We start from the raw sequence: 57,671 nt of genomic DNA on the forward strand, positions 1-57,671 counted from the left end.
CCTTGGCACCAGAAGGCGATGAAGGACGTGACAAGCTGCGAAAAGCTACGGAGAGGCGCAAATAGCCATTGACCCGTGGATATCCGAATGGGGAAACCCGGCCGAGTTAAACACTCGGTCATCGTAACATGAATACATAGTGTTACGAAGGCAGACGTTGGGAACTGAAACATCTAAGTACCAACAGGAGTAGAAATCAAAAGAGATTCCGTAAGTAGTGGCGAGCGAAAGCGGAAGAGCCCAAACCAAAAGATAGCAATATCTTTCGGGGTTGTGGACTAGCATAATGATCCTTAAGACATAGCAGAATGAGCAGCTGGAAAGCTGAGACCATAGAGGGTAAAAGTCCCGTAAGCGAAATGTTAAGAGGCAGGCTAGAATCCAGAGTACCACGAGGCACGTGAAACCTCGTGGGAAGCAGGGTGGACCACCATCCAAGGCTAAATACTAACTGGTGACCGATAGTGAAGCAGTACCGTGAGGGAAAGGTGAAAAGAACCCCGGGAGGGGAGTGAAAGAGAACCTGAAACCCTATGTTTACAAGCAGTTGAAGAGCGTTAAGGCTCGACAGCGTACTTTTTGTAGAACGGTCCGGCGAGTTATTGTATGCAGCAAGGTTAAGTACTAAAGGTACGGAGCCGAAGGGAAACCGAGTGTTAAGAGCGCGTTAAGTTGCATGCTATAGACCCGAAACCGGGTGACCTACCCATGGACAGGTTGAAGCGGGAGTAAAATCTCGTGGAGGACCGAACCACATGACCGTTGAAAAGGTCTGGGATGAGCTGTGGGTGGCGGAGAAATTCCAATCGAACTCGGAGATAGCTGGTTCTCCCCGAAATAGCTTTAGGGCTAGCCTCAAGGGAAAATCATACGGAGGTAGAGCACTGAATGGGCTAGGGGCCTTACCGGGTTACCGAACCCTATCAAACTCCGAATGCCGTAATGATGTTACTTGGGAGTCAGACTATGAGAGATAAGTCCCATGGTCAAAAGGGAAACAGCCCAGACCATCAGCTAAGGTCCCAAAATCACAGTTAAGTGGAAAAGGATGTGGGCTTGCTAAGACAACTAGGATGTTGGCTTAGAAGCAGCCACTCATTCAAAGAGTGCGTAATAGCTCACTAGTCGAGTGAGCCTGCGCCGAAAATTACCGGGGCTAAACTGTGTACCGAAGCTATGGATCAGCGTGCATCCAATAGTATCGCCTAGCAAGTAAGATAGAGCTAGGTAATTTCACCAAATGTATCATATGAAAAATGATTCAAAACATTTGGTCAAATTATCTCATAGCTAAACTGTGTACTAGGAGATAGTATTGGATGCACGAGGGTGGTAGGGGAGCTTACTGTTGTAGGTTGAAGCAAGATCGAAAGGACTTGTGGACGAAGCAGTAGTGAGAATGCCGGAATAAGTAGCGAGAGTAAAGTGAGAATCTTTACCGTCGAAAACCTAAGGTTTCCTGGGGAAGGTTCGTCCGCCCAGGGTAAGTCTGGACCTAAGCTGAGGCCGAAAGGCGTAAGTGATGGACAACAGGTTGAAATTCCTGTACTACCGTTAATCGTTATGAGAGAGGTGGGGACGCAGGAGGATAAGTCAAGCGATCAGCTGGAAAAGATCGTGCAAGCGAGGTAGATAGTCCGGTAGGCAAATCCGCCGGATGTTTCGAAGACGTGATGCGGAGGGAAAACAAGTACCGAAGTGACAGATTCCACACTGACGAGAAAAACCACTATCCAGATTAAAGGTACCAGTACCGCAAACCGACACAGGTAGGTGAGGAGAGAATCCTAAGACGAGCGGGAGAAGCGTTGTTAAGGAACTCGGCAAATTGACCCCGTAAGTTAGCGAAAAGGGGTGCCTCAAGCAATTGAGGCCGCAGAGAATAGGCCCAAGCAACTGTTTATCAAAAACACAGGTCTCTGCTAAATCGAAAGATGAAGTATAGGGGCTGACGCCTGCCCGGTGCTGGAAGGTTACGGGAATTGCTTAGGGGAAACCCGAAGGCATGAACTTAAGCCCCAGTAAACGGCGGCCGTAACTATAACGGTCCTAAGGTAGCGAAATTCCTTGTCAGGTAAGTTCTGACCCGCACGAATGGCGTAATGACTTGGGCACTGTCTCAACAACGTACCCGGCGAAATTGTAGTACTTGTGAAGATGCAAGTTACCCGCGACTAGACGGAAAGACCCCATGGAGCTTCACTGTAGCTTGATATTGGGTTTCGGTATTTTTTGTACAGGATAGGTGGGAGACTGAGAATTGGTGGCGCCAGCCATCAAGGAGTCGACGTTGGGATACCACTCTAAAAGTACTGGAACTCTAACCTGAGACCATAAGCTGGTCTAGGGACACTGTCAGGTGGGCAGTTTGACTGGGGCGGTCGCCTCCCAAAGAGTAACGGAGGCGTCCAAAGGTTACCTCAGCGCGGTTGGAAATCGCGCAACGAGTGCAAAGGCATAAGGTAGCCTGACTGTGAGAGAAACACCTCGAGCAGGTACGAAAGTAGGGCTTAGTGATCCGGTGGTATGAAAGTGGAATTGCCATCGCTCAACGGATAAAAGCTACCCTGGGGATAACAGGCTTATCTCCCCCAAGAGTCCACATCGACGGGGAGGTTTGGCACCTCGATGTCGGCTCATCGCATCCTGGAGCTGTAGCAGGTTCCAAGGGTTTGGCTGTTCGCCAATTAAAGCGGTACGCGAGCTGGGTTCAGAACGTCGTGAGACAGTTCGGTCCCTATCTGTCGCGGGCGCAGGATATTTGAGAGGATCTGTCCTTAGTACGAGAGGACCGGGATGGACGAACCTCTAGTGCACCAGTTGTCATACCAATGGCACAGCTGGGTAGCCAAGTTCGGCAGGGATAAACGCTGAAGGCATCTAAGCGTGAAACCCACCTCAAGATGAGATATCCCACTAGCAATAGGTAAGACCCCATGTAGACTACATGGTTGATAGGTCAGGAGTGTAAGCATAGTAATGTGTTAAGCTGACTGATACTAATAGGTCGAGGGTTTGACCCAAAGAAAACAGGTATTCAAAAGTAGAAGGTCTTAACCAGACAATGAGAGCTTCACATCTTCTTAAGAGAATAACATTAATCAGTTCTGAAGGTACAAAAGTATCTTAAAAAAAGTTAACAAAATTGTCAGAAGCTAGTAGTATGTAAGTAATACGAAGCTTATCACAATTTTAAATTTTCTGGTGGAAATGACGAGATGGCCACACCCGTTCCCATACCGAACACGGCAGTTAAGCATCTCAGTGCCGATAATACTTGGCTGGAAACGGCCCGGGAAAGTAGGTCTCCGCCAGATTTATATGAAAACCTCAAGCTTATAGCTTGAGGTTTTGTTTTTGTGCGCCGTGTGTCCAGCGAAACTGGACACACGCCAGTGGGTGTAAGTCTAATACGGGGGGCTGATAATGCCAACCGTTAGCAAAAGGTAAGTGGTAAACCATGAGTACCTCGACTGAAGGCATCTGCCATGTGATAATTACTCCTGAATAGTTTTAGTTGCAACTTTAAATACTTTTAGGAGTTTTTAAAGCAAACTTGTTGAAGTTTCAAGGAGAATTCATTATGGATGCACAAAAATCAACTCATAAGTACCGACTTTCTCAGTGGGCTCCCATTATCCATGCATGCCGCACTAGCGGAATGTCTGTAAAGGCATGGTGTCAAGAAAACAGCATTAACGAAAAACAGTTTTTTTACTGGCAACGTAGAGTTCGTGAAGAAATCAGTTCATTTTCTTCTGAATTACCGGTAGCCAAACAGAATACAGCTTTTATTCCACTTAAAGTGTTGGACAGCAAAACGTGTACCGATAAATATTTTAGTCCTGATATGGTTCTATGTATTGGCAGTTCTCGCCTTGAACTTTCAAATCAAACATCACCGGAGTTGCTTGCCAATATATTAAAGGTGCTGGGACATGTTTAATGATGCAGCCGGTTTTGATCAAATATACATTGCTTGCGGATATACCGACCTTCGCTGCGGAATTGATGGCCTTGCAGCCATTGTCCAAAATGAATTTAAGCTTAATCCATTTCAAAACACTCTATTTCTCTTTTGCGGGAGAAAAACAAATCGCATAAAGGCTATTTTGTGGGAGGGAGATGGATTTGTTCTTCTGTATAAACGTCTGGAAAGCGGACGGTTTCAATGGCCTCGTAGTGAAAAGGAAGCAAGATGTATCACATCCAAGCAATTCAGATGGCTTACTGAAGGATTATCTATTGATCAGTCAAAAGCAGTGAAGAAATCGTTTCCCAAGCATATTTTGTAGTGGATAAAAGCAGGAATTTGTGAGGATTATCCACAGATTTCAGCAATTCCCTTTTTGCACTGTTCATGGTGTTTTTTGTATAGTATGATAGTTCTATGGATAAAAAATACTGTGTAAATGAATTAACTAAATACAGCAAAGCAGACATAATCAATATGTTCATCTCCTTACAGAGTGATAAGGAAAAACAGGATACAAAGATGCAGGAACTGAATCAGAAGATGGATCTGCTTTTTGAACAGTTAAGTGTATCAAAACAACACCGGTTTGGACGTTCCTCCGAAAAAATGAAGTTTGAAGATCAAATGGAGCTCTATTTTAACGAAGCTGAAGTTTTAGCTGCTGAAAAAGTTCCTGAACCAGAGCTGGAGGAAGTATGCCCCAAAGCCTATAAACGGAAGAAACACAAAGGAAAGCGTGAAGAAGATCTAAAGAACATTCCTGTTACAATCATAGAGCATACACTATCTGAAGAGCAGCTTAGATCAACATTTGGTGAAAAATGGCGCCGTCTTCCTGATGAGGTATACAAAAGGCTGGCTCTTCACCCTGTCCAATTCGAAGTAGAAGAACATCATGTGGCGGTTTATTGCGGAAATGACAACCAAACCATCGTTAAGGCAAGTCGGCCAACCGACTTGCTTCGAAACAGTATTGTCACTCCTTCACTGGAGGCAGCCATCCTAAACTCGAAGTACATCAATGCACTTCCATTAAACAGGATTGAACAGGAATTTGCCAGAAACGATGTAATGATTTCAAGACAAGTAATGGCAAACTGGACTATCCTTTGTGGAGAGAGGTATTTATCACTTTTATATGACCGTTTGCATCAGGAACTATATAAATGCAAGGTATCACAAGCGGATGAAACCCCTGTGATTGTATCCAAAGATGGTAGAGCGACAGGATCAAAAAGTTACATGTGGGTATACCGTACAGGAAAGCTGTATAATGCTCCGCCAATTATACTTTATGATTACCAGCGAACCAGAAACAGCAGCCATCCAAAGGATTTTTTAAAGAAATACCAGGGTGTATTGGTAACGGATGGCTACCAAGTATATCATCAATTAGAAAAAGAAGAATCCGGTATAACGATAGCGGGCTGTTGGAGTCATGCCAGACGACGATATGCTGATGTGGTTAAAACCATGGACAAAGAAGCTGCAAAAAGTACACTTGCATATGCTGCATTGAGGCAAATTGCCATGATCTACAAAATCGACAATGATCTGATAGAACTTACACCGGAAGATCGGGTCGTACAACGGCAGCTACTTGTAAAGCCACAAGTGGAGGCTTTCTTCGCATGGATAAAAAACCATAAACAAGAAGTGGCATCACAGTCAGAAACGGGCAAAGGCTTTACCTATTGTATCAATCAGGAAAAATATCTAAAGACCTTCCTTACGAATGGGGATGTACCACTAGACAACAATGCAACGGAATCTGCAATTCGCGGGTTTTGTATAGGGAAAAACAACTGGCATATGATAGATACCATCGAAGGAGCAAAATCCAGCGCAATTATTTACAGTATTGCAGAAACGGCAAAGGCCAATAATCTTAAGCCATATGAGTATTTTAAATACCTACTGAAGGAAATACCCCAGCATATGGATGACAAAGACTTAACTTTTTTAGATAAACTGCTTCCATGGTCAGATCAACTGCCGGAACAATGCAGAAAGCAAACTAAGCAGTAAATTCAGCCGCCTATATGGTGGTTTTTTTGATAACTGTACTCATGGTTTACCGCTTACAGCAAAAGAGCAAGGGGGGGTCCTCGGTGACGAGGAATCTGAAGGAAGTTACGGCAAAGTTCCGGTCTTAGGAATAGGTCTTCAAGAGAGCGCTACTTTATTTTTGTGGTTGGCGCTTGACAAATAAAATAAATTACCCTACAATTTTAAATATTAAAAAAAGTTTGGATACAAATAGTGAGGATACAAACAATTGGAGGATATATGAATCAGAGTTTTCATTACTTGCTTATGATTAATCAGGCATTATTTCAGAAAAAAGTATTTAATGGGTTAATAGAAACAGGTTTAACATCTGGACAGCCAAAAGTATTAGACTACCTTAGTATACATGATGGAAGTATACAAAAGGATATTGCTTTTGGATGTCAGATAGACCCTGCTACACTAACAGGAATATTGAAAATCATGGAAGAAAAGGGTTTAATAGAGCGGCGGACATTAAATGGTAATCAGCGCTCAAGCTATGTATATTTGACAGATATCGGAAAGGAAAAGGCAGAAAAGGTAGCAGAGACATTTCTTGCGATAGAAACAGAAGTGTTTCATGGGATTGAAAAAAACGAGAGAGAAAAGTTTATGAATATATTTTATAAAATATGCAGTAATATGACTGATACGGAGAGACTACAATGAGTAAAAAAGAAATGTTAAAACGATACATTTTATTTAGTATAGGGTTATTAGTAAATTCCTTTGGTGTAAGTTTTATTACGAAAGCAAACCTTGGCACATCACCGATTTCCAGTATCCCATATACATTAAGTTTAGCATTTAAACCGACACTTGGTATGTTTACTCTGTATATGAGTATTGTTCTAATTATTATCCAAATAATTTTACTGCGTAAGAATTTTTCTAGACAATATTTATTGCAAATACCAGTGTCTATGGCATTTTCATGGTTTATTGACCTGACTATGAAAATGCTATCTTTTATGGAGCCGGATATGTACTACATGAAATTTCTCTCTCTGATTGTTGGCTGCATAATATTAGGAGTAGGTGTTTACATGGAGATGGCAGCAGATGTTGTAATGCTGCCAGGAGAAGCATTTGTAAAAGCAGTGTCTGTGACATTTCATAAAGATTTTGGTAAAACGAAGGTTATTTTTGATTCATCGATGACAACTGTAGCTGGCGCCATAGGGCTGCTTATATTCCATAAACTTGCTGGTGTGCGTGAAGGAACAATTGTTGCTGCGCTGCTTGTAGGGATGATAGCACGATTTTTGAAAAGAAAGCTGGGCTTTGTTGAGAACTTCCTGTCAGAAAATGCAAGAGAAGTTGAAAAAAAGTGGTTGCAGCAGAATTCGGACAAGGTTGTTATTACAATCAGCAGGGAATACGGAAGCAGCGGAAGAAAAATTGCGCAGCAATTGGCAAAAAATCTTGGATTTGATTATTATGATAAAAGTATTATAGAAATGGCAGCAAAAGAAAGTAATTTGCCAGAAGCATATATAGAAGCAAAAGAACAAGTAATGACAAACAGCTTTCTGTATGATTTTTTTTCACAGTATAAAATCTTAACAGATGAAGAAACAGAACTGGATAAATTGTATGAGATTGAGACTAAGATTATTAGAGAGGCTGCTGGCAAAGGTAATTGCGTAATAGTCGGGAGGTGCGCTGATTATGTTTTGAAAGATTTGAAAAATTGCTATAAAATATTTGTATATGCGAAAGAAGATTATAAAGTACATCAGATCAGTCAGCGTGAGCATCTGGAAAAGTCGGTAGCTATGAAACGCATGCGTGATATTAATAAAAAGCGTTTCATGCATTACAAATATTATACAGGCAGAATTCTGGGTCTTTCGGAAAATTACAATCTATGTCTGGATGTTAGTACACTTGGTGTAGAAGAAGCAGTTGAAATCATTAAGGAATACATAAGCTTTAGTTGTATGGATATAAAGGGTGTCTCCATTACGTCTGGTTAAGTAATTGATTTAACCAGTGAAAGGAGATTTTTGAGATGATTTGAATCTAAGAGAATGCTTTTTTAATAAAACATGCAACTCCAAGTGGATACCAGCACTGAGGCTTATACTTTTTGTCCTCGAGGCCCCTCAAACTTGTGATTTAAAGGTGGTTGGAAAATAAAAAGTTGGAGTTCTATTTCGTATTTGAGAACTAATTATTCAATTGTAGAAACATTTAACTTACAGAGCCACTTATTTCTCAGCTCCTATCATAATTTATATAAATTTTATTAATCAAACATTTCAGCATGCAGTGCTCTTTGATTTATCAATCAGAGGGCACTTTTTATAGTGAGCCGTGTAGCTAAACTCGGTGCGTTGTAGTAATGCAGGGTGCTAAGCGAAAGGGTAAAGCTCTCATTAGAGAGTGAGCAATCATATCCGTAACATTAAGTGAATTCTGTAGCATCGTTACCTTTTACCAAGCAAAGGGTGTAGGAAGGTTCAGGCTGTACCATATATATATAAATATAGCACTTTATGTAAAATTATGATAAAATTAAAGAAGTCTTTAAGAATAATAAAAAATTATAGAATGTCAAGCGAAGGGGATGACTTATTGAAATAAACTCAACCAAAAAACAAGGGTGATTTTTGTAGAATAAATGATTCCTTTTTGAGTTATTTTGTAATATAATATATTATGATTGTATTATTTTGGCAATAACTATTAAGCACCTTCATTCTTATGGACAAAATTAAAAAACTAAGAAAAAATATTCTAAATCGTATTCTACTGGAATACACATTACATTAGATAAATAAAAAAGAGAGACACAACAGCAAAAGAGAGGAGTGGGGGGTAAATGGTCGGAAATGTAATAGAAAACAACGTAGTGACCATTTCAGGAAGAGTAGTTTCGGAGGTTGAATATAGTCATGAGGTATATGGAGAAGGATTCTATTCTTTTCAATTAGATGTACCCAGATTAAGTGAAAGCAGTGACAAAATATCTGTTACATTTTCAGAACGTCTGGTTCCAAAGGAGAAGCTTGTAATTGGCTCACTGTTGGAAATAGAGGGTCAATTCAGATCATATAACAGTTATAAGAGTGAATCAAATAAACTTGTACTTACTGTTTTTGCAAGGGAAGTCGTTTTTATTGATGAAGATAAAAGAATAAAAAATCCTAATCAGATTTATCTGAACGGTTATATATGTAAGTCACCCATATATAGAATGACCCCTTTTGGAAGGGAAATAACAGATATACTTGTGGCAGTTAACAGACCATATAATAAATCAGACTATATCCCATGCATAGCTTGGGGCAGAAATGCCAGGTATTCTCAAAATCTGTCTATCGGAGACAATATTAAAATATGGGGAAGAATCCAAAGCAGAGAGTATCAAAAGAAGCTTGAGTCAGGAGAAACTCTGACAAAGACTGCTTATGAGGTTTCGGTCTCTAAAATGGAAATTTCCGAACCGTCAGCTACTAATGAAAATGATGAGAACGACGAGAATAACGATATTGAAAATTCAACAGAAGAATAATCTTTTATGAACATAGAGACAAAAACCATCACACTTCAGTTTTTGAACAGAAGTGTGATGGTTTTTTAGTTTATGAGCTTCGTCTTACAAGGTATCTCCATAACTTCATCAACGTCGGCATAAGGTAACTGTCTATGCCAAACACTCTTCCTGCACCTCCCCACATAGCTATTTCAGCAGGGATAAGCCACCAGCTTGTCTCATACAAGCCTGTTGAAAGAAGAAAATTGATGTTTAAAGAAATTGCGGCAAGGGCTGCAATAAACGTAAATGTTCCTGATATAAATGCAAGTCCAAGTCCCACTTCAGCTAAAACTATCATTATTTGGAAGACAAGAGCGTTTGGAATTACTAATCTATTTGCTATCCATGCATACCACTCGGGTGTATGTGAGGAAATAATTCTGAATACTTTTTCTCCGGATTCCGTAATAGAAGCACTGGAAGCACCATCAACGGGCATGCCTGCCAACATTGGTGAAGTCAACCAGCCTTCCTTTATTTTATTGTAGCCCTCTATAAACCAGGTGTAGCCAAGGAACAGTCTTAGGGGTACAAGCCATATTGTAGCGGATCTACGGGTATAGTGGTACTCAAGAAAGGATTTTCTGTGTCTTTTGTTTATTAATTCATGATTCAGATATTTTATAACAAGTTCAAATCCCCCTATGCCAAATAAATAATGGACGTTTACCATGTACTTCATTAGTATTGACAGCCATACAGGAAGTTGCTTACCCATTATCTCACTAACGGCAAAATTGCTCCCGATTGAAACCATAACACCATGGAGCTTAGGTGATAATTTGACTTTCTCAGTGCCTCTGATATCAGCCAGAATATTAACAGCTGCATTTTTACCCGTTTGCACCGCTGATTCTACCAGCGGAGGAAGAATTTTATCATCATAGGTGAAAGCAGATACATCTCCTATTGCGTATACATTTTTAAAGGTTGTTTTAGTGTATTCGTCAACAACAATTCTTGAAGTTCTATTTTTTTCAGTGTCTATTTCATCGGTCAGAGAGGAGGCTTTTATACCGGCAGTCCATATAAGGGTACGTGTATTTATGGAGCGTCCGTCTTTTAGCTCCACTTTTTCAGAATCAAGTTTTGTAATTGCACTTTCAAGAAGTACATTGACTCCTAAAGAAGAAGTAAGATAATCCATGGATTTTTTAACATTATTCTCATTTAGTATTGTAAGTATTTTGGGCAGGGCTTCTATCAGGTAAAGACTTACCTGATTACGGGAAATACCGTAATCTATGCAAAGTTTTTTAACCCATCTTCCCAATTCGCCCATCATCTCAACGCCTGTAAAGCCACCTCCGCCTACTACAAAGGTCAAAAGAGCTTTTTTTCTGGTTTCATCAATTTCTTGTGAAGCAAGTTCAAAGCAGTCCAATATATGCTCTTTTATCCTGAGTGAATCTTTAAATGACCAAAGAGGGTAGCTGTATTCCTTCATTCCGGGTATACCGTAATAATTCGGCTCACTTCCAAAAGCTAAAACAAGATAGTCATATTCATACTTATTATTATTTGATGAAACAACTTTACTTTCCATATCAAATTTTACAATTTCATCTTTTACTATATTAACATCAGTGTATTGAAATATATCTCTGAGAGGTACAATAACTCCATGGGAGTCTATTCTGTTTCCGGCAGTTTCGTGAAGCTCAGTCAACAGTGTATGATATGAATTTTTATCTATAATCGTAATCGATAAATCTTCTTTCTTCTTCTTTTTTCGTTGAAGGTATAAAGCAGTTTCTATTCCTGCATAACCTGCACCTACGATTACTATTTTTCTGGACATTATTATCTCTCCTGTTTTTGTTATAAAAGTAGAAATTTCAGGGAAACCTTTATAAATATATTTGTACGTTTATATGATGTATATTTTGCTTGAATTGTATTCATATTCGTAACTATATGGGGGTGAGTTGTTTGAAAAATTATCGTTTTTTAATTCTTTTGACATTTATAATTGTTTCTTTTTACCTAAGCGGATGTTCACAGAGTAACGCCAGTAATGATTACATTGAAAAAGAAAGCTTTCAAATGGGTACTGTAATTTCTCAAAGAATTTATGGAAGTAATGCTGAGGATTGTGCTAACAAAGTTATTCAAAGGTTAAACAACCTTGAAGAAAATATGTCTGTTAATATTAAAACAAGTACTGTTAGCCGGATTAACAGTCATTCCGGGCAATCACAGGCATTCCGCATAAATAACGATATCTATAATATTCTAACTGCAGCCGATAAATTTTCCAAGTTGAGCAATGGGGCCTTTGACATAACTATAGGGCCTTTAGTTAAGGAGTGGGGCGTTTTTACTGATCATCCCCATGTGCCTTCCCCGAGCAGGATAAGTGAACTTCTAAAACTTGTGAATTACAAATCAATTGACTTTGGCCAAGACCAAATGACCTTCAGGCTTCCCATGAAGGGTCAAATGATTGATTTTGGTGCTATTGCAAAAGGGTATGCAGCAGATGAAGCCGTAAAAATCTGTCGTAGAGAAGGAATAAAATCAGCTTACATAAATCTTGGAGGAAATGTTTATGTAGTTGGAAATAAACCGGATAATACACCATGGAGAATTGGTATTCAAAATCCAAGAGCAGTGGACGGTAAATATATTGGTATTCTAAGTGTTTCAGACAAAACTATAGTAACCTCCGGTGACTATGAGAGATTTTTTATGAAAGACGGTATCAGGTATCACCATATTATAGACCCTAGAACGGGATGCCCCAGCAATTCGGATTTGATTAGTTCAACCATTGTTACGGACAGTTCCATTAATGCCGATGCTCTGTCAACTGCAACATTTGTGATGGGATTGAGGAAGTCAGAAGAATTATTGAAAAAGCTGGATGGTGTTGATGCTATATTTGTTACTAAAGATAAAAAGGTCTATTTAACTGAAAACCTTAAAAAGGACTTTGATTTTCAGGATGAAAGTGGGGAGTTTACTTATGTTGAAAAAGGGTGACATAATTCTTTTATTGGTAATAGTTATTGCTATGTTTTCAGCTATTTTTTTTGGCAAAGAAAATGCAGTCAGTTTAAGCAATGTCAATGGAATCAAAGTTGATAACATTGGTATTACGGCGATAATAAAAAGGAATGACAAAGTTATCAGAAAAATAAATCTGACAAGTCTGGATAAAAGAGAAGTAATTAATATATCAGGGTTGCATAAGGTAACTATTGCAGCAGAAAAAAACAGAATTTGCTTTTTAGAATCGGATTGCCCTGACAAGGTTTGTGTAAAAACCGGCTGGCTCAGCCACCCCGGGGACATAGCTGTTTGTCTGCCTAATAAAATAATTATTAAGCTTGAGCAAGACAAGAATCAGAATGTGGATGGAGTGGTAAAGTGAGATTATATATAAAAAACAGAGTAGATATAAAGAAAATGGTTCTTCTGGCGCTTCTTACTTCTCAGGCCTTGGTGTTGTCTGTTGTTGAATCATGGTTTCCTGTTCCCGTAGGAATTCCAGGGATAAAGCTTGGATTATCAAATATAATAACTATCGTTTCCTTAAATTTTTTTAGCCTGTCAAATACTATGGCTATTGTTTTGGTGAAATGCGTTCTCTCATCCCTGTTTATGGGGGGGCCGGTAATTTTTGCTTTTAGTATATGCGGAGGAATTTTGAGTACACTGATTATGTGGATAATGTTAAAATATATGGAGAGGTGGTTAAGCTTAATTGGAATAAGCATAGCCGGAGCAATAGCGCATAATATCGGGCAGATATTGGTAGCATGCTTTATAATGAGTGATTTATCTGTTGTAGGGTATTTACCTGTATTGCTTTTGTCCGGAATTATTATGGGGACTTTTGTAGGAATATGCAGCTCCTTTTTTGTAAGAGCCTTAAAAAGGTTAAATATTATATCAAATTTATAAGGGGTAATTATGTTTTTTGAAAACCAAAGGTTAAACAATGATATTGAGAAAGTTGAGGAAAATCTACGTACAAATGTTACTTCAAAAAACCAGCTTTTGGTTAAGGCTATCGCCGATACAGTGGGTGCAGGCGGTAAGAGACTCAGACCTGCAATGGTTATTGCTTCATCATATTTCGGTAAAATACGGCAGGACAGGCTTATTAAGCTTGCAAGTGCCATAGAATTGCTTCATACTGCTACTCTCGTACACGACGATGTTCTGGACTACTCACCATTCAGGCGAAACAGGGAAACAGTATACAAAAAATACGGAACAGATATGGCTATTTACTGCGGAGATTTTTTGTACACTAAAGCACTTTTGATGCTTGCAGATATTGTTCCTGCAAAACACCTTACTATAGCAGCTAAGGCGGTAAAGACCATTTGTGAAGGAGAAGTAGACCAATACAGGGATAAGTATGTAATGAACTTGTCAGTTCCATCATATCTGAAAAGGATTTCAAGAAAAACAGCAGTACTTTTTGGGGCTTCCTGTGCTTTGGGTGCGTTATGTGCAAAATGTAATCATAGTATTACAAACAGCCTTTCAAAACTTGGATTTTACTACGGAGTTATGTTCCAGATGATTGATGATTACCGGGACTACAAAAGCGGTGATTCTGAATGGGGAAAGCCTGTCTTTAATGACCTTTCCAAGGGCATACTGACTCTGCCGGGAATATATGCTTGTAAAAATAATAAGGAAATATACCAGAAGGTTGAAAACTACTGGAGAAAAGAAGAGAAGTCAAATGAAGAACTTCAGGATATTATTTCTCAGATATATTCTTCAGGAGGTATGGAATATACAGAAAATTACATACAAAGATATAGACAAAAGGCTTTCCGCGAGATAGAAAAGCTCCCCAAAAGCGAGGCAAGAGATATTTTTGCTGATTTGATAAATAAATTGCATATCTGATATAATATAGGGGTTCTTTAGAATATGTAATATGGAGTCGACATAATGAAAGTTACAACTGTATCAGTGGTGCTAAGTAATACAACCAGGGCTTTTGATAAAAAATATACTTATAGTGTACCTGAATACTTGTCTCTACAAGTTTTTCAAGGTTGCAGGGTACTTGTTCCATTCGGAAACGGAGAGCAGGTAAGGGAAGGGTTTGTTTTGGATACAAACCCTTTGGTATTGAGTGACAAGCCAATTGTATATAAAGAAATAAAAGAAGTAATTGAGCCGTACCCGCTTTTGACAAATGACAGTATACAGCTTCTGGAATGGATGAAAAGAAGGTATATTTGTACATACTCAGACATTATTAAATGCATGTTGCCTCCGGGGATAAGTGTAAAAACAGTTAAGAATATAAAGATTAATAATGATTTTCAAAAAGAATTCAAAAAAACGGGGTTAAAAAAGGTTTTGAGTGTTCTTTCCGATTGCGGAGGGGAATGCGAGTACGAAGAGCTTAGAAGTCTTTGCTCAATAAAAGGATTCAAATCAGCTGTTGAGGAGCTGTGCCAAGATAGGGCGGTTTACATGGAGGAAAGCTATGAGCAAAAGGTTAATGCAAAGACGGTTAAAGCCGTCAGCCTTGCAAGACCGGCCTCTGAGATTTTGGATGAACTTGAAAACAATCGGATTAAGAGGATACAACATGTAAGAGTTCTTGAGATACTTCTTGATAATGAAATAGTTTCCGTCAGCGATATCCAAAGGTTTGCCGGTGTCACAACTTCCGTACTTGATACTCTAAGCAAACATGGGTACATAAGCTACAAGAGTCTTGAAATCAAAAGGAATCCTCTTAAAGACAAGTATTATGAAAAGACAGAACCTTTATCTCCCACAGAGGATCAGGCAAATGCACTGGCTTTTTTAAAGAAACAGCTGGACTGCAGAAATTTTCAGGAAACATTGCTCCATGGCATTACAGGAAGCGGAAAGACAGAGGTATACCTTCAGCTTATTTCCCACTGCTTTTTATTAGGGAAAAAGGCTATTTTGCTTGTTCCTGAAATTTCACTGACACCTCAGATGGTAGAGAGATTTGTTTCAAGATTCGGTAACAGGGTTGCCGTTATACATTCAAAGCTCTCTCTTGGGGAAAGATTTGATCAGTGGAAACTTATAAGAGACGGCAAAGTAGATGTGGTAGTAGGAGCACGTTCAGCGGTATTTGCTCCTATGGAAAATCTAGGATTAATTGTTATTGACGAAGAGCATGAAGGTTCCTATAAGTCGGAATCTTTGCCTAGATATAATGCAAAGGATGTCGCCCGCAAGAGATGTGAAATAAATAACTGTCTGCTTGTATACGGGTCTGCAACACCTTCTGTTGAGACATATTATAATGCGCAAACAGAGAAAATTCACCTTCTGGAAATGCAAAACAGACCCAGAACAGCAGTTCTGCCAAAAGTTGAGCTTGTGGATATGAGGGTCGAGCTGGAAAATGGAAATAAGACGCCTTTCAGTTCCAGATTAGTAGAAGAGCTTCTGAAAAATAAAGAGAATAATCAGCAGAGTATTTTATTTCTTAACAGAAGAGGATTTTCAACTTTTGTAATTTGCAGGAATTGTGGTTATACTATGAAATGTCCGGAGTGCAGCATAGCATTGACATATCATTCTAAAAGTAAGAGACTGATTTGTCACTATTGCGGATTTACCGTACAGAATCCTTCGGTATGCCCATCCTGTAAAAGTGAAAATATCAGATATTTTGGTATAGGTACTCAGAAAATCGAAGAGGAAGTTATTAAGCGTATTCCTGAGACTTCGGTAATACGTATGGATATGGATACCGTAGGCTACAAAAATGCACACGAGGAAATACTTAACCGGTTTAAAAATGAAAATATAAATATCATGGTAGGTACACAGATGATAGCCAAAGGACATGATTTTCCTAATGTTACTCTGGTAGGAGTACTTGCAGCAGACGGTATGCTCAATACCGGTGATTACAGAGCCTCTGAAAGGACTTTTCAGCTTCTTACACAGGTGGCTGGAAGAGCAGGAAGAGGAGACATCGGAGGTCGTGTAATCATTCAAACGTATAATACTGATGAGTACAGTATTATTGCAGCATGTAAACACGATTTTAAGTCATTTTACAATCAGGAAATTACGATTCGTAAAAGACTTGACTATCCGCCGTTTACTAATATTGCATTAGTTACCTTTACAGGCAAGCGCGACAGAGGTGTTTTTGAGGCGGCAAAAAACGTGAAACCTCTTCTGTGCGAAGGCTGTTCCGAAGACACTCTTGTACTGGGGCCTTCCAGATGTCCGGTACCTAAGATTGCAAACAAGTACCGTTGGAGGTTTGTTGTCAAGGAAAGGGATACGGATTTGCTTATCGAACGGCTATCAACCATGGGCGACAGGTTTTGGAAAAATAACAAGGACAAAGATGTGACTATGAGCATAGATATAAATCCTTATAATATGCTATAATAGATAAGATATATATAATTGGAGGTTGGATATGGCTTACAGGCAAATAAGGAAAGATGGGGAAGAAGTATTAAGAAAGATTAGCAGACCGGTTGAAAATATCGATAAAAAAATACTATCTCTTTTAGAGGATATGGCGGATACTATGTACAGAGCTGACGGTGTAGGTTTGGCAGCACCCCAGATTGGTGTTCTCAAGAGGATGGTTGTTATTGATGTTGGGGACGGTTTATATGAGATGATTAATCCTGTTATTCTGGAGCAAAGCGGAGAACAGGATGGTATAGAAGGTTGCCTGAGTATCCTCGGGGTTTTGGGAAAGGTTAAGCGCCCCATGAATGTCACACTAAAATATACTGATAGAAACGGTGAGGATATAACCATCGAAGCCAGTGAGTTTTTTGCCAGGGCCATATGTCATGAATTAGATCATTTGGACGGAATTTTATATAAAGATAAAGCATATAAGATGTACACTGAAAAAGAATTTGAGGAAATGCAAAAAGATTAATCTATGAAATATCACGGTTATTTAGGAGAGTGAAGTATTAGTGAAGATAATTTTTATGGGTACACCTGAATTTGCAGTGCCTAGTCTTGAAATGCTTATAAATGAAGGATATGAAGTCATTGCAGTTGTTACTCAGCCTGACAAGCCAAAGGGTAGAGGCAACAAACTGGCAGCTCCTCCGGTGAAGGAGTTTGCGTTGAAACACGGTATTACAGTTCTCCAGCCTTCTAAAATAAAGACACCTGAGTTTGTTGAACAAATCAGGAATTTGGCTCCGGATTTACTGATTACCGCCGCCTATGGGAAAATTATATCAAAGGAGATGCTGGATGTACCAACCTTAGGATGTATAAATGTACATGGCTCTCTTTTGCCTGCGTACAGGGGAGCAGCTCCTATTCAGTGGTCAATTATAAACGGTGAAAAGGTGACAGGTATTACTACTATGTTTACTGATGTAGGACTTGATACCGGAGATATGTTACTTAAAAAGGAGCTTGAAATAGGCTCAGATATGACAGCGGGAGAATTACATGATGCCATGGCTGTTTTAGGAGCCCAAGTATTGAAAGAAACTCTTTCAGAACTAAAACAAGGAACACTTATAAGAAAGCAGCAGGAGGATTCCTTGTCATCATACGCCCCAATTATTACAAAAGAAGTAGGGCTTATTGACTGGAATAAAACTGCTCAACAGGTACACGACCTGGTAAGAGGAACAAGCCCGTGGCCGGGAGCGTACACCTTTTTAAATGAAAGTAAAATGAGGGTTTGGAAAACCTGCCTTTCAGATTTGGAGAATAACCAAAATTATTGCCCCGGAGAGATTGTAAGAGTTGATGAGAGCGGATTACTGATAAAATGCTCTGATGGCTACATAATCATAAGTGAGCTGCAATTTGATTCTTCTAAAAGGATGAAGGTCAGCGATTACTTGAGAGGACACAAAATTAGCATAGGTGAGAAACTTGGAAACTAATGTGAAGACATTTTTACGTATATTAATTATTATATTGACTGTTTTTATTTCGCTGCTGATAGTATTTGGAGTCGCTTACGTAAATGCTTCCATTGATGTATATAGTGCCATACTGGTTGTATTGATTACAACTGTAGGATTCTGTATTGGTGCATTAGCTGTAATGAGTGGAGCTATTTTTCATACATTCAAAATGAAAAAAGCGTCAGGATTGACTTTGACACTTACAAAATTGGGACTAAGGATTCTAATGCCTGTTGCTGTTTTATTTACAAAATCAAACAGCAAAGAAAAAAAGAGTATAAGATATATCTATATTGAATTAAATAATATTGTGGTGGAATCCTATAATAAAAAGTATGATGCCAGAGATATAATGATTCTGTTGCCACACTGTCTTCAGAACAGCCAGTGTGGACTAAAGGTGACTTCCGACCCTGAGCTTTGTCGCCAATGTGGTAAATGCAAAATCGGAGTACTCCTAAAATATGCAAAGGATAATGGACTAAATCTGTTTGTTGCTACAGGGGGCACAGTAGCAAGGAATATAGTAAAAAAAACAAAACCGGGGATTATTATATCTGTGGCATGCGAAAGGGATTTAATGAGCGGTATTTCAGATATTAAGGGTATTCCGGTAATTGGTATTATTAACAAACAGCCAAACGGACCGTGTATTAATACAGATGTAGATGTAGAAGGTATCATCAATAAAATAAAACAGCTTACCGTTTAATGCAGTATAGATGCCATTATATACAGGAGGACAGTATTATGGGCTTTTTATATATGGATAAATATTACTTGATACTGGTTGTTCCGGCACTGATTATATCAATGATTGCTCAGATACAGGTTAAAAGCACTTTTCATAAATATAGCAAAATTGGTAATTCTAAACATATGACGGGAGCAGAAGTTGCTCGTTATCTGCTTCAGGTAAACGGTATACAGGATGTTGAAGTTACTCATGTAGGTGGTCAGCTTACAGACCATTATGACCCCAGAAAGAAAGTACTCAGGTTATCTGAATCCACCTATGGAAGTACTTCAGTAGCCGCTATAGGTGTTGCTGCACATGAAACAGGACATGCAATACAACACAAAGTAAAATACGGGCCTCTTGTTTTACGAAGTACCTTGGTTCCGGCAGCAGGGATTGGTTCTTCAGCAGGTCCGTACATTGCAATATTGGGATTATTTCTGGGCTGGCCGATAATAATTAATATCGGACTGCTTTTGTTTTTTGCAGCGATATTGTTTTACCTTGTAACACTGCCGGTAGAGTTCAACGCCAGTAAAAGGGCATTATCAGTGTTGGGCAGCACCGGAATACTTATGACGGAAGAACTTACGTCTGCAAAAAAGGTTTTAAATGCGGCAGCGATGACTTATGTAGCGTCGGCATTAGTTGCAATTGCCAGCTTTCTACGTTTACTGCTGCTTGCAAATGAACGAAGAAACAGGGATTAGTGGTAAAAGAAATCAAATTAATAAAAGACGGTATTTGGCTCATGGAGGTTAATGTGGCAGTAGATTTAGCAAGAGAGACAGCATTAAAGATTTTGTACGATATTACTGAAAATCAAGCATATTCAAATATTTCTGTTAACAGGCATCTTGATAATGATAAGCTCAGAGAGATTGACAGGTCATTTGCAACAGAACTGGTCTATGGTACGGTAAAATGGCTTTTGCAAATAGATTATATTATAGGAAAGTACTCCAGTGTTAAGCTTAAAAAGCTGTCACCATGGATTAAAAATGTTTTAAGACTTGGCGTATATCAGCTGCTTCATACTGACAGAATACCTGTTTCGGCAGCCTGCAACACGGCAGTTGAGCTTGCAAAAAGGTATGGGCATCAGGCTTCCAGCAGATTTGTTAATGCAGTACTTAGAAATATTTCAAAAAATATAGATAACATTCCTTATCCTGATAAAAGTGATATTGCAAGCTATCTAAGTATTTTTTACTCACATCCCGTTTGGATGGTGCAAAAATGGATAGAATTATATGGGAAAGAGTTTACAGAGGAACTGTTAAAAAGTAATAATCAGGTGCCGGATTTCATTATCAGGACAAATACTTTGAAGACAGACAGGCAAACTCTGTTGGATTTGTTACATAAAGAAGGAATAAATGCGGAACCGGGAAGGTATATTGAGGAAGCGGTCATATTGAAAAATCCATCATCAATATCAAACCTAGAAACCTTTAAAAAAGGGTATTTTCAGGTTCAGGATGAGAGTTCAATGCTGGCTGGAAAAATCCTTGACCCCAAAGAGGGTGAAACGGTAATTGACGTATGCAGTGCTCCCGGTGGAAAAGCAACACATATTGCACAGATTATGAATAATAATGGAACAGTTTTGGCAAGAGATATTTATGAGCATAAGCTCAATCTTATAGAGCAGTCATGCAGAAGGTTAGGGATAGATATTATTAAAACGGAAATACATGATGCATGTGATATTGATGAAAACCTCATAGGAAAAGCTGACAGAGTTTTGATAGATGCACCTTGTTCGGGACTGGGCATAATCAGAAAAAAACCGGATATCAAGTACTCAAGGACAGAGAATGAGTTAAAAGAGATTACCGATCTCCAGCAGAAGATACTTAATATTGCTGCGAGGTATTTGAAAGTTGGAGGATACTTAATTTACAGTACATGTACAATACAGCCCCAAGAAAATCTCGAAATTGTACAGGATTTTCTTGCAAAGAATGCTGGTTTTAAGTTGTCAGGCTTTCGGGAACTTATGCCTTCTGCTCTGGATATTTCCAGTTCAGAAGAAGGATATATTCAATTATATCCGAATATAAATCAGACAGATGGATTTTTTATAAGTAAAATAAAAAGGGAGAAATAAATTACCTATAATGATTAATTTAATGGATATGACTTTGGAGGAACTTGAACAGATGCTGTCGGAGATGGGGCAGCAGAAATTCAGAGCAAAGCAGATTTTTAAATGGACAAACAGTGGAATAAGATCTTTTGATGATATGACTAATATCTCAAAGCAATTAAGAGATGAATTAGTAAAAGTAACAAAAATAAGCAGGATTAAAATAGCTGATAAGCTTCAATCACAAATTGATTCAACCGTCAAATATTTATTTGAGCTGGAAGACGGAAATATTATTGAAAGTGTTATTATGGAGTACAAGCATGGCTTTACAGCCTGTATCTCTTCTCAGGCAGGGTGCAGGATGGGATGCAAGTTTTGCGCATCTACAGGAGCAGAGTTTTCAAGAAATTTGACTCCGGGTGAAATGCTTGATCAGGTAATGACTATGCAAGAGGACTCCGGTAACAGAATTGGTCATATAGTTTTGATGGGAATAGGGGAACCGCTGGATAATTACGAAAATGTAATTAAGTTTCTAAAGATAGTGAATCATCCGGACGGATTGATGATAGGAATGCGCAATATTTCCCTTTCTACCTGCGGCGTAGTCCCTAGAATGTTACAGCTTGCACAGGAGAATATCCCCATAACTCTATCTGTTTCCCTACATAGTGCAAGGGATGACAAGAGGTCGGCTATGATGCCTGTTAATAAGGCTTATTGTATTGACAAATTAATTTCAGCATGTAAGATATATACAGAGAGTACAAAAAGAAGGATAACATTTGAATATGCAATGATTTCAGGAGAAAATGATTCTGAGCAGGATGCCAGAGAGCTGGCGGGACTATTAAAAGGAATGCTTTGCCATGTAAATTTGATTCCGGTAAATACCGTTACAGGTAATGGTTATAAAAAAAGCTCAAGAATTCACATAGATAAATTTAAAAACATTTTGGAGTCTAAAGGTATTGAAACTACCGTTAGGAGGGAACTTGGCAGCGATATAAATGCTGCCTGCGGACAGCTTAGAAAGAATAAAATTGACAGTAGTGCCAATTTACTTTATGAATCTTAAAGTGTTTATTTCAGGAGTGATTTGTTTGAAGTATGGTATTAAAACTGATAGGGGATTGAAAAGACAGCTAAATGAAGATAATTGTAATGTTTTGGTAGGTTATCCGGGAATCCCGGTTTGTTTCGTCATAGCTGACGGAATGGGCGGCCACCAGTGTGGTGAAGTCGCCAGTAAACAGGCAGTTGACTCGGTCTGCAATTACCTTCTGAAATCTGATTGGTCTACAGAAGATATTCCTGAGCTACTAAAGAAAATAATAACTACTGTTAATGAAGAAATATACAAATTTTCGCTGCTTGACATTTCTACTCAGGGTATGGGGACTACACTTATTATAACTGTACTTAAAAACAGGAAACTCTATATTGGACATGTTGGTGACAGCAGAGTTTACCTGATTAGAAATAAAACTATCGAGAAAGTAACCTGGGATCATTCATTTATAGAGGAAATGCTTAAAAATGGCTCAATAACAAAGGATGAAGCGATAAACCATCCTAAGAAAAATCTCATTACCCGCGCTGTAGGATATGAACCTGACTTGCAGGTTGATACATACGAAATAGACGTTGAAGAAAATGATGTTATACTTTTATGCACTGATGGTCTTAGCAACATGATGGCAGAAGATGATATTTTGGACATAATTATTAATAATAAGGATCCTCAGGATGCTTGTGATACTTTAATCCAAAATGCGAATAATAAAGGCGGGGAAGACAACGTAACCGTAATCATTGGGAAAATATAAAATGAGGTGAAGTATGGAAGGTCAAATTTTAGGAAACAGGTATCTATTACTGGAAAAAATAGGCGGCGGCGGAATGGCTGTCGTATATAAAGCAAAATGTACACTTTTAAACAGATTTGTGGCTGTTAAGGTGTTGCGAACAGAATTTACAAACGATGATGAGTTTGTAAAACGGTTCAAAATAGAAGCTCAGGCGGTTGCAAGCCTTTCACACCCCAATGTTGTATCGATTTATGACGTGGGACATCAAGATGATATCCATTACATTGTTATGGAATATGTCGATGGTATGACTTTAAAAGATTATTTAAACAAGCATGGTGCGTTAAACTGGAATGATGCAGTTAAAATAACCATTCAAATTTGCTCTGCAATTGAACATGCGCATAAGAATAACATTGTACATAGAGACATCAAACCGCACAATATCCTGTTGACAAAAGAAGGTATTGCAAAAGTCACGGATTTTGGAATAGCACGTGCAGTAACCTCTTCTACAATTACTATGGTTGGAAGTACAATCGGTTCAGTACATTATTTTTCCCCAGAGCAGGCAAGAGGCGGATTTATTGATGAAAAATCTGATTTATATTCCTTGGGAATAGCCCTATATGAAATGGTTACAGGCAAGGTTCCTTTTGATGGAGATTCGCCTGTAGCGGTGGCATTGAAGCATATTCAGGAGACTCCGTTAGAGCCTCACAAGCTAGTTCCCAGCTTACCTTATGGTGTAAATGAAATAATTATGAAAGCTATTCAAAAAGAACAAAATGTGCGTTATCAATCAGCTACGGAAATGCTAAGCGATTTAAACACTGTTCTGGTACAGCCTCAAGGCGGGTTTATAGGTCATAATTCAGTTTCAAGTCAGTCAACAATCAGAATGAGAACTGTAAATTCTGACGATATTGACAGTACTGTAAGAGTAAGTACAAAGCCGACTAATGTAAGTAATAAAAAGTATGAATCCGAAAAACAAAAAAAGAAAAACAATACAACTTATTGGCTGGCCGGTATTGCCAGTGTGCTTGTTATAGGATTATTACTGTTTATAACTATAAGTTTGTTGACAAAAGGTACGCCTGATAATAAAGTTAATACTATGCCCGATTATCGTAATAAGAGATTTGAAGAAATAAAGGATGATTTAGTTAAAAGAGGAATCAATTATACCGAGAACTGGCAGGATAATGATGCAGTAGAGAAAGGTATAATATTCAATCAGAGTGTCGAACCGGGAGCAGAGTACAGAAACGGTAGTTTTACAAATCTTGAGCTTTCCATCAGTAATGGCCCTAAGAGTAAAAAAGTGCCTGATGTTATAAATAAAGATTATAGAGATGCTCAAAGTCAACTTGAAAGTCAGGATATAAAATATAAAATTGAAGAAGAATTTAATGAGAGTGTTAAGGCAGATTATGTAATCCGTACAGAGCCAAAAGCTAATGAAGAGATTAAAGATGATACGGTAGTGACAATTTTTGTTAGTAAGGGTGTGGAAGTTAAATTAGTAAAAGTTCCGAATCTTGTTGGCAAAACGGAAAGTGTTGCTCTAAAACTACTTAAAGATGCAAAATTATCTCTTGGAAGTGTACTTCCGGCAGGCACTACTAATGGAATCGTTAATAGACAAGCTCCTGAAGCATACTCTGAAGTCGCTCCGGGTGAAACGGTAACAATCTGGCTTACACCTCAGGAACAACAGGCGCCTCCAAGTTCAAGCCAGAGCCAACCATCAGATACTCAGACCAGCGGTAATACTGGTGGAGATACAAAAGGTAATGGTAAAGGCGGTAAAGGAAATACATCCGGAGGTCAGGATACTTCAGGTACGCAGCAGCCTGATAACGGCTCCGGAGACGGAGATAATAAAACAAACCCTGATGGAAAGTAAAATAGGAGGTTCATTTTGCCGCTTGGTATAATACTTAAGGGAATTGGTGGTTTTTACTACGTAAAGCAAGAAGATACAGAGAATATTTATGAGTGCAAACCCAGAGGGGTATTCAGGAAGAATTCTGTTACCCCCCTTCCGGGTGATAGGGTAGGCTTTAGCATTATTGACGAAGCTAAAAAGCTTGGAAACGTTGATGAAATACTTCCACGCATGTCAGAACTTGTACGCCCGGCAATTGCCAACGTTGACCAAATAGCAATTGTTGTAGCTGCAAAAGCGCCAAACCCTGATTATATGTTGCTGGACAAGCTGCTAATTACCTCAGAAATGAAAAAAATCAGAGTTATAATATGCATTAATAAGATTGACCTTGATGATGGTACTGCTAAAACTATCAGAAACGCATATTCATTGGCCGGCTATGAAGTCGTAGAAATAAGTTCTGTCCGTAATGTCGGATACAAGCTCTTAAAGGAAGAACTAAAAGAACACATCACTGTTTTTGCAGGTCAATCGGGGGTAGGAAAATCAACCATTTTAAATCATATTATGGATTCATGGGTTATGGAAACGGGAAGTGTGAGCAACAAAATAGAACGTGGAAAGCATACTACACGGCATGCGGAACTTCTTGAACTTAAATACGGTGGTTATGTTGCGGATACCCCCGGGTTTAGTTCTTTTGAGATTACAGATATCCCGTATAATGAACTGGAAAGTTATTATCCCGAGTTCCGGCCTTACATTAATACCTGCAGGTTTAACTCCTGCAGTCATATAACAGAACCTGGATGCAGGATTATTGAAGCACTTGAACACAGCGAAATTGATAACAACAGATATCAAAGATATATACAATTATATAAAGCCTTAAAAGATATTCCAAAATATAAAGGAAAAAAGACCGAATCTAGGAGAGTGATAAAATGATTAAAATTGCACCCTCAATTTTATCAGCCGACTTTTCATGTCTGGGCAGTGAAATTGAAAAAATAGATAAAAACGGTGCGGATATTATTCATATCGATGTTATGGATGGTCATTTTGTGCCAAATATAACAATCGGGCCGGGAGTTGTTAAATGTTTACGTAAATACACACAAAAAACTTTTGATGTTCATCTGATGATATCAAACCCTGATGAATATATTGAGCAGTTTGCACAGGCCGGTGCTGATATCATAACTGTACATGCTGAAGCTACAAAACATCTTAACAGAACAATTCAATTAATAAAAAACTGTGGAAAGAAAGCGGGAGTAGCTCTGAATCCGGCAACACCGCTGACTGTACTGGATTTTGTATTGCAGGACGTGGATATGGTACTTATTATGACTGTTAATCCTGGCTTCGGAGGCCAATCCTATCTGCCCCAATCTACAAAAAAGATTTCAGACTTAAAAAATATGATGATAAGAAATACTCTTGTAGCTGATATTGAAGTAGATGGCGGAATTGATGCCAACAACATAAATATTGTAACAAAGGCAGGAGCTAATGTAATTGTTGCAGGTTCTGCCGTGTTTAAACAAGATGACGTTGGTGAAGCTATTAGAGGCTTAAAACTGAATTCCTACAACAGGAGTGCATTGTAATTTCATATGGCGGAGAGATAAAATGAAGGCTGTTTGTGTTTGTAATGGTTCAATTAGTGATTATGACTTAATTAAAAAGTACATACAAGAATCAGATTATATTATTTCTGTAGATGGAGGAGCGGGTCACCTGAGGAAAATGGGAATTAATCCTGATATTCTCATAGGTGACTTTGATTCTGCCAATTCACAGGATTTGGATTATTATTTAAGAAAAGGCATAAATGTATCGAAGTTTCCGGTTGAAAAGGACATGACTGATTCAGAACTTGCTATTGAAAAGATATTGGAGTTGGGAGCTACAGAGGTTGTCTTTTTAGGAGCCTTGGGAACAAGAATTGACCATTCCTTTGCTAACATTATGCTTCTGAAAAAAATGCTGGATATTGGACTTAGGGGTTCTATTGCAGATGAACATAACGAATTATATATGTTCGATTCAAATTTCAGCATTAGTAAAAAAGAGGGCAGAAAGCTTTCTTTAATTCCCATAACGGAGAAAGTCACAGGTGTAAGTACAAGGGGGTTAAAGTATCCGCTAGTCAATGCAACTATGGTTTTGGGAACTTCCTGGGGAATTAGTAATGAATTTGAGGAAGAAGTAGCTTTTGTCAGTATTGATAGTGGAATTTTACTTGCATGTCTGTCCAGAGATTGATATGTCAATTTCTCGGAAAAATTTGGTTGCCAACAGTAAAAAATCATGTTAATATTGGATTGAACAAGTAATAAATGTGGGGCATTAGCGCAGTTGGGAGCGCATCACACTGGCAGTGTGGGGGTCAGGGGTTCAAGTCCCCTATGCTCCACCAATAAAAAACTACAAGGCCTAAACCTTGTGGTTTTTTATTTCAATAATGATTGTAATATGTTAAAGTAATTAGGGAGGACGAAGATATGATTCAAAAAAAGATTAAAGCTGTTATACTAATAGTTATTTTGTTTCTAAGTGGTTGTTTAGTTACATTTATCGGCTTTTTTAAAGGACGTGACATAGCCATAAGTGTATCAAGACCTAAGGGTGCATCTGGATGGACAACATCACAAGAATTAATGACTAGTTGTACATACTTCCCGATAGTTATTGGAGTGTCCATAATAATACTGTCTTTAATGCTTTCCACTGTTTTATTTATGCAATGGATTAACAAATCAAATTAACTTATGATCTTTATATTTCGAGAATCATATTATTACCGCACATTCAGTTATTGAATTTGCGGTTTTTTCATATCCTCATTACGTGCGCAGTTTTAATATTTTGTATAGAAGCTTTTTTCTTCGGAATTATAGAATTCATATTATTTATAGGTAAGCGGTAAACCATGAGTACAGTTATCAAAAAAACCGCCATATAGGCGGCTGAATTTACTGCTTAGTTTGCTTTCTGCATTGTTCCGGCAGTTGATCTGACCATGGAAGCAGTTTATCTAAAAAAGTTAAGTCTTTGTCATCCATATGCTGGGGTATTTCCTTCAGTAGGTATTTAAAATACTCATATGGCTTAAGATTATTGGCCTTTGCCGTTTCTGCAATACTGTAAATAATTGCGCTGGATTTTGCTCCTTCGATGGTATCTATCATATGCCAGTTGTTTTTCCCTATACAAAACCCGCGAATTGCAGATTCCGTTGCATTGTTGTCTAGTGGTACATCCCCATTCGTAAGGAAGGTTTTTAGATATTTTTCCTGATTGATACAATAGGTAAAGCCTTTGCCCGTTTCTGACTGTGATGCCACTTCTTGTTTATGGTTTTTTATCCATGCGAAGAAAGCCTCCACTTGTGGCTTTACAAGTAGCTGCCGTTGTACGACCCGATCTTCCGGTGTAAGTTCTATCAGATCATTGTCGATTTTGTAGATCATGGCAATTTGCCTCAATGCAGCATATGCAAGTGTACTTTTTGCAGCTTCTTTGTCCATGGTTTTAACCACATCAGCATATCGTCGTCTGGCATGACTCCAACAGCCCGCTATCGTTATACCGGATTCTTCTTTTTCTAATTGATGATATACTTGGTAGCCATCCGTTACCAATACACCCTGGTATTTCTTTAAAAAATCCTTTGGATGGCTGCTGTTTCTGGTTCGCTGGTAATCATAAAGTATAATTGGCGGAGCATTATACAGCTTTCCTGTACGGTATACCCACATGTAACTTTTTGATCCTGTCGCTCTACCATCTTTGGATACAATCACAGGGGTTTCATCCGCTTGTGATACCTTGCATTTATATAGTTCCTGATGCAAACGGTCATATAAAAGTGATAAATACCTCTCTCCACAAAGGATAGTCCAGTTTGCCATTACTTGTCTTGAAATCATTACATCGTTTCTGGCAAATTCCTGTTCAATCCTGTTTAATGGAAGTGCATTGATGTACTTCGAGTTTAGGATGGCTGCCTCCAGTGAAGGAGTGACAATACTGTTTCGAAGCAAGTCGGTTGGCCGACTTGCCTTAACGATGGTTTGGTTGTCATTTCCGCAATAAACCGCCACATGATGTTCTTCTACTTCGAATTGGACAGGGTGAAGAGCCAGCCTTTTGTATACCTCATCAGGAAGACGGCGCCATTTTTCACCAAATGTTGATCTAAGCTGCTCTTCAGATAGTGTATGCTCTATGATTGTAACAGGAATGTTCTTTAGATCTTCTTCACGCTTTCCTTTGTGTTTCTTCCGTTTATAGGCTTTGGGGCATACTTCCTCCAGCTCTGGTTCAGGAACTTTTTCAGCAGCTAAAACTTCAGCTTCGTTAAAATAGAGCTCCATTTGATCTTCAAACTTCATTTTTTCGGAGGAACGTCCAAACCGGTGTTGTTTTGATACACTTAACTGTTCAAAAAGCAGATCCATCTTCTGATTCAGTTCCTGCATCTTTGTATCCTGTTTTTCCTTATCACTCTGTAAGGAGATGAACATATTGATTATGTCTGCTTTGCTGTATTTAGTTAATTCATTTACACAGTATTTTTTATCCATAGAACTATCATACTATACAAAAAACACCATGAACAGTGCAAAAAGGGAATTGCTGAAATCTGTGGATAATCCTCACAAATTCCTGCTTTTATCCACTACAAAATATGCTTGGGAAACGATTTCTTCACTGCTTTTGACTGATCAATAGATAATCCTTCAGTAAGCCATCTGAATTGCTTGGATGTGATACATCTTGCTTCCTTTTCACTACGAGGCCATTGAAACCGTCCGCTTTCCAGACGTTTATACAGAAGAACAAATCCATCTCCCTCCCACAAAATAGCCTTTATGCGATTTGTTTTTCTCCCGCAAAAGAGAAATAGAGTGTTTTGAAATGGATTAAGCTTAAATTCATTTTGGACAATGGCTGCAAGGCCATCAATTCCGCAGCGAAGGTCGGTATATCCGCAAGCAATGTATATTTGATCAAAACCGGCTGCATCATTAAACATGTCCCAGCACCTTTAATATATTGGCAAGCAACTCCGGTGATGTTTGATTTGAAAGTTCAAGGCGAGAGCTGCCAATACATAGAACCATATCAGGACTAAAATATTTATCGGTACACGTTTTGCTGTCCAACACTTTAAGTGGAATAAAAGCTGTATTCTGTTTGGCTACCGGTAATTCAGAAGAAAATGAACTGATTTCTTCACGAACTCTACGTTGCCAGTAAAAAAACTGTTTTTCGTTAATGCTGTTTTCTTGACACCATGCCTTTACAGACATTCCGCTAGTGCGGCATGCATGGATAATGGGAGCCCACTGAGAAAGTCGGTACTTATGAGTTGATTTTTGTGCATCCATAATGAATTCTCCTTGAAACTTCAACAAGTTTGCTTTAAAAACTCCTAAAAGTATTTAAAGTTGCAACTAAAACTATTCAGGAGTAATTATCACATGGCAGATGCCTTCAGTCGAGGTACTCATGGTTTACCACTTACATTTATAGCGTTTAAAGATTACATGACAATCGTTGTACGCATTCTGGTAGTAGCTTTATATACAATAGCTATATTAGGACTTAGATTGTGGTAGATGAGTGATAGTACTGATGAAAAAAATGATTCGTAAAATAAGTCAAGTAAGAATGAAGGGAATGAATTTTATCAAAGTTGAAGATTTTGAAGATATTTATAAGGGAAACAGAAATAATACTACATCAATAATATTAGAAATGAAAGTTAGATTTATTGCAGCAAAAAGAAAAGGTGTTATAGATATACAAGTGTTTTAAGTCTTGACATTAGTCATCTTTGAGAACTAACTATTTCCGTAGTGATTGAAACTTGACATATAAACATGCCAGCTGTAGTATTATTTCTAAATACATGATTTTGATTAGTATCATATCATATTGCGAACTGAAGTGCATTTAGATAATATTCCATTAATTATATAAAAAAGGAGGAGATATTTAAGTGGAATTTAGAGAACTTGGCAAAACTGGTCTACAAGTCAGCGTGATCGGCCTAGGATGCGAAAATCTTGACGGTAAGCCGTACTCGCAGGTTGAAGAAACAATTAATGTTGCTCTTGAAAATGGTGTAAATATTCTTGATGTGTTTATGCCTGGGAAAGAAATTCGAGAAAACATTGCTAGAGCTTTAGGAGATAGACGTAAAAGAGTTGTGATACAAGGACACATAGGTTCTACAGATATTAGGCAACAGTATGATATAAGCCGAGATATGCCTACAGTACGGCGATACTTTGACGATATTTTGCGTATATTTGGCGGCTACATAGATTTAGGAATGATGTTTTTCATTGACTCTGATGAAGATTATAAAAATGTATTTGAAACAGATTTTATTAAATATGTAGAACACCTGAAAAAGCAAGGCTACATTGGTCATATAGGATTTAGTTCACATAATCCGGACACGGCGATTAAAGTAATAAATACAGGAATTCCAGAAATGCTAATGTTTAGCATAAACCCTGCATTTGATATGCTTCCCTCTGAAGAATATATTTTTAATCATTTTCAAAATGGCTTTGCTCCGGAACTGTTTCGAGGAATTGACCCCAAGCGAGCGGAACTATATAAACTTTGCACACAAAAACAGATTGGAATTACAGTGATGAAAGCGCTGGGTGGGGGTAAATTGATTTCACCTGAACACACACCGTTTACAATGCCGCTTACAGTGCCTCAATGTGTTAATTATGCATTGTCAAGACCGGCAGTTGCAAGCGTATTACTTGGCTGCCGGACATCCAGTGAGGTGTTAAATTCTATGCGGTATTTTGAACTTGACGATTCAGAGAAAGATTATGCTGAGATTCTTGGAACGATGCGCAATGATTTTAAAGGAAACTGTGTTTATTGCGGCCACTGTCAGCCTTGCCCAGTAGGGATTGACATTGCAACAGTAAACAAGTACTTAGACATTGCTCGCTTAGATCAAATCAATATACCTCCATCCATTCACTCTCACTATTTAAGCTTAACTCACATTGGAAGTGATTGCATTGGCTGTGGTAACTGCGAGAGCCGCTGCCCTTTTAGTGTACCAATTATCAAAAATATGGCAGAGGCTGAAAGGCTTTTAGGCAAGAATTCCTAGGTTGCATTTATAAAATTACAGTATTTATATATCAAAATCATTCTACTACCGCATATTCAGTAAATGAAAATGCGGTTTTTTACAACCCATTTTAGAGAGCAGTTTGAACATATTTAGAACTAAGTAAATTGATCTTTGAAAAGTTAAAAGTGCGGTACATGTTATATAAAGATTTTCTTGACTCAAGTCAATACCAAATATAGTATAGATGTAATAGTTTTTTATTAGGCGAGTAGTTATATGTTTTGAACAAAGGACAGATTATTTATTTTAGGTGGGGTACTAATATGTATTTGTATCATTATTATGATAAAAGCGATGGTGCTTTTAAGAATTTATCTGATTTGACAGTTGAGGATGCCAAAGAATTACTATTGAAAATAAAACGTGAACGCCCAAATGCACTGGCATCTGCCAGACATGAAAGTTATATAGAAACACGCTTGGGGTATGAAGATATGGCTCGGAGATTATTTGCAGAAAAGGACGGGAAAATATTGAGAAAAGCTCCGCATTATATGGTTGTAGAAGCTTGCCCATGGTTATGTAGTTGGTTCGAAAATCCTGCTTATATTAAAATTCCAATCAATGAATTTGATTTATCAACGCTTTCTTTTACTTATGGAGATATGCACCCAACGTTTAGCCCTCGTGTAAATGATCGTAAAGAATATAGGAAACAACTTTATTTGTATAAAGACATTCTAAAACTAATTAATAAATACGGCCTACCGCAGGAATGGAACGCTGATGGCAGATATGGACCAGAGCGTTATATTGAAGTTCAAGTTTGGAGCGATGAAACAATAAGTAGATTCGTAAAATAATGAATTTCGGTTAGCGGGCATTCTTTATATTCCATGATTTAACTTACGCTAATGAACTAGAAATCTTAACAAACAACTGAATATAGCATAAATCAGCACCGCATTATTCAGCAATTAAATTGCGGTATTTTTGTGCACCAAGTACTCCTTGAAAACTGAATAGTGCGGTAGTGGTTGAAACTTGACTTAGAAACATGTCAGATATATTATTACCTGTAATGCATTGCTTTTAAATAATAAAAAGGGGAGTGATTGAGATAAATCTTAATTCCAGTATAAAACATCCAAGCGAGGATATTATGAAAGAATTAATAAAAGACCAATGGACAAAGGATTCAATTTTTGCTGCGGTTATAGATGCTGAAGGTAATATAGTTTCAAAAGGGAAAACGACAGTTCGAGATGACCATGATCCTACGGCACATGCAGAAATAAATGCTATAAGAAGTGCCTGTAAGCGACTAAAAGTAGATGTTTTACCTAAAGGGTATTGGCTTTATTCAACATTTGAGCCATGTCCTTTATGCGCTGCAGCTATAATCTGGGCTGGATTTGAAGGTGTGGTATATGCTAACAATGCTGATCATAGAGGAAAAGAGATTAATTGGTCATTTATAAAGTGTAGTGATGTTTTACTATCAGGTAAGTATATAAAAGATGTAGCACTAGTTGAAGATTTTTTAATTGATGAAATAAAAGATTACTTTGAATAAATATATTATCTATCTGAATAACACATTTTTTATATATCAGTTGTCATTCTAATACCGCAAATTCAGTATCCTGAACTTGCCGGTTTTTTCATACCTGTATCCGGACGCAAAATGGATAAAAAGAGAAGGAAGCGATATTATCTTGTTTATTTTCAAAATAGCTTTAGAACAGCTATTAATAAATACTTTTAGACTTGGGATTGAATCCGGTCGTGGAGTAAACACTTAGTTGAGGAAGAAGAAAAACCTTGTAAAATTTTAAAAAATCGTTAAAGGTATAAAAATAGTGTGTAGATTAAGGAAAAAATGATGTAATTCAAACATCAAACACATACGATAAATTGTCCACACCCCCACCAGGTGCTTTTTTCATACCCTCACTTTTTGTGGTAACAGCGAGTTATTTACTGAAGGATTAATGCACGTAAAAGTCTTTTGATGTTGACAAAATGTAAATAATCAATTACACTTAAAAAGTAATGTATACATTACTTTTTGGCAAGGAGGAATTACTTTGATACAAAATCGGATTAAGGTTTTGAGAGCAGAACGAGACTGGACACAAGCTGATCTAGCTGAGATGGTAGGTATTTCCCGCCAAGCAATAATATCTATTGAAAAGTATAAATATACTCCTTCATTAGAATTAGCTTTCAAAATTGCGGAGGTTTTTAACGTGCTAATCACTGAAGTTTTTGAACACAAGGAGGACATGAACAATGACTGAACAAACCATCATTTTATTTTTTCTTCTCGTTGGCCTTGGTATAACTCTTTTTCTTTATATCTGGAAAGCAAAAAAGAGCATTGAATACAAGAATGACGAACGTTGGCAGTTACTACAAAATAAAGCAAATAATGTGGCAAATCATTCAAATAATGTTTTGATAGTATTATTGTTTGCCGGAAACATGGTATCACTATTTTCCGATATCCAAATGACATTTACCCTTAACCGTGTTTTAACCTGTATCCTGCTTTTCATCTGTTTACGAAATACAATAGAATTGTTTGCTTTAAAATATTTTGACAAGCGGCTGTGATGACGAAAGACAAAGAATAGAAGTATTTGCGATACCTCGATTCTTTGTCTTTTTACGAAAAGATTTAAAAAATACGATTGGTGAGTATAAATAACTACAAGCCAGTCCAAACATAAATCACATATGATGATTTTTATTAAGTAGTATGTATGCACTTTTATTTTGCATTAGTTTAATAAGGCTAAAAGAACTATTTATATAAAAACGTTTACCTTTTTTAATAAATCTTACATACAAACACTCCACCGGGTGTTTTTTTCTGTCCCTTTTTGAGATGTAATATAGGAAAAGATTCAGAGGAAATATATAACCTGACAGCAAAAAAGGTTATCCTATATAAAAATAGTATATTGGAATTGTATTTAACGTGTATGCCCGAGTCTATAGAACTAAAGTGTAAAAGCACAGGCAAAAATGGTAACTATAGTGTTGAATACAACTCTATAGAAAATTGATTTATGAGGTACCCTACAGATACATATACACCTATATCTGTACCGAAAAGACCAATTTGAATTAATGACTTGAAACCCCTGATACCAGGGGCTTTTATTATGTGTGCATAAGCTTAATTTTTTTGATTGGCCACTTTGAATCCTATTATTAACACACTCATACGCCGTTATAAAATAGCACAATATGATAAAATGTGATATTTATTTCCAATAAACTACAACATTTTACCGATATTTTTCCTTGTGAACCAATAATAATCTCTTCATCCTTCTGTATTAGAGCTATACAATTAATATTAGTAAAATTATCCTTTAAAATATCTAAATTATTGTCAAGAAGTATCCATAGAGGTTACTGAAGAAACTGGGTCTTATATCCGGATTAATTTTTTGAATTCTGGCAAGAAGAATGTGGGATCATTAGTATTTAAGGCTGAAAGGCCTTAAAATAAAGGGGATTGCAAATTCTGAATCGCCTATCTATTATAATTAAAGGAGGCTTTTATGAGAGCAAGAAAGAGAGCTTTAAGTTGGATTGTGACTGTAATAATGGTAATAACCATGCTTCCATTACCTCAAGCAACAGTCATGGCCGACAGTGCCACAGCAACAACTATTTATGTAGCTACGAATGGTGACGACGCCGCAGGTGACGGAACCGAAGTAAAGCCATATAAAACAATTGCCAAGGCAAAAGAAGTAGTACGGACTTTGCCAAAGACCGGCGGTGATATCGTTGTACAAATTGCAGATGGATTTTATCCTAACGATGAAACCTTAGTTTTTGACAAAGATGATTCCGGAAGTAATGATTGCACTATCCGCTATGAGGCAGCTCCTGGAGCAAAGCCGGTAATCAGTGGCGGTGAGATGCTGGCAAAAGGCGTGTGGACAGAAGCTGCCGGACTAACTCAGGCTGGCAGCTTAAAGGTTTATAAAACTACACTCAACAGAAGCGAAAAGTTACGCGCAATCTATGTAAACGACAAGCGCGCCAACATGACTGTAAGCCCAACAATAACTTCTGCAAACAGAACTACCACGGGCGTACCTACAGTCAGCTTTGACGGTACCAACAACCCTTGGGCTTGGCAGAACGGTAGCGAAATCAAAGGAGCTATCGTATTTGGCACCGGCTCAGGCCTGACACTGAATACGAAAAACCCACAAAACATCGAAGCTGAAAGTTTGGGCGGTGCAAGATGGGCGAGACCGTTTGTTTGCTTTGCGTCTGCAGAAAAAGCACCGTCAGCCAGCAATATGTCTGACGGCACTATGCTTCGATTCCAGATGCCATATGCAGCAATTTCACAGTCTTTGGGTAATAACACTCAATACAATCCAAATAATGATCAAGTAATCCGTAACGCTTTCGAGTTCCTGGACAAGCGTGGGGATTTCTATTTCGATCAGGCTGAAAGCACACTTTACTACATCCCGCTTGAGGGTGAGGATATCAATACAGCTGATGTAGTTATTCCTATACTTGAGACAGTTGTCGACATAAGAGGAATTCCTGTGGGAGACAGGCTTAATCCTGTTGCCAACTCGGATGATGGAAGAGTTAAAAACATAACCTTCAACGGGCTGACGTTCGCTCACACTGACTATAAACTGTATGAACTAACAGGTACATATAAATATAGTGACAAAACAGATCCGGAGACAACAAGTTCGCGAGGATTTGCATCCGTTCAGGGCTGTATAGTAAATAAAGTTTACTTCCCAAGCTATATAAACTGGCATGAAACTTTCTATCGTGGGTATGACATACCGCCGGCAGCAGTAATGGTTAATGCAGCAAGAAACATCAAAGTACTGAACGGCGAGATCGGGTTTACCGGATTTAATGGCGTTCATCTGGAGAACGATGTAAAGGATTGCGAAGTAACGGGCAACTATATAGTAGATACGCTCAGCTCCGGCGTTGTAGTCGGACATCCGCAGCATATCTATGAAAATGATAAGAAGGATATAAATGAATCAAGTGATGCAGGAATAAAGAGCTGGTCTGGCATAGATAAGGAAAAATATCAGGCGGGCACTGAGGCCGTTCCGACCAATATCAATATTACAAATAACTTTTTGTACAGGAACTGCTATGGATTCCCTGGCGCCAACTCATTTACTTCTTTTTACACAACTAACATGAATGTACTTCATAACTACATTTATGACTCCACTTACGGTGCTATGAGCATAGGCTGGGGCTGGTGCGAGTACGATGGATTCGGCTATACTGCTCAAGGTACCAATAAGACTGGCGGTCCTTATGCGGGTACTAGTGAAGATAGCAAAGCAAGGTCTTCAGAAATATCAACAACATCAAGAAATAACCATATAAACTATAACAGAGTAGAGGAATGCTGTACATTAGTAAACGACTCAGGAGCCATATACTCACTGGGACGTCAGGGTGATCCCGGTGATTTGCCGGATGGGGGAACGTGGGACACAGTCAATAATTTGACAAGCAGCCCCGTTACAGATCCTAAAAGTAACTGGTATCCTGATAACTGGATAAATTACACTGAGATGAACTACAACTTCCTTGACCCAAATCGCACAAACAGACCACAGAGTTCCAACAATTGGACAAACGGGTTCCATCCCGACGAAGGTAGTACGTTCATAAAGATGAATTACAACGTTGTACAGTCGAAGCTCTCCTATGCTCCTGGACGGAGTCGTCTTTTTGAGTTTAACAACTGGAAGCGTAAAAGCGATATGACTGCTATCGGAGGTTATGTGGATGGGGATAACGACCAGAATGGCGGTCCTAGAATTACTGCTAATAATTACAAAAGCGTAGACCGCATTTGGCCGGTTGCCGGCAACAAAATCGTTTTGGATTCTGGTCTTACCGATGAATACACTCATATGATTCCAAAGAGCCTTATTGACGATACCGAGTATGAGTTGGCTTCTAATGTTGTCATGGGTAAAGGTGAAACACTAAACCGCAGAGGTCTGCTTAAAGCTGAAGACACTGTTTGGCTCGCACCGGCTGGCACAACTGTCTTCACTGAAGGCACTAATATGACAAAAGCTGCCGGAAACGCAAAGACAATCGACGCTCCATCTGTAGCAGGAGAATACAAATTATATATCGTTTATGGAGACGGTGTCACACCAATTGCTACCTCCAAGTATACGGTGTATGTCGATACGAGCGCATCAGCCGTTAATGTGGAAGACGGTAAAACTTATGAAGTTTCAGCGGTACGTCCTCTTAAACTTACATTAGGTGAAGGCTATACCTATACGCTCGACGGCAAGTCTGTTGCAGACGGGTACGAAATCTCCACCGAAGGAAGCTGGACCTTGGTACTCGGCACTCAGACACAGCCGAATTTCAAAACCATTAAATTTACTACAACAGTATCGGAAGCAAATAAGCTACTCCAGGCTAATATTTCAGTGGCCCCCGGAGGGACAGTCAGGTTTGCATACGATTTGAACGATGCGACGAAAGAGATATGGCTTTCCTCTTCGAGCGACGGAAATTTTATTGAAAGCGATAAAGAAACAAAGACAACTGGCGACAAGCTCGGTATGATTGCGCCTAAGACAGCAGGCCCATACGTTATTTTTGTACGGTCAAAGGACGGCAAAGTACTCAGCCAGTCTCACGCTGCTGTTACAGTGCGAGACATGACGCCTGCAGATATTCCTAAAAATGGACTTGACTTATGGTTAAAAGCCGATGAGGGAGTGCAAACGGATAGCAGCGGCAACGTAACTGGATGGACAAATATGGGAGGCGTCAATGCCAAGCTTGTACCGGCAGATGTCACCAGTAGCGACGGTGATGGCCTTGGACAACCAAGCGGTAACCCTACGCTAAAGAAAGATGTATACGACTATGTAGATTTTGCAGCGACGTCAAGGCCGCTAAAATTTGCAGACTTTAAGAATTATAACGGCAAGACGCAGATGACGATATTCACGCTGCTTAGCCCAACAAACACAGCCAACAGCTCCAGCGACCAAAATGGCGTTGTTTACTTCGGCTTGAACGAGACCGACGGAAGTTGGGCTGGCAACGATGGTTGGAGCGGTATCAATCTGGGTGTAGGAACAAACAGAGTTAACCTTCGCTTTGGTAATGCTAATGGAGACATACAGGGCGGTGGACAAAGTATTTCAGCAACTATCAGTGGTCTAACCAGCGTCCGGGCACAGCTAGACGGTTCCAATAGAGACGTTTATGTTAATAGTAACCGTATCGGCGGAGGAACCAATGCTACGGCACTTGCCGGAAACAGATCCGATCTTGGCATAGGTTACTCGATGGCTGCTAAAACCCCTTACCGTTTCCTTGGTGGGGTGGCGCAGGTTCTCATCTATGACAGGGTGCTGACAGCTGACGAAATTGCGAAAGTAGAAGCATATTTTACTAAGTACAAAGCTGGCAATGGTGGAGTTGCAAACGCAGTTGTACCGACTGTCGATAAAACTCTGCTGAACGCCTTGATTAAGAACGTCAGTAACCAGGACCAAGAGATTTATACAACTGATTCATGGAACGCTTTTGCAAGTGCCTTAAGTGCAGCACAAACTGCTTCCTCGAATACTAAGATTGGGCAAGAAGCAGCGGATAATTCATATGTCGCTTTGCGTGACGCGTTCAAAGCGCTTACTGTGAAGCCTAGCGGCATTGGAACCGCCCAATACGGTACCCCTACACTCGGTGGAGACAACCTCGACCCACTCTGGGCTATGACAGACACGATGCCGAACATGAAGCATCTGACAATGAAGGATGGTCCTACTAGTGGTACTACTAAAGTGTTGTGGGATGATAAGAACCTGTATGTGCTGGCACGTGTAAAAGACCCTGTGCTCAACACAGGCAGCAGCAACGTGTGGGAGCAGGATTCAATAGAGATCTTTGTGGATGAGACCAACAGTAAAGCAACTAAATACGGCGATGGTATGGGACAATACCGTATAAACTATAAAAATGTACAAAGTATTAGTCCAGACAAATATAAGACCGGTGTTGAGTCTTTTGCCAAAGTAGTGGATGGTGGTTATTACATTGAAACAAAGATTCCATTTAAGATTGTGACTCCTAAGGCTGATCAAAAAATTGGATTTGATTTGCAGATCAATGACGCGGGAGCAAACAATAACCGTCAAGACGTAATAATGTGGAACGACGAGTCGGGACAATCCTATACTAACGGTTCAAAATGGGGTGTGGTTACACTTGTAAAGAAGACAACACCTCCAGCTGGTGGTAATACTACTACACCAACACCTACGACAACTGGCAATGTTGTAGTTAAAGACGGAGTGGTCACAGCACAGCCAAAGGTTGAAAAAGGCGTGGCAAGCGTAGAAGTTCCTAAGGATGCACTTGATAAGGCATTCGCTACTTCTTCTACAGCTAAAGTAGTAGTAACAGCTGCACAGGGTGCAAAGGAATATGTTCAGACATTGCCTGTAAGCTCACTTCAGTCTGCAGACAGTAAAAAGAATATTGAAATTGTGACTCCTGTAGGAACAGCTGTAATACCTGCGGACGCACTGAAAGATCAGGCTATACAGCAGAAAACAGTTAATATCAGCCTTTCAGCATCTGATAAGAATCAGATAGAAAACAGACCTGTAATTGATGTTGATCTAAAGGCAGGCGGAAACAGTTTGTCAATCAGCAATCCTTTATCACCGGTTACAGTGTCAATTGACTACAAGCCTACTGCAGATGAATTAGCAAATGCTGAACATATTGTAGTTTGGTCTATAGACAGTAATGGTAAGGCAACACCTGTAACAAGCGGAAAATATGATGCAGGTAGTGGTAAGGTAGTATTTGAAGCAACTGAGTCAGGAACGTACGCTGTAACATATGTTGAAAAGAAATTTGAGGATACGTTTAAGACTAAATGGGCAGAGGACAAAATAGAAGTACTTGCTTCAAAAGGAATAATAGGAGGAACGTCTGAAACAACATTCTCTCCTCAGAATTCCATTACAAGGGCAGAATATTTGACTCTTCTTATGAAGGCTTTAGGACTCAAATCTAGTGCAACAGTTGCTTTCGATGATGTTAAACCAGAAAATTATTATTTCAATGCGATAGCTACAGCTAAAATGCTTGGAATTACAAATGGAACAGGCGACAATAAGTTTAATCCTGACCAACTAATTTCAAGACAGGATATGATAGTTCTTGCTGATAAAGCGTTAACGATTGCTAAAGAAATGGCTAAAAACGGATCATCAATGGATTTGGAAAAATTCTCTGATAATTCCGACATATCAAGCTACGCTGTCGATAGTGTTGCAAACTTTGTAAAATCCGGTTTGATAAGCGGTGCAAACGGCAATATCAATGCTAAGAGCAATGCAACAAGAGCTGAAGCAGCGGTTCTTATCTACAAAATATATAATAAGTAGTAATTAATTAAAATCTATAACAAAAAGGGGCTGTCTAAGAATCATATCAATGATTTGAGATAGCCCTTTTTTTGTGCGCTAACTACTTATTCCACTTACTCATGCGTGTGAAAAATGATAGTTCTCTATTTTTATTTTAATCTCCTTTTGATTGGAAGCAGGTTGCCTTAAAAGGCATACAAAATTGGTATCAAATAGCTTGACGTAAAAACATATATAATATAATATCGTTTATAACGAATTATTTCGAAATCGGAATTGATAAACAGGAATTTGCCGGACAACATTGAACTGTAGATAACTTATAAGAAAGGACTATAAATTAATGAATGACTTAATAAAAGAATTGATAGACGCTGCCGACAAGGCAATAAGAGAGGAACGGTTTGATGATTTAATGAATTTTTACACTGAGGATGCAGTTCTTGTTATCAAACCCGGTCTGGAAGTTCAGGGCAAAGAAGCTATTAAGAAAGCTTTTATAAAAATTGCCGGGTACTTTAAAAATAGTATAATACCTACACAAGGTAAAATGCTTATGATTGAGGCTGGCGATACGGTTTTGGTTATGTCTCAAACTCTACTGGAAGCGGACAATAAAAGCGAATCGGAATTTAGTATGAACCGAAGAGCAACTTATATTTATAGAAATATTGATGGAAAATGGTTGTGCGCAATTGACAATTCATATGGAACATCATTACTTGACTAAAATATTAACAGCGCAGTAGTGTGATAATGTTAGAAACTTGATATTTAAACGTTGGAGCATATTGAATAATTTGTAAAGATTTGCTTCGGATTAAGAATATTTAGTCTTCTATTAGAAAGTATATCAAAAGGACGGGTATTGCTTTGAAAGTTCTGATTTTTGGGATAGTTGCAAGTGGAAAGACAACTCTTGCAAGAGAATTATCTTTGAGATACAACATGAAATTTTATGAAGGTGATTGCATCGCATGGGGATTTCCAGGAGAACAACGATATAAACGTACAGAAACAGAACAAACAAATATTATTTTAGACATTGATAAAAAAGGTGATTGGATTATTGAGGGTACATACAGAGAAAGTCAAAAATGCTTGTTTGATATGGCAGAAACCATTATATTTTTGGATACTTCTCTAAGTATAAGAAAACTTAGAATTATCACAAGATTTATCAAACAAATAATTGGTATAGAAAAGTGCAATTATAAGCCTACATTTGAAATGCTTAGATTAATGTTTAAATGGACTGATGATTTCGAGAAAAATAGAAGAAAGTATGAGGAGATGTTGCTCTTGCATAAGCATAAATTGGTTTGGGTTAAATCTAAAAAAGAATTACAGGAAAAGTTATAGTTTAATTTATATTATATATATAGGAATACTCTATTACCGCATATTCAGTAAATGAACTGCGGTTTTTTCGTGTCCATCTTTGGACGCAATATAAATAAACTTTTTTTGCTATTGACATATAAATAACATATATGTAAAATATTAACAAATAAACTTGTCTAATAAGGAGCTGCTATCACTATTATAAAGAGACTACCAGATACAGAATTTGAAATTTGGACGAGCGATCCACCTATAGCTACATCAGTGGTAATGGAGTAATTGGTAAATATCAGTTAGTAATTAAAGAAGAGGGGAATTATTATATTTTTGTTATTGGTGCTGCATCCGATTATTCAGCATTAAAAGTAGGTATTATCAACATTATAAATTAAGTCTTTAACTGGAGGTATAACATGAATAGGTCAAAAAAATTTTTTACAAGTGTTCTTTCTATGATTATGGTAATGGTAATGGGGTTATCTTTTTCTGTGAGTGCTGTGAGCGCTGCAACTAATGCGAGTGTACACGATATTTATTATACTGTTTATAATGAAAAAGGTGAAATCGTTAAAGAAGGAATAATTCCGGCAATAGGTGCAAGATATTCTTGGGGAGGTTCCATTACGCTGGACAATGGTTGGTACACAGCCTTTATGCAGTCAGGGCCTAAGGGTTTTTACGTTACAAAAGACACATCCATGTCGTTTTCTTATTCTTTAAACAGAAGTGCTACCATCGAATATGACTTTTATCAAAACACTACTTCAGACACAACATACCCCAATACTTGGAAGACTGGGACAAAGAAAGCATCCAGCGCTACTTTAACTTATACCGCTGACAAAACAAATTATTATTTTGTTGGCGTTACTAACGCTTCCTCAGATAGTATAACAATTTCGAATGTTTCGTTTGTGTTTTAACACTTAAGAGACATTAATTATTTTCTCGGTTGTGGCTTCAAACAATATTTCTGGCTGTCGATGCTAATCGGATGTAGCATTTATTATAAAAGAAAGAAAAAATATTTTACGGAAGGCAGATAGGAAAAAGTACAGACACCAAAAAGAACGAACTTATTTTGGGTTATTTAAAATAGGCTCGTTTTTTTATTGTTTATTTTCTTCATGAACAATAAAGAAGATGCTCTTCCCAATATTAAGAGCTTACGATTTAGTAATTAAGTTCTGCAGTACTATTATTTGTAAAAGAAAATAAATAAAATGTAAAAAATATGCTGATTTTGGCTTAAATTGAAATAATTCATTGACAAATGCCAGACAGTAGCATAATATGTAAATGTATGGATAGGAAGTTAATGGTAAGAAATGCAATGTGTTTTTATTTGATAACTGAATATTTATAACAAAACCTAACTTTTTTTAAATCAATTTACGAAGACTGTTCTCTCTGTATCTATGGAGATACAATGGAATTAAGTATTTCATTCTGATACACAAAATCACCTCTACATTTCGATATTGACCTATGTGATCCGATGCTGAATTCTTTCTTCATGGATAAAATATTTACACATGTATCCTCCATTCAGCCCCAACTCTTTTAGATTACAATCAAAACTAAGAAAACAAAAAAGACTGGCAGATAGTTATTATGGAAAGGAGAGTATGCATTAGCATACAAAATGAAGATTGATTAGTTTACAACAGAAAATGCATTTTAAAGAAATATCTCCAATTGAAACAGTTAATAAGTTAAAGGGAATACTTAAGGCATGTGAAATAGAGGTTGATGAAACCTGGCTCCAAAAAAGCAGTTTAAATACATATACAGTTAGAATTGAGATTAAGGGAACAGGTATAGGAACAAATGGTAAGGGCATATCGAAGGATTTTGCACTTGCAAGCGGGTACGCTGAGTTTTTTGAGCGCTTTCAAAATAATATGCTCGGTACAAATGTTATTGTATCAGATAAAGTGGATGAGCATGGGGGGGCTTTAGATGGAAAATGCTTAACTGCAGAAGAATTGATAGCTAATAATAATAGCTTCATGCGACTGTATTTTGAAAACCGCAATATGGGAAATGCTTCTTTTCAGGAGAAAGTGCAAAACTTCAAAAGTGTTCATGTATTAGAGCATTTATTAAATAATGAAGATACCTATTATTCATTACCTTTTTATAATTTTAAAGATGGTAAAGTTGAATTTCTACCAATAAACAGTTATGTGTTAAATTATGGAAGTAACGGAATGTGTGCCGGTAATACATCAGAGGAAGCAATTGTTCAAGGATTATCTGAAATAATAGAACGCTATATACAAAAACGTCTATTTACAGAAAAACCGGCATTACCAGATATACCCGAAGAGTATATTAAGCAATTTCCGTACATTTATGAAATGTTTTTGTTGTTGAAAGAAAACTCAAGTTATAAAGTAATGTTGAAAGATTGTTCGTTTGGCGGCAAATATCCTGTGGCAGCGCTAATAATCATTGAAAAAAATACAGGTAAATATGGAATTAAGTTAGGATGTCATCCTGACTATGGAATTGCTATGGAACGGGCTTTTACCGAAGCCACGCAGGGACAGGATATTTTTGAATATGTAAATCGTAGTGTTATAGATTTCTTTAATACTAATGTAGAGGATGAAACTAATATATGTAACAGTTACAAAATAGGTGTTGGACAATTTCCATATCAACTATTCGGAAGAACCCCTTCATTTGAATTTGCTCCTGTAAAAGATGTTTCAACTATGACAAATGCGGAAATTGCAAACAGTTGGATTAATGAATTTATTAATGATGGTTATGATGTTTTGGTTCGGAATGTATCACATTTTAATTTCCCTTCATTTCATATTATAATACCCGGAATGTCAGAGATGAGAAATACAAGTGATACATTATTCAGGGTTTATAATACTAAACATTTAGTTTCAGGCTTACTTTATAATGCAGATAAAATTACACTTGATAATACAAAATATATTATTGGAACAATGGACTATTTCTCCAATGCACAATTAGAGAATATAGTAAGCAATTTTTATAGTTTTTTGGAAGATGTTAAAATTCCTTTTGAAGAATTAGGAGAAGGATGTCCATACCTGACAGCAATGTGCTATATAGTAAATAAAGACTATTTAAATGCATTAAGAGAGATTACTTATATTGAAAATAGAATCACAATGAGAAAAATAGATGCAAATGTATTGGAGTGGATTACCTCAATAAAATACTACCTCAGTGCAATGTGTGAATTAAAAGATCATAAAAATTCATTACAATACCTAGAATCAATGTTTGATAAAGAATACATTCTTCGATTAGATTCTTTATTTGAGGATCCGGCATCAGTAATTATAAAACAGTATCCATCCAGTGCTCAGTTAGAAAATCTAAAGGAAAATGAAAACTATAAGAGATTTGAACATGCATTTCATCAATACATCTGTGCTCAGAAGAAGAATCCGATAAATCAGGAGGATATAGCAAAATTAATTGAATTTAATTCAGATAAAGTAACTTATGACGAAAATCCTTCGAAGAATGTGATTGATTAGCTAATTTTCAATATTCTTTCTTTTCACATATTTTTTATAAAGTGTTTCGTGAAAAGAAATTATATAATCTAATAACAGAAAGGAGGATAAAATTATGAATACTCTAGTTGAAGGTCTATTAACTGATGACGAGCTTCAGAAAATACATGAAGATCATGTAGAGAAAGTAAAATCAGAAGACGTAAACAGCTTAGGGGCAGCTCTGGGTGGATCTACTGTGACATTTGCAGCAGGAGGCGCTGCATTCCTATAACTATTGTTGAATTAAAATAGTTATGTAAATAGGTAACATATTATTTGATATGTTACCTATTAATATACCTAGAAATCGTAATTTATTTTACACTTAAATGGTAATGAAAAGGGTATAATATGAAATCATATATGAAAAACGATATAACTGTTATTAAACAGGATGAAGAAGTTGTTGTAGTATATAATCGTAATAATAGAAATACTTATAAAATTGGACATAAAGAATTTGAGATACTGAATTTATTAAACAAAGCTAATACAATTGATGATATCTATGACAGTAATTTTAGTAAAGACTATATTATTCATCTGATTAATACCTTCAGTGAAGTAGGACTCATTAATGAAAAAAGCATAAAAAAAAGATTTCGTAACTGGAAATTAATTGATGGGATAGAAGTATTTAAGTCTAAAAAATTATTTATAAAGATACTTTACTATATTATTCTTTTTCTGCCTATACCATTATTATTTATAGGAATTTCATTGGTTAAGTTTAACTTTAATAGTGTGGTTTTTTCTTTTAATTTTATAAATATAATATGTGCTTTAATATTTGCATTAATATCAACTTTATTACATGAAATTTCTCATGGAATAGTAGCTGCTATTAATAATGTTTATGTAATTGAAATAGGCTTAAAATTTAACCATTTTATACCAACCATGTATACTTCTCTATATGGAATGGAATATATAAATAATAAGAGAAAAATACTAGTCTATATTGCAGGGATATTGTCAGATATTGGTTTGATAGGAATTTCACTAATTTTATATCGCGCATTTCCATCCTTAGATAATATATTATTCTTATATATTTTTATAGAAATACTTTCTGTTATTTCAAATCTATGTATATTCATGCAGACTGATGGATATAAAATATTTAAGGTATTATTAGGTGAAGATATATAAACCTTTTATATCTTCTGTTGTTTTCTATTTCACAATGTTTACATGTGAACATTGTGAAATACTATAAAACATTTCTGGAAAATTACGATATAAATAGTGTAAATATAATTAGTATTTTCGGAGGAACTTATTATGAGTGTTTCAGCAGTATCTACCAGTTCAAATATTACTTATGCACCTATGGGTTTTGATAATAGCATAAAACTATTGGAGAAACAAAAGATGCAATTGCAGGAGCAAATTCAAAAAGTCAATGAGAGTAAAATGGATCCTAAAATGAAACAGGAAAAAGTCAAGGAATTAACGGAGCAAATTACTGATATAGAATCACAGATTAGGCAAAAGCGGATGGAAAAAATCAAGCCGGATTATGGAAAAGTGGATTCAAAAAATAATAATTATAATGAAGATAATAAAGCCCAATATGAAAAATCTGATGTAAGTATAAACTCAAAAAATATGATTTCTGCAGTGACTGGGTATTCAGATTTAAAAACTATGGGAAAAGTAAGAACTGATCTGAAAAATCAGCTAAGAATTGCATCTCATAGTGATAAGAGTCCTGAAGCAGGTCAAGGTATTGCAAAGAAGATTGAAAAACTTGAAGGTGACATACATAAAAAATCGGAAAAAATAAATAGTGATTTAAGAAAAGCGGCTAAGGACGGAGAAAAAACAGGAAAACAAGAAACGAAAAATGATATTAAAGAAGATAGTAAAGATAAAGAAAATCCAGTGTCGATTATTACAGGCGATGCAGAATCTATTCAAGATGAGAACAGAGGTATTATATCTTCGAATGACGTCAAAAGTTCTGAAAAAGTCATAAAGAATGGAAAGGAAACAGTTCCACCCCAAGGAAGAGCTGTTGATATACGAATTTAAGAATTAGAAGATATTAGTAATCCAAAGAAGTACTTCATTGCAAGGTGCTTTTTTGGGTTAACAAACTATTCTGATTTCAAAAACCTGATGGTTTAGCTCTAAAGTGATACGAGGAGGTATACAATGAGTTTATTTATCAATAGTGTGGGAGCTGGAAAAACATATACTTCTACTGCAGCACTGGATGATAAGAATAATAATGAAAATACCCGGGTGAAGCAAAAAAAGAAACAAATTCTGTCAGTAAGAGAAGGTAATTATTACTGTACCTACATAGTTGATGAAAAAGGACAGATGATACTGTTAAAAAGGATTCCTGCAGATAAAGTAAAAAAACAAAATGGCTTGGAAATGGAACGTGAAACTGATGATGTAAGGCCCTGTGATTATAATGCTGTAAAAAATGCCAGAACTGCTTTTGAATGTAGACAACAGATGGATATGGAAATCTCACATAAAAAGAATTTGAAAGAAGTAATGACTATTTTAGAGGACTACGCAGGTATCACTGAAGATCCAAATAAAAACTATTATTAATATGTTGTATACTGAATAGTAATCATATACAAATTTGGAGTGATTTTAATGAAGCTTTCAACATTTTATTTCAGCGGTACCGGTAATACAGAATGGGCCGTCAGAGAGTTTGAGCGTATAATTGCTGAAGGCGGGCATGATGTAGACTCAATTTCAATAGACGGAGTTGATGCCCGGAAGCCCTCTTTTCTTGTAGAAATAGTCCGAAACTCAGATTTTATCGGTTTTGCAAATCCCATATATGGTGGTAACATACCTCCGGTTATGAGGGTATTTATTAGCAATGTAATAAAAGCGTTGGCAGATGAAGCAGAGTGGGCAAAACCGGTGTATATTATCAATACTTTTGCTTATATAAATGGCTTTGGTCCTTTTTGTGCAGGGAAGCTTCTAAAAAATACGGGATTCAGGTTGATTTCCTATGTAAATATACAAATCTGCAACAATATTTCTACTCCAAACTTGAAAGTAAAAAAAATTACACAAGAAAAACTAAATAAAAGAAAGCTATTAGCAGTAGAAGAATTACAAAAAGCAGCAGGTATGCTTTTTGCAGGTAAACCTTATATAACCGGTAGAGGTCTTTATTTAATACCAAACATTCTGATAAGGAAAATATCCAAAAAGGCAATTGCAGACAACTATAAAGTCTTTTGTGTTGAGAAGAATTCTTGTGAGAGATGTATGTTATGTGTTGATAAGTGCCCCACAAAAAGCATCGAGTATAAAGATGATAGCTTCAGGTTTTTACCAACTTGCACTGCTTGTATGCGTTGCTATAATAATTGTCCAACCTATTCTATTCTTTTTAATGGGAAATTTGCTGACCCAAACATATATGAGCGATATCGGGGGCCTGATGTTGTTCAAAATTAGCGTATATCCTGTCTAGACAGTTCTCAAGATTTTGAAAAATGAATAGTAGAGTATAGATTAAGACTTTAAAAATAAATTTTTCCTATGTAAAAAATCAGGGCCAAATTAACATTAAGTTATGTAAACTCATATTATATTAATAAATTCATCATTTGTGGAGGCATTATATATATGAATTACAAATATTCTTATAATAAAGATAGAATTGATAATAGAGATTTACTTTTTTCCAGATCAGTATCACCACATCCTGAAATAATACTGCCTAAATTAGTAGACTTAAGAGGGAAATGTCCACCTGTATATAACCAAGGGAACTTAGGATCGTGTACTGCAAATGCCGGATGCACTTGTAGAGCTATGCTGTTGCAAGATAATCAAATTCAGTTATCAAGAATGTTTTTATATTATGAAGAAAGAAAATTAGAAGGAAAAACCAATAAGGATGATGGGGCAAGTCTTAGAGATACATGCAAATCAATCTATAAGAAAGGCGTTTGTGAAGAAAAATATATGCCATATAATCCGGAAAATTATAAGTTGCCACCTTCAAAACTTGCAAAAATAAATGCACAACAATACAGGATTATTGCATATAAATCATTAAGTTCCTTAGACGAAATCAAGCAAAACTTGGCTTTCAGGCAGCAACCGGTATTATTAGGAATGAATGTATATGAAAGTTTTGAATCGGAGGCAGTAACTAAAACAGGGATTATGCCAATGCCGCGCAAGAACGAAAAAAAGCTGGGAGCTCATGCTGTTTTAATAGTTGGTTATAAGGATATAGGTAAGAACCATGGTATGCCCGGCAGAAACAAGCATCAACAAGGTTATCTTTTAGTGAGAAATTCATGGGGAGATAAATGGGGTGATAAAGGATATTTTTATATGCCGTTTGATTATGTGATACCTGATTATACTTTTGATTATTGGATTATGGAATAAGATAAATGCGAAACTATTGTAAATATATGCTTTTACCTTGGAGGTGATATTTTAGTGGATAAACGAGCAGTTATCTATATTGTTAGGCTGGTGGCACAGAGAGTAATAGGTTTCTTTCTGTTTCTATTAGGAGCGTCGTGGATGCTTAGTGTCAGAGATATTGTTTATTTTGGATTGTACATTTTGATAGCGATTATCTCTGGAATTATAATGTATAAAGCAAATTCTGAGACAATTCGGGAAAGAGGAAAAATTAATACAAATTCTCCATTTTGGGATAAGGTGTTACTAACTATTTACTGGATGCTTGCGTACTTCGTTATATATTTTATTGCGGGGATAGGGTATAAATCAGGGGGGTCGGTAGATTATTTATTTTGTATAGGAATATTTCTTCTAATTTTTTCGACAGCTATTACTTTAAAGGCTATGATTGTTAACACTTATTTAGAATCAACTGCAAGATTACAAACCGATAGAAGACAGAAAGTCTGTAAGGATGGACCATATTCGATAATAAGACACCCTACATATTCAGCAGTACTAATTTGGTGTGTTGCCATATCTTTGATATTTCCAGCTATATCTGTGACAATTACAGCATCGGCTATAGCAAGTATAATCATTATTCGAACATATTTAGAAGATACTATGTTGAAAAGAGGCTTAGACGGATATAAAACGTATACGCAGGATGTGAAATATCGGTTGATTCCTTTCATATGGTAACAAGTAAATTTCTATAATATTGAGATTATAGGAGGACAGTATATTTATAACTTTTGAGGTTAAAAGAAAATGTTTATTGAAAAGTCGTGTGGTGTAATAGTTTACAGGATACAGATTGAAAATATTGAATTCTTAGCAGTAAAAAGTAAAGCTAATGGTCATTGGGGTTTTCCAAAAGGCCATATGGAAAATCATGAGAGCGAGGAACAAACAGCTAAGAGGGAAGTTTTTGAAGAAACAGGATTAAGTGTTGATTTGCTTCGCGGATTTAGAGCAAAGACACAATACATGTTGGATGACGGTATTTCCAAGGAAGTTATATATTTTATTGGGACATCTTCAGAAAAGAATGTAAGTATACAGGCAGATGAAATTCAAGAGTACAGGTGGTTAAAGTACAGCAAAATGAAGGAATTATTGAGTTTTGATAACTCAAAGCAAATACTAAAAGAGGCTCATGACTTTCTCTCTTTATTAAATTATAGCTGAAATTGTGAAAAAAGTGCTTCAACCTTAATTGAAACACTTTTTTCTTAGCCTTCATTTATTAGGATACAGATATTTCTTTAATAATTAATAAATTTTCTTTTAAATATTACTTACCGGTACAGCTATAACTTCAGTACAGCGAATAATAAAATCACCAGCAGTTTTGGGTTTATAGTACTCCGATGAATTAGATTCAAATACTATGTATGCGTTTGAATCACTAAGATAAATCCCTTCTGCCATTGTCGGTAACATATAGCTCCTTGATGGAGAGACACCAAAGTAACTGTTACCCGGTTTGAAATTTTCATAACAATACAATTCCGATACAAAATTTATACTATCAGGGGTTCTGACATTTGACCTGGTAATAGTGAGCTTACCTCCACGTATTGCTGCACCCTGTGAATACCAAGGAATTGATGATTTATAAGTACTGCCACTGCTGCTTAAAGCTGATGCGCTTTCAGCTTTGGATGGTGTAAATGCATATATATATGGTGTTTTTGTACCATCCGCAGGGTCTGCAAATTCACCAATCCATAATAAGTCGTTCCCGGTGTCATACGTTAGAAAACTGGCTGTTATACCACTAAGAGTTATGGTTTTGGCATTTGTTGCGGCAAGAGTACTTACTGCTTTAATGTTACCATTATTATAACTTGTAGCTTTATCGTAACATGTCTTTAATGCCGAATCAGTAATACGCAATAGTTTATTTGTTCCCGCTATGAAGGTATAGCTGCCTGTGGAAGCAATTCCACCAAAATGAGATTTGTCGCTGCCAACTATAATTTTAGTCCAGTTAGTATTATCAGATGACATAAAAATACAAGATGCATTACCTGTGTTAGAATAAGCGCTGATTAAAGTATATGTTACAGAACTTATAGTGTTATAGCACAGGCCTTGTATAGTGTAGCTGCAGCTGCTGTCAGCACCAAGCATATCATTAGGGGCTGCAAAGCTTTTGGCTGTATTAACATTTCCTGCCAATGTGTCCATTGAAGCTGTGGTAGTAGTTACGTTATTATAGAAACCTGCACTTTTACTATTTATTACCTTTTTATAATCGTTATATTTAGAAGAGCCTCCTACAAAATACGTATAAAATGTTGATGATATTGCTGCATATGTATTAATTGATGCTGCAAACAACATAGTCAAACATAGAAATGGAACCAAAATTCTTTTTAAATTTTTTTTAGACATAGATCTTCTCCTTTAGCATGATTTTCATCTGTACCCACAATATAAAGTATCGACCTTGATATGGAAAACTTTACAGTTATTTCAATTGTTGCTGTGTTTTTTGTGAAATAATGAACCTTCTAAAAGGAAAGACGGATAATGTTTTACTGTTATTTAGAGCTGATTCAAAGGCTGAAACAACCTAGAAAGCGTATGTCGGAATGGAACAAGAGACACTGGTCTGCTTATTATTTACAATTTTACCGAAGAGGTTACGTATTTGTAATCTTTATTAAAAAAGAGGGGTAAAACGTCCGAAAGCCTTGCAGTATAAGCGTTTGCTGTTTTAATAATTTTCATTTACAACTGAGCAAATAAGGGTTAAAATGAGCTTTGTAAATAAATTAAATAATGCAAATGGAGTAATCACTATGGAAAAACCAAGCAATAAACTAACTGGGCTTCTGTTTAGAAATCTATTACCTAAAGATATTATCCCATTTTATGTAATACTTGCGCTATTGGGCAAGAACATAATTCTTGTGGGATTTATAATTAATAAGGACCATTACAGTTCATCATTAAAAAGTGCTGTAAAAATGATTCTCACTACTTACCATTTCCGTGCAGTTTACTATTTGGGTTTTACACTGTTGGTGACATGGCTGCTCTTCTTGTTTAAAAACCGAACACGTTTTTATGTATCTATATTTGTCAATTTTCTGTTTTCCGCGTTATTCTTGATTGACCTGTGGTATGTACGTGGATTTAATACTCTTCCTACACTACATACACTTCAGGCTGGAGGAAACATGTCCGATTCACTGAGTGGGTTTTTTGCATTAGTGAGCTGGAAGGATTTAATATTTATTATAGATATTCCGGTACTTATTGCTTTGGGCGTAATTAAACGAAATTATTACAGAAATATTCCCAGAAATATAGTTTTTTCAATGGGAATGCTGATTTTATCACTGACTAGTATTTACTGTATAGCTCCGGCAGTAAATAGCATATCAGCTAAACCTATTCCTATGAATTGGGTATTTTACAGATTTGATGCTACAAATACAATAGACAATATATCGCCATTAGGTTATGAGGTCTATAGTTCAGTATTGTATTTTTCGGAAAAACGAAATATAAAGCTTAATACTGCTGAGAGAAATAGGATTGCAAAGTGGTATCAAGATAAAAAAGAAAACCTTCCCGATAATGAGTATAAGGGCATGTTTAAAGGAAAAAACCTTCTTGTTATTCAGGTAGAATCTCTTGAAAAATTTGTTATTAATCAAAAAATCAACGGTCAGGAAATTACTCCTGAGTTGAATAAGCTGGTAAAAAACAGCATGTTTTTTACAAATATACATGAACAGGTAGGAGGAGGCAACAGCTCAGATGCTGATTTAATGACAAATGCATCGGTATACCCCATTCAGTTGGGAACCACATTTTTCAGCAATCCTTTTACCCATTACAATTCATTCCCCAAAATGCTGAAGAAAAATGGGTACTTCACTACGGCAATCCATCCTGATAACGGTGCTTTCTGGAACTGGATGCCGGCGCTGAAATCCATGGGCTTTAATAAGTGCTATGATTCATCCTATTATAAAACTACTGAGAGAATTAATATGGGTATTAGCGACGGAACATACTTTGACCAGATTGAACCTATAATAGTGAAGGAAAAACAGCCGTTTTATACATTTTTGGTTACACTGTCCAGCCATACACCTTTTGAACTTGCTGACAAATACAGAGAATTAAAACTTTCGGAAGAGCTTGACAAATCCAAACTGGGAGGATATCTACAATGTATTCACTATACCGACAAGCAGTTGGGACGTCTTCTGGACAAGCTGCAAAAAGACGGAATACTTGATAATACTGTAGTAGCCATATATGGCGACCACGAGGGAATTCATAAGTATTTTCCAAAAGACATAGGTATGCTGTCTGAGCAGGAGAGCTGGTGGAAAGACAACGGCAAGCGTATTCCATTAATTATTTACAATAAAAACCTGAAAGGGAAAGAGATAAATGTTAACGGCGGACAGGTTGACACAATGCCTACATTGGCTTACTTAATGGGGATTGATGAAAGTAGTTATATTAGTACCGCAATGGGCAGAAATCTTCTGAAAACGAACAAAGACTTTGCGGTACTTAGAAATTCCACTGTGGTAGGAAACGTAGATGAAAAGGATAAGGCACATGCTGTTGAGGGCCTTGAAATATCAGATAAAATAATACGCGGGGATTATTTTAAGAAATAAGAGTCAGGGAACCAGAATTAAATATAATCAAGTATGAAATTAATGAGAACTTATTAATATAAAATGTAGAGGGTGGATCATTTGAGAGACAGGATTAAGCGTTCTTTGCCTAATTTTTTAACACTTATAAATTTATCACTTGGCGTAATTGCCTTATTGTTTGTAATTAGAAATGACCTTGTACAGGCATCCCTTATGGTTATGGTAGCGGCATTAACCGACAGATTTGATGGTAAGGCTGCCAGAATGCTGGACTGTACAAGTGAGTTAGGCAAGGAATTAGATTCCCTGTCAGACTTAGTTTCTTTTGGAATTGCACCAATAATAATAACTTGGAAAATCAGTTTTATTAGTTTTCCGGTTATAGGTTGCCTGCTGGCAGTTATATATCCTATTGCAGGAGCATACAGACTGGCTCGTTACAATGTGACAGCATTTAATAATGTTTTTTCTGGAGTACCCATAACAATTGCCGGAGCTTTGCTGGCCATAATTAACCTGTTCAACTGCTATTCAATAGAACATCACAGGTATAGTAATGCAAATACCTTATTTAGTGCTGTCATTGTTGTTTTGCTTTCTTTTCTTATGGTCAGTAAAATCAGAATTAAAAAAAGATAAAATAGTATGTTAACCCCAGTACCTTCAAGTCCATATACTTTATCAATAGAAAATCCTCAAAAATGTCGAGACATCAAATTGATTATAGGTTAAAATAAGTTTACTTCATGAAGTAAAGTACATAGAAATCAGAGGAGCTATGGATAAATTCTTATTTATAAATGTAATGATTACATTTATAGAAACGCGTATTAAAAGAAAAATTGACTATGATGAATTAGTCTATGAGACTGGTTTTTCTTTACCGTATATTCGTGAATTATTCCAATGCCAGATGAACAAATCTCTTTATCGCTATATTCTGGAAAGAAAAATTGCCAATGCTGCTTTTGAATGCCGCTATACAGACAGAAGTCTGCTTAGCATCGGAATGAGCTATGGTTTTAACAATGCAGACGCTTTTACCAGAGCATTTAAAAGAATTGTAGGGACGACACCATCTGAATTGCGAAAAATGGATATTACTATTAGAAGAACGAAGCTCTGCGCGGGAGTTTATGGTATTGAACTTTTTATTTTGAACGATAAAACTATGAAAGGTAAGGGGAAAAATGAAGAGTAGTCAATGTAATCAAGATCAAGCAATTCTATTAGGGGTACCTAGAGTACAATATTGTCCCGAGGGGCTGACACCATTTCCGTCCTGTTTGTATGCATGTGCTAACTATATGGGTATTAATGTGACCTACGATTATACTATGGCAGCCAGTGGTGCGGCCTTCCGTTTAACCTGGGATGAGACCAGTTGGAATATGGGCAATGTAGATGCTATATGTACTTATGATGAGCCAGAGCGGGTTTTTAGACAAGGAGTTGAAGCTCTTGGTTGTAAATATAAATTACTGGGCAGAAAGAAGGACACCCAAAAATCAGAATTTATTACATTCATTAAAGAACAGATAGATAAAGGAAACCCTGTTATCGCATTGGGGATTATTGGCCCACCGGAGGCGTGTATCATTGCAGGCTATCGCGATGGCGGGGAAACTCTGTTAGGATGGAACTTTTTTCAGGACAATCCGGAGTTTAATTCGGGCATTACCTTTGACGAATCCGGGTATTTTATTACTGAACGCTGGTGGGAAAATCCCGACACACTTGCTGTTATGTCTCTTGAACCGGCAAATGGCAAAATATTTGATGCAAAAACAATTATAAACAACGCCCTTGAGGTGATGGTAGGACGAAAAATGGGTAATTATGCAAAAGGTTTGTTAGCCTACGAAGCATGGGCAAAGGCTGTCAGCAATGACAGTGATTTTTCAGAAGGACTGATTTTGCCTCTTTTAGCAGAAAGGATGTTTACTCATGGTGATGCTATTGATTGTATTTCAGACGGAAGGTATAATGCTGCGGTTTTCATAAAAAAAGCAGCAGTACAGTACCCTGAACACCAATCACTTCTTGAACAGACTGCAAAACATTTTATGACTGTATCAGAACTTCAAAAAGAGCTTTTTGAAGT

51 protein-coding genes, 1 tRNA gene and 2 rRNA genes (2 of these 54 cut by a window edge) are annotated in these 57,671 nt (G+C 37.1%); 49 read left to right on the plus strand and 5 right to left on the minus strand.

What is annotated here, in order from left to right; genetic code table 11:
• The 8 genes from P0092_RS10595 to P0092_RS10630 form a co-directional block, all read left to right on the plus strand.
• Positions 1–3,023 (plus strand): 23S ribosomal RNA (locus P0092_RS10595); it begins 30 nt to the left of the window's first position.
• 177 nt (positions 3,024–3,200) lie between these two features.
• A 5S ribosomal RNA gene (rrf, locus tag P0092_RS10600) occupies positions 3,201–3,317 on the plus strand.
• 266 nt (positions 3,318–3,583) lie between these two features.
• Positions 3,584–3,946, plus strand: a complete 363-nt coding sequence (tnpA, locus tag P0092_RS10605) for an IS66 family insertion sequence element accessory protein TnpA (protein ID WP_004619598.1) — start codon at positions 3,584–3,586, stop codon at positions 3,944–3,946.
• On the plus strand, positions 3,939–4,295 hold the full coding sequence (tnpB, locus tag P0092_RS10610) for an IS66 family insertion sequence element accessory protein TnpB (protein WP_004619599.1): 357 nt from the start codon (positions 3,939–3,941) through the stop codon (positions 4,293–4,295). The genes tnpA (P0092_RS10605) and tnpB (P0092_RS10610) overlap by 8 nt, the downstream gene beginning before the upstream one ends.
• A 95-nt stretch (positions 4,296–4,390) precedes the next feature.
• Positions 4,391–6,004, plus strand: a complete 1,614-nt coding sequence (tnpC, locus tag P0092_RS10615; protein ID WP_004619600.1) for an IS66 family transposase — start codon at positions 4,391–4,393, stop codon at positions 6,002–6,004.
• Positions 6,005–6,265: 261 nt separating this feature from the next.
• Positions 6,266–6,697, plus strand: a complete 432-nt coding sequence (locus tag P0092_RS10620) for a MarR family winged helix-turn-helix transcriptional regulator (RefSeq protein ID WP_004619621.1) — start codon at positions 6,266–6,268, stop codon at positions 6,695–6,697.
• Positions 6,694–8,007 carry a cytidylate kinase family protein gene (locus P0092_RS10625; RefSeq protein WP_004619620.1) on the plus strand — a complete coding sequence of 438 codons (1,314 nt, stop codon included), beginning with the start codon at positions 6,694–6,696 and terminating at the stop codon, positions 8,005–8,007. The genes P0092_RS10620 and P0092_RS10625 overlap by 4 nt, the downstream gene beginning before the upstream one ends.
• Before the next feature lie 848 nt (positions 8,008–8,855).
• Positions 8,856–9,548, plus strand: coding sequence for a single-stranded DNA-binding protein (locus tag P0092_RS10630; RefSeq protein ID WP_004619619.1), 693 nt, complete (start codon positions 8,856–8,858; stop codon positions 9,546–9,548).
• A 70-nt stretch (positions 9,549–9,618) separates the two neighbouring features.
• Here the strand turns inward: P0092_RS10630 and P0092_RS10635 are convergent, their stop codons facing one another.
• Positions 9,619–11,373 carry an NAD(P)/FAD-dependent oxidoreductase gene (locus tag P0092_RS10635; protein WP_004619618.1) on the minus strand — a complete coding sequence of 585 codons (1,755 nt, stop codon included), beginning with the start codon at positions 11,371–11,373 and terminating at the stop codon, positions 9,619–9,621.
• 122 nt (positions 11,374–11,495) lie between these two features.
• On the opposite strand from P0092_RS10635, the gene P0092_RS10640 reads away from it, so the two are divergent.
• From P0092_RS10640 to P0092_RS10725, 18 genes are all read left to right on the plus strand, one after another.
• Positions 11,496–12,557: an FAD:protein FMN transferase gene (locus P0092_RS10640; protein WP_276187225.1), complete on the plus strand. Its 1,062-nt coding sequence runs from the start codon at positions 11,496–11,498 to the stop codon at positions 12,555–12,557.
• Entirely contained in the window at positions 12,541–12,948 is a 408-nt protein-coding gene (locus P0092_RS10645; protein ID WP_004619616.1) for a NusG domain II-containing protein, read from the plus strand. Before P0092_RS10640 ends, P0092_RS10645 begins: the two co-directional genes overlap by 17 nt.
• Complete coding sequence (locus P0092_RS10650; protein WP_004619615.1) at positions 12,945–13,481, plus strand: Gx transporter family protein; 537 nt, start codon at positions 12,945–12,947, stop codon at positions 13,479–13,481. Before P0092_RS10645 ends, P0092_RS10650 begins: the two co-directional genes overlap by 4 nt.
• Before the next feature lie 9 nt (positions 13,482–13,490).
• Positions 13,491–14,447, plus strand: coding sequence for a polyprenyl synthetase family protein (locus P0092_RS10655; RefSeq protein ID WP_004619614.1), 957 nt, complete (start codon positions 13,491–13,493; stop codon positions 14,445–14,447).
• Between the two features lie 45 nt (positions 14,448–14,492).
• Positions 14,493–16,949: a primosomal protein N' gene (gene priA / locus P0092_RS10660; protein WP_004619613.1), complete on the plus strand. Its 2,457-nt coding sequence runs from the start codon at positions 14,493–14,495 to the stop codon at positions 16,947–16,949.
• A gap of 31 nt (positions 16,950–16,980) precedes the next feature.
• Positions 16,981–17,460 carry a peptide deformylase gene (gene def / locus P0092_RS10665; protein WP_004619612.1) on the plus strand — a complete coding sequence of 160 codons (480 nt, stop codon included), beginning with the start codon at positions 16,981–16,983 and terminating at the stop codon, positions 17,458–17,460.
• 40 nt (positions 17,461–17,500) lie between these two features.
• Positions 17,501–18,439, plus strand: coding sequence for a methionyl-tRNA formyltransferase (gene fmt, locus P0092_RS10670; protein ID WP_004619611.1), 939 nt, complete (start codon positions 17,501–17,503; stop codon positions 18,437–18,439).
• Positions 18,429–19,175, plus strand: coding sequence for a DUF116 domain-containing protein (locus tag P0092_RS10675; RefSeq protein WP_040758865.1), 747 nt, complete (start codon positions 18,429–18,431; stop codon positions 19,173–19,175). The genes fmt and P0092_RS10675 overlap by 11 nt, the downstream gene beginning before the upstream one ends.
• A 38-nt stretch (positions 19,176–19,213) precedes the next feature.
• Complete coding sequence (locus P0092_RS10680) at positions 19,214–19,912, plus strand: zinc metallopeptidase (RefSeq protein WP_004619609.1); 699 nt, start codon at positions 19,214–19,216, stop codon at positions 19,910–19,912.
• A 53-nt stretch (positions 19,913–19,965) separates the two neighbouring features.
• Positions 19,966–21,315 carry a 16S rRNA (cytosine(967)-C(5))-methyltransferase RsmB gene (gene rsmB, locus P0092_RS10685; RefSeq protein ID WP_040758902.1) on the plus strand — a complete coding sequence of 450 codons (1,350 nt, stop codon included), beginning with the start codon at positions 19,966–19,968 and terminating at the stop codon, positions 21,313–21,315.
• A 10-nt stretch (positions 21,316–21,325) separates the two neighbouring features.
• Positions 21,326–22,375, plus strand: a complete 1,050-nt coding sequence (gene rlmN, locus P0092_RS10690) for a dual-specificity RNA methyltransferase RlmN (protein WP_004619607.1) — start codon at positions 21,326–21,328, stop codon at positions 22,373–22,375.
• Between the two features lie 16 nt (positions 22,376–22,391).
• Entirely contained in the window at positions 22,392–23,126 is a 735-nt protein-coding gene (locus P0092_RS10695; protein ID WP_276187227.1) for a Stp1/IreP family PP2C-type Ser/Thr phosphatase, read from the plus strand.
• Positions 23,127–23,139: 13 nt separating this feature from the next.
• Entirely contained in the window at positions 23,140–25,020 is a 1,881-nt protein-coding gene (gene pknB, locus P0092_RS10700; protein ID WP_004619605.1) for a Stk1 family PASTA domain-containing Ser/Thr kinase, read from the plus strand.
• Positions 25,021–25,035: 15 nt separating this feature from the next.
• Complete coding sequence (gene rsgA / locus P0092_RS10705) at positions 25,036–25,953, plus strand: ribosome small subunit-dependent GTPase A (RefSeq protein ID WP_004619604.1); 918 nt, start codon at positions 25,036–25,038, stop codon at positions 25,951–25,953.
• Positions 25,950–26,618, plus strand: coding sequence for a ribulose-phosphate 3-epimerase (rpe, locus tag P0092_RS10710; protein ID WP_004619603.1), 669 nt, complete (start codon positions 25,950–25,952; stop codon positions 26,616–26,618). The genes rsgA and rpe overlap by 4 nt, the downstream gene beginning before the upstream one ends.
• A 22-nt stretch (positions 26,619–26,640) precedes the next feature.
• Positions 26,641–27,276: a thiamine diphosphokinase gene (locus tag P0092_RS10715; protein ID WP_004619602.1), complete on the plus strand. Its 636-nt coding sequence runs from the start codon at positions 26,641–26,643 to the stop codon at positions 27,274–27,276.
• Positions 27,277–27,354: 78 nt separating this feature from the next.
• Positions 27,355–27,430, plus strand: a tRNA-Ala gene (locus P0092_RS10720).
• A gap of 85 nt (positions 27,431–27,515) precedes the next feature.
• Positions 27,516–27,779, plus strand: a complete 264-nt coding sequence (locus P0092_RS10725; RefSeq protein WP_004619601.1) for a hypothetical protein — start codon at positions 27,516–27,518, stop codon at positions 27,777–27,779.
• 207 nt (positions 27,780–27,986) lie between these two features.
• Here the strand turns inward: P0092_RS10725 and tnpC (P0092_RS10730) are convergent, their stop codons facing one another.
• The 3 genes from tnpC (P0092_RS10730) to tnpA (P0092_RS10740) form a co-directional block, all read right to left on the minus strand.
• The gene (gene tnpC, locus P0092_RS10730) at positions 27,987–29,600 is read right to left on the minus strand and encodes an IS66 family transposase (RefSeq protein ID WP_004619600.1); all 1,614 of its coding nucleotides are present in this window, start codon (positions 29,598–29,600) and stop codon (positions 27,987–27,989) included.
• 95 nt (positions 29,601–29,695) lie between these two features.
• Complete coding sequence (gene tnpB, locus P0092_RS10735; protein ID WP_004619599.1) at positions 29,696–30,052, minus strand: IS66 family insertion sequence element accessory protein TnpB; 357 nt, start codon at positions 30,050–30,052, stop codon at positions 29,696–29,698.
• Positions 30,045–30,407, minus strand: a complete 363-nt coding sequence (gene tnpA, locus P0092_RS10740) for an IS66 family insertion sequence element accessory protein TnpA (RefSeq protein ID WP_004619598.1) — start codon at positions 30,405–30,407, stop codon at positions 30,045–30,047. Before tnpA (P0092_RS10740) ends, tnpB (P0092_RS10735) begins: the two co-directional genes overlap by 8 nt.
• Before the next feature lie 235 nt (positions 30,408–30,642).
• Here tnpA (P0092_RS10740) and P0092_RS10745 point away from each other — a divergent pair, with 235 nt between their 5' ends.
• The 19 genes from P0092_RS10745 to P0092_RS10835 all read left to right on the plus strand — a co-directional run bounded on the left by P0092_RS10745 (position 30,643) and on the right by P0092_RS10835 (position 52,115).
• On the plus strand, positions 30,643–30,837 hold the full coding sequence (locus P0092_RS10745) for a hypothetical protein (protein ID WP_131451627.1): 195 nt from the start codon (positions 30,643–30,645) through the stop codon (positions 30,835–30,837).
• A gap of 184 nt (positions 30,838–31,021) precedes the next feature.
• Complete coding sequence (locus P0092_RS10750) at positions 31,022–32,173, plus strand: aldo/keto reductase (RefSeq protein WP_004619595.1); 1,152 nt, start codon at positions 31,022–31,024, stop codon at positions 32,171–32,173.
• A gap of 245 nt (positions 32,174–32,418) precedes the next feature.
• A complete protein-coding gene (locus P0092_RS10755) occupies positions 32,419–33,000 on the plus strand; it encodes a hypothetical protein (RefSeq protein ID WP_276187197.1) in 582 nt (193 codons plus the stop codon).
• A gap of 299 nt (positions 33,001–33,299) precedes the next feature.
• Positions 33,300–33,713: a nucleoside deaminase gene (locus P0092_RS10760; RefSeq protein WP_004619593.1), complete on the plus strand. Its 414-nt coding sequence runs from the start codon at positions 33,300–33,302 to the stop codon at positions 33,711–33,713.
• 514 nt (positions 33,714–34,227) lie between these two features.
• Entirely contained in the window at positions 34,228–34,440 is a 213-nt protein-coding gene (locus P0092_RS10765; RefSeq protein WP_004619592.1) for a helix-turn-helix transcriptional regulator, read from the plus strand.
• Positions 34,433–34,756 carry a hypothetical protein gene (locus tag P0092_RS10770; RefSeq protein ID WP_004619591.1) on the plus strand — a complete coding sequence of 108 codons (324 nt, stop codon included), beginning with the start codon at positions 34,433–34,435 and terminating at the stop codon, positions 34,754–34,756. The genes P0092_RS10765 and P0092_RS10770 overlap by 8 nt, the downstream gene beginning before the upstream one ends.
• Positions 34,757–35,715: 959 nt before the next feature.
• On the plus strand, positions 35,716–41,619 hold the full coding sequence (locus tag P0092_RS10775; RefSeq protein ID WP_276187199.1) for a sugar-binding protein: 5,904 nt from the start codon (positions 35,716–35,718) through the stop codon (positions 41,617–41,619).
• A gap of 325 nt (positions 41,620–41,944) precedes the next feature.
• Positions 41,945–42,331 carry a YybH family protein gene (locus tag P0092_RS10780; protein ID WP_004619589.1) on the plus strand — a complete coding sequence of 129 codons (387 nt, stop codon included), beginning with the start codon at positions 41,945–41,947 and terminating at the stop codon, positions 42,329–42,331.
• A 143-nt stretch (positions 42,332–42,474) separates the two neighbouring features.
• On the plus strand, positions 42,475–42,963 hold the full coding sequence (locus P0092_RS10785; protein ID WP_004619588.1) for a P-loop NTPase family protein: 489 nt from the start codon (positions 42,475–42,477) through the stop codon (positions 42,961–42,963).
• Between the two features lie 395 nt (positions 42,964–43,358).
• Entirely contained in the window at positions 43,359–43,868 is a 510-nt protein-coding gene (locus P0092_RS10790; RefSeq protein ID WP_004619587.1) for a hypothetical protein, read from the plus strand.
• Between the two features lie 729 nt (positions 43,869–44,597).
• Positions 44,598–46,478 carry a YcaO-like family protein gene (locus P0092_RS10795; RefSeq protein ID WP_040758862.1) on the plus strand — a complete coding sequence of 627 codons (1,881 nt, stop codon included), beginning with the start codon at positions 44,598–44,600 and terminating at the stop codon, positions 46,476–46,478.
• 94 nt (positions 46,479–46,572) lie between these two features.
• Positions 46,573–46,731: a hypothetical protein gene (locus P0092_RS10800; RefSeq protein WP_004619585.1), complete on the plus strand. Its 159-nt coding sequence runs from the start codon at positions 46,573–46,575 to the stop codon at positions 46,729–46,731.
• A gap of 131 nt (positions 46,732–46,862) precedes the next feature.
• Positions 46,863–47,651 carry a zinc metalloprotease gene (locus P0092_RS10805; protein ID WP_144020500.1) on the plus strand — a complete coding sequence of 263 codons (789 nt, stop codon included), beginning with the start codon at positions 46,863–46,865 and terminating at the stop codon, positions 47,649–47,651.
• A 132-nt stretch (positions 47,652–47,783) separates the two neighbouring features.
• Positions 47,784–48,536, plus strand: coding sequence for a FlxA-like family protein (locus tag P0092_RS10810; RefSeq protein ID WP_004619583.1), 753 nt, complete (start codon positions 47,784–47,786; stop codon positions 48,534–48,536).
• 123 nt (positions 48,537–48,659) lie between these two features.
• Entirely contained in the window at positions 48,660–49,073 is a 414-nt protein-coding gene (locus tag P0092_RS10815) for a hypothetical protein (protein ID WP_004619582.1), read from the plus strand.
• A 48-nt stretch (positions 49,074–49,121) separates the two neighbouring features.
• Positions 49,122–49,949: an EFR1 family ferrodoxin gene (locus tag P0092_RS10820; RefSeq protein ID WP_004619581.1), complete on the plus strand. Its 828-nt coding sequence runs from the start codon at positions 49,122–49,124 to the stop codon at positions 49,947–49,949.
• Positions 49,950–50,120: 171 nt separating this feature from the next.
• Positions 50,121–50,897, plus strand: a complete 777-nt coding sequence (locus P0092_RS10825; RefSeq protein WP_004619580.1) for a C1 family peptidase — start codon at positions 50,121–50,123, stop codon at positions 50,895–50,897.
• 54 nt (positions 50,898–50,951) lie between these two features.
• A complete protein-coding gene (locus P0092_RS10830) occupies positions 50,952–51,626 on the plus strand; it encodes a methyltransferase family protein (RefSeq protein WP_004619579.1) in 675 nt (224 codons plus the stop codon).
• Positions 51,627–51,695: 69 nt separating this feature from the next.
• Positions 51,696–52,115: a bis(5'-nucleosyl)-tetraphosphatase gene (locus tag P0092_RS10835; protein ID WP_004619578.1), complete on the plus strand. Its 420-nt coding sequence runs from the start codon at positions 51,696–51,698 to the stop codon at positions 52,113–52,115.
• Between the two features lie 99 nt (positions 52,116–52,214).
• On the opposite strand, the gene P0092_RS10840 is transcribed toward P0092_RS10835, so the two are convergent.
• On the minus strand, positions 52,215–53,327 hold the full coding sequence (locus P0092_RS10840; protein WP_004619577.1) for a hypothetical protein: 1,113 nt from the start codon (positions 53,325–53,327) through the stop codon (positions 52,215–52,217).
• A gap of 410 nt (positions 53,328–53,737) precedes the next feature.
• Here P0092_RS10840 and P0092_RS10845 point away from each other — a divergent pair, with 410 nt between their 5' ends.
• From P0092_RS10845 to P0092_RS10860, 4 genes are all read left to right on the plus strand, one after another.
• Positions 53,738–55,585, plus strand: a complete 1,848-nt coding sequence (locus tag P0092_RS10845; protein WP_040758859.1) for an LTA synthase family protein — start codon at positions 53,738–53,740, stop codon at positions 55,583–55,585.
• 81 nt (positions 55,586–55,666) lie between these two features.
• A complete protein-coding gene (pssA, locus tag P0092_RS10850; protein WP_004619575.1) occupies positions 55,667–56,206 on the plus strand; it encodes a CDP-diacylglycerol--serine O-phosphatidyltransferase in 540 nt (179 codons plus the stop codon).
• Positions 56,207–56,345: 139 nt separating this feature from the next.
• Positions 56,346–56,768: a helix-turn-helix domain-containing protein gene (locus P0092_RS10855; RefSeq protein ID WP_004619574.1), complete on the plus strand. Its 423-nt coding sequence runs from the start codon at positions 56,346–56,348 to the stop codon at positions 56,766–56,768.
• Positions 56,758–57,671, plus strand: the 5' portion of a protein-coding gene (locus P0092_RS10860; RefSeq protein ID WP_004619573.1) for a cysteine peptidase family C39 domain-containing protein. It continues 148 nt past the right edge of the window; only the first 914 of its 1,062 coding nucleotides appear in the window; it begins with the start codon at positions 56,758–56,760; its stop codon lies beyond the right edge, outside the window. Before P0092_RS10855 ends, P0092_RS10860 begins: the two co-directional genes overlap by 11 nt.

It is taken from the genome of Ruminiclostridium papyrosolvens DSM 2782 (genome assembly GCF_029318685.1).
Lineage (GTDB): Bacteria > Bacillota > Clostridia > Acetivibrionales > DSM-1351 > Ruminiclostridium > Ruminiclostridium papyrosolvens.

What these genes read in the sequence shown, in the direction of transcription:
- tnpA (WP_004619598.1), top strand. Translation starts at nt 3,584, where the DNA reads ATGGATGCACAAAAATCAACTCATAAGTACCGACTTTCTCAGTGGGCT.
- tnpB (WP_004619599.1), top strand. Translation starts at nt 3,939, where the DNA reads ATGTTTAATGATGCAGCCGGTTTTGATCAAATATACATTGCTTGCGGA.
- tnpC (WP_004619600.1), top strand. Translation starts at nt 4,391, where the DNA reads ATGGATAAAAAATACTGTGTAAATGAATTAACTAAATACAGCAAAGCA.
- P0092_RS10620 (WP_004619621.1), top strand. Translation starts at nt 6,266, where the DNA reads ATGAATCAGAGTTTTCATTACTTGCTTATGATTAATCAGGCATTATTT.
- P0092_RS10625 (WP_004619620.1), top strand. Translation starts at nt 6,694, where the DNA reads ATGAGTAAAAAAGAAATGTTAAAACGATACATTTTATTTAGTATAGGG.
- P0092_RS10630 (WP_004619619.1), top strand. Translation starts at nt 8,856, where the DNA reads ATGGTCGGAAATGTAATAGAAAACAACGTAGTGACCATTTCAGGAAGA.
- P0092_RS10635 (WP_004619618.1), bottom strand. Translation starts at nt 11,373, where the DNA reads ATGTCCAGAAAAATAGTAATCGTAGGTGCAGGTTATGCAGGAATAGAA.
- P0092_RS10645 (WP_004619616.1), top strand. Translation starts at nt 12,541, where the DNA reads ATGTTGAAAAAGGGTGACATAATTCTTTTATTGGTAATAGTTATTGCT.
- P0092_RS10655 (WP_004619614.1), top strand. Translation starts at nt 13,491, where the DNA reads ATGTTTTTTGAAAACCAAAGGTTAAACAATGATATTGAGAAAGTTGAG.
- priA (WP_004619613.1), top strand. Translation starts at nt 14,493, where the DNA reads ATGAAAGTTACAACTGTATCAGTGGTGCTAAGTAATACAACCAGGGCT.
- def (WP_004619612.1), top strand. Translation starts at nt 16,981, where the DNA reads ATGGCTTACAGGCAAATAAGGAAAGATGGGGAAGAAGTATTAAGAAAG.
- P0092_RS10680 (WP_004619609.1), top strand. Translation starts at nt 19,214, where the DNA reads ATGGGCTTTTTATATATGGATAAATATTACTTGATACTGGTTGTTCCG.
- rlmN (WP_004619607.1), top strand. Translation starts at nt 21,326, where the DNA reads ATGATTAATTTAATGGATATGACTTTGGAGGAACTTGAACAGATGCTG.
- pknB (WP_004619605.1), top strand. Translation starts at nt 23,140, where the DNA reads ATGGAAGGTCAAATTTTAGGAAACAGGTATCTATTACTGGAAAAAATA.
- rpe (WP_004619603.1), top strand. Translation starts at nt 25,950, where the DNA reads ATGATTAAAATTGCACCCTCAATTTTATCAGCCGACTTTTCATGTCTG.
- P0092_RS10715 (WP_004619602.1), top strand. Translation starts at nt 26,641, where the DNA reads ATGAAGGCTGTTTGTGTTTGTAATGGTTCAATTAGTGATTATGACTTA.
- P0092_RS10725 (WP_004619601.1), top strand. Translation starts at nt 27,516, where the DNA reads ATGATTCAAAAAAAGATTAAAGCTGTTATACTAATAGTTATTTTGTTT.
- tnpC (WP_004619600.1), bottom strand. Translation starts at nt 29,600, where the DNA reads ATGGATAAAAAATACTGTGTAAATGAATTAACTAAATACAGCAAAGCA.
- tnpB (WP_004619599.1), bottom strand. Translation starts at nt 30,052, where the DNA reads ATGTTTAATGATGCAGCCGGTTTTGATCAAATATACATTGCTTGCGGA.
- tnpA (WP_004619598.1), bottom strand. Translation starts at nt 30,407, where the DNA reads ATGGATGCACAAAAATCAACTCATAAGTACCGACTTTCTCAGTGGGCT.
- P0092_RS10760 (WP_004619593.1), top strand. Translation starts at nt 33,300, where the DNA reads ATGAAAGAATTAATAAAAGACCAATGGACAAAGGATTCAATTTTTGCT.
- P0092_RS10770 (WP_004619591.1), top strand. Translation starts at nt 34,433, where the DNA reads ATGACTGAACAAACCATCATTTTATTTTTTCTTCTCGTTGGCCTTGGT.
- P0092_RS10775 (WP_276187199.1), top strand. Translation starts at nt 35,716, where the DNA reads ATGAGAGCAAGAAAGAGAGCTTTAAGTTGGATTGTGACTGTAATAATG.
- P0092_RS10780 (WP_004619589.1), top strand. Translation starts at nt 41,945, where the DNA reads ATGAATGACTTAATAAAAGAATTGATAGACGCTGCCGACAAGGCAATA.
- P0092_RS10790 (WP_004619587.1), top strand. Translation starts at nt 43,359, where the DNA reads ATGAATAGGTCAAAAAAATTTTTTACAAGTGTTCTTTCTATGATTATG.
- P0092_RS10800 (WP_004619585.1), top strand. Translation starts at nt 46,573, where the DNA reads ATGAATACTCTAGTTGAAGGTCTATTAACTGATGACGAGCTTCAGAAA.
- P0092_RS10805 (WP_144020500.1), top strand. Translation starts at nt 46,863, where the DNA reads ATGAAAAACGATATAACTGTTATTAAACAGGATGAAGAAGTTGTTGTA.
- P0092_RS10810 (WP_004619583.1), top strand. Translation starts at nt 47,784, where the DNA reads ATGAGTGTTTCAGCAGTATCTACCAGTTCAAATATTACTTATGCACCT.
- P0092_RS10815 (WP_004619582.1), top strand. Translation starts at nt 48,660, where the DNA reads ATGAGTTTATTTATCAATAGTGTGGGAGCTGGAAAAACATATACTTCT.
- P0092_RS10820 (WP_004619581.1), top strand. Translation starts at nt 49,122, where the DNA reads ATGAAGCTTTCAACATTTTATTTCAGCGGTACCGGTAATACAGAATGG.
- P0092_RS10825 (WP_004619580.1), top strand. Translation starts at nt 50,121, where the DNA reads ATGAATTACAAATATTCTTATAATAAAGATAGAATTGATAATAGAGAT.
- P0092_RS10835 (WP_004619578.1), top strand. Translation starts at nt 51,696, where the DNA reads ATGTTTATTGAAAAGTCGTGTGGTGTAATAGTTTACAGGATACAGATT.
- P0092_RS10840 (WP_004619577.1), bottom strand. Translation starts at nt 53,327, where the DNA reads ATGTCTAAAAAAAATTTAAAAAGAATTTTGGTTCCATTTCTATGTTTG.
- P0092_RS10845 (WP_040758859.1), top strand. Translation starts at nt 53,738, where the DNA reads ATGGAAAAACCAAGCAATAAACTAACTGGGCTTCTGTTTAGAAATCTA.
- P0092_RS10855 (WP_004619574.1), top strand. Translation starts at nt 56,346, where the DNA reads ATGGATAAATTCTTATTTATAAATGTAATGATTACATTTATAGAAACG.